Source organism: Microbacterium sp. W4I4 (assembly GCF_030816235.1).
Lineage (GTDB): Bacteria > Actinomycetota > Actinomycetes > Actinomycetales > Microbacteriaceae > Microbacterium.
Map to the genome: position 1 here is coordinate 1,993,085 of NZ_JAUSXT010000001.1, position 56,335 is coordinate 2,049,419.

Genomic DNA, 56,335 nt, shown 5'->3' on the forward strand with positions numbered 1-56,335 from the left:
GTGTGCCGTCGAGCCCCGGGGTGATCTCGACCGAGGTCGAGCCGTCGGCGCCGGTCGCGGCGACCTCGGCGGGAGCATCGGCGGTGACGGGGAAGACCGCCATCGGCGAGCGGACGTCGCCGTCCGAGCTCTTCCAGGTCAGCGAGCCGGTGGCCCACTTCTCGACGGGGGCGGACGCGTTGTCGAACGTGACCGTGAAGGTCTTCGACTCCCCCGCCTTCGAGAAGCTCAGGGTCGACGGCTCGACGGTCACGTTCACGCCGGGGATCGAGGCCTCGGCCGTGTAGGTGCCCGCCGCTGTCGAGGTGACCGTGCGAGTGACCGTCTGCGCGCTGGCGAGCGAGCCGATCGAGAACGATGCGCCGTTGAAGTCGCTCGCATCGATCGGGTCCACACCGTTGAAGCTGCCCGGGAGCACGCCCTCGATGTACGACGCCCAGTCCTGCACGTCGTTGAGGTACAGCAGACCCGGCTCGAAGTAGCGCTTCGCGTCGACCTGACCGGCACCCTGCGCGAACACGTCGGTGCTCTTCGAGCCGTCGGCGTTCACGGTGTCGTAGGCGGTCGTCATCAGCGCCGACTTGATCTCGGCGGGCGTCGCGTTCGGGCGCTCACCGAGGTAGAGCGCACCGAGACCGGCGACGTGCGGAGACGCCATCGAGGTGCCCGAGAGGATGCCGAAGGTCGGCGCCGCCCCGCCCGCGTTGTTGGTCGCGGCGAGGATCGCCACACCGGGTGCGGCCACATCGGGCTTGATGATGTCGGAGCCGGCGGCCTTCATCGGGCCACGGCTCGAGAAGCCGGCGATCTGCGGCACCGGGGTGACCACGCCGGTGGTGTTCTCACCGATCAGGGTGACCGGGAGGTCGACACCGCCGCGCACGTACTCGAGGACGGCCGCACGGTTCGCCGCGGCGAGGTGCACCGTGGGGACGACGTGGAAGTCGTTGTCGAGCGAGTCGGCGCCACCGGGCACGTTCACCAGGATCATTCCGATGCCGCCCGCGGCTGCCACGACCTCGGACTTCTCGGCACGCGCGTTCGAACCGCGATCGCAGACGACGATGTGGTCCTTGACCTTGGCCGCATCCAGCGTGCCGGGCAGGCACAGCTCGGCGCCCTGACCCGCCGCCGCATCACCGGCGTAGATGGACGGGCCGTTGATCTGGCTGCCGAAGGGCACGCTCACCGAGGCGCCGGCCTTCTCGAAGCCGGGGAAGCGCACGGTGCCCTCCCAGGTCGGGATGGTCGATGCCGCGACGGTCATGTACCAGGGCGAAGCGTGGTCGGCGGTGATGGGGTCGGGACCCGCGTTGCCGGCGCTGACCGAGACGAAGACGCCCGCGGCCGCCGCGCTGAGGAACGCCAGGTCGTCGGGCTCGACGACTCCGGTGGCGGCTCCGCCGCCGATGGAGTAGTTGATGACGTCGACGCCGTCCGCGACGGCCGCGTCGATGGCCGAGACCAGGTCGCTGAGGGCGCAGATGTCATCCGTGGTGACAGCCGGGTCCGGGCCCTCGTAGCAGGCCTTGTACATCGCGACCTTGGCTGCCGGGGCGACACCGGAGATCGAGCCGAGCTCGACGCCCGAGACGGATGCCTTCACGCCGAAGTTGCCGGCCGCAGTGCTCGCCGTGTGGGAGCCGTGGCCTGCGCCGTCGCGCGGGGAGAGGTAGTCGTACTGGAAGTCGAAGCCCGCCGCTGCGGCGCCGGACGAGAAGTACTGCGCGCCGACGAGCTTGGTGGAGTAGTCGTGCTTGTCCCACTCCTGGCCAGTGACGATCGGACTCTGGAACGTGTTGCCGTCGGCCTTGTCGAAGTAGACGTACGAGCCGTCGGTGTAGGGCTGCCCCTTCGACTTCTTGTTGTTCGCCTTCTTGAGCTTCTCGCCCGCGAAGGACGGGTTCTCCGGAGCGATGCCGGTGTCGACCACGCCGACCACGACGCCGGCGCCGGCGGTGCCGACGCCTCCGGTCTGCTGCCACACTCCGCCCAGACCCTTGGCGTCATCGCCGAGGCCGAGGAAGTCGGTGGAGGACTGCGCCTGCGGGTGACGGATGCTGTCTGCGTACACGCCGAGCACATCCTTGGATGCCCGCAGCTTGCCGACCTGCGCACCGCTGAGGTCTGCGGCGAAGCCGTTCACGGTCACCTGGTATTCGGCATCCGGCTTGATGCCCTGCTTCTTGGCGAGCTTGCGCTGCTCGTTCTTGAGGTGCGCCATGTACTTCTGCGAGTCGGCCGAGTGGGCATCGAGCTTGTCGCCCTTGGCGGGCTTGGTCGCCCGGAGGCCCTTGGTGTCGCCGTCGTAGGTCGCCAGCGGATCGCCCTTCATGACCACGATGTAGTGGCCGGGCGTTCCGTCGACCGGGGTGGGAGTCGTCACCCCCTCTGCGGCGAAGGCGGTGGTCGCCGTGCAACCGATGAACAACGCGGCCAGGGATACGGCCGCAGTCACTCTGAGGGGGGTTCGTCTCATGAGGGGCTCCTCTTCCGGAAGCGGCTGCTGTGCCGCAATGCCGTAAAACCTATCGTTCCCCTGAGAGCGCTGGCGACCGATTCGCGAAGTTCTGGCCGAAAGTCATCATCGGCGTCCGGAGTTCTGGCGCACCCGCCATCGCGTAGCCTGGTCCGGTGCCCTTCGCCGCCGCCCTGAACACTCGCGCTCTTCTGATCTGCGCGGCCATCGGCGTCGCGACGGGCATCGTCGCGGGCATCGCCAGCGCGGTGACGATCGGCGTCCTCGCCGTCACGCCGTACCTGTACGGGCTGGTGCTGGGATCGCACGTGCTGCCAGGGATCATCGCCCAGGAGGTGCTGCGCAGACCCCTCGTCGCCCTGATCACCCATCTGTTCGCCGCACTGATCGGGATGGCGTTCAACCCGGCATGGGCCATGCGGTTCATCGGCACGGCCTTGCTGTTCGGCGCGATCCAGGAGGGCGTCGCAGCGCTGACCCGATACCGCGCCTGGGGCCGTTGGCGCTTCTACGTCTCGGCAGTGATCATCGGGGCGATCGTCGCGGCCGTGGTCGCACTCGTGGTGGATCTCGGCACGATGGAGCCCTGGGTGCAGGTGTCGTATCTGGCCATCTCGGTGCTCGGTCCGGTCGTCTGGACGGCGGTGGGCATCGCCATCGGCAACGCGCTGCGCCGGGCCGGCATCACGACGAAGCGCTGACCTCGCACCGCTGAACCCGCCCACAGGTTAGGGCAGGCTAAGTTTGTAGGTACCGACCCGCCGACAGAGGAACCGCCGTGCGCACTTCCGCGCCCCTCCTTCGCGTGCAGAACCTCACCGTCACGCACGTCGATGCCGCGCACCCCGCGCCGCAGGACGTGTCGTTCGAGATCCGTCCGGGCGAGATCGTGCTGCTGCTGGGTCCGAGCGGATCGGGCAAGTCCACGCTCACGCTGGCACTGAACGGCTTGATCCCCGAGTCCGTCGAGGCCACGATGACCGGGCTCGTCGAAGTGGCCGGGCGCGACACCCGCGAGACACCCGTCGCGCAGCTCAGCACCGACATCTCGATGGTGTTCCAGGATCCCGATTCGCAGCTGGTCACGGGCACGGTGCTCGACGAGGTCGCGTTCGGGCTGGAGAACCTGCTGCTGCCGGCATCCGAAGTCCTGCAGCGCGCCGAGCGCGCGCTGCGCCAAGTGGGCCTGTGGGGGCGCCGCGCGTGGAACCCCGATCTGCTCTCCGGCGGAGGGCGTCAGCGGCTGGCGATCGCCTGCGCGCTCGCCATGCGCTCGCGCGTGATCGTGCTCGACGAACCCACCGCGAATCTCGACCCGCAGGGCGTGACCGACGTCTACGGGGCGCTGGCGGAGCTGACCCGGGATGCCGATCGCGCGATCGTGCTCGTGGAGCACAACCTCGATGCGGCCATCGGCCTCGCCACCCGGGTGATCGTCCTGGACCATGACGGGCGGATGCTGTTGGACGGCCCCGCCCGTCAGACGCTGCACGACAACGCCGACCGGCTGCACGAGCTGGGTGTCTGGCTGCCGTCTGAGCTGCTGCAGTCGGCTGCCACTGGGTCGCTGAGCCTGTCGATGCGCGGCCCTTCGACAAGCTCAGGGCCCCAGGATGCTGAGGCCGGGACCACAGGTGCGGAGCCCGCGATCACGGTGCGGAACCTGGTGGTGCAGAAGGCGCGCGAGACGGTGCTCGACATCCCCGAGCTCGACATCGCGGAAGGCTCATTCACCGCGGTCGTCGGAGCGAACGGGGCAGGCAAGACGACGCTGCTGCAGGCGCTCGGTGGGGTGGTTCCGGCACCGCATGGAGCCGTGATGATCGGTGATCTGGATGCTGGGCGCGCGACACCGCGCCGGCTGGCCTCGCACGTGGGCTTCGTGTTCCAGAATCCGGAGCACCAGTTCATCGCGCACACCGTGCGGGAGGAGCTCGCGCACGGCCTGCGTCTGCAGCGTGTGGACGCGGCCGAGATCGATGCGAGGGTCGACGAGATGCTCGACCGGTTCGGGCTGCGCTACCGGGCGGAGGAGCATCCGTTCCTGCTCTCCGGCGGCGAGAAGCGGCGCCTGTCGGTCGGCACCGCGCTGATCACGAGGCCGCGGGTGATCGCTCTCGACGAGCCGACGTTCGGACAGGATCGCGCCAGGGCTGCGGAGCTGCTCGACCTGCTTCAGGACCTGCAGCGGGCGGGCACGACGATCGTCATCGTCACGCACGACCTGGACCTCGTCGCCGCGTACGCCACGCACACCGTGGTCCTCGCCGACGGCGCCGTGCTGGCGGCGGGTTTGACGGCCGAGGTGATCTCCGAGGCGCGTCCCAGAAACGGCGGGATGGCGGATGCCGCACTCGCACCTTCTGGAACTTGGCCCGAGCATCCGTCCGAGAAGGTGCCGGTGGCGCAGCATCCGAGTCGCCGATCGTGGGACATGCCGGGTGGGGATTCCTGGGGAGGGGACCCGGTCACAGAGCCCTCGCCGACCGACCCCTACTCCGAGGTGCCGGCATCCCCACGACTGTGGCTGCACCACCTCAATCCACTCAGCAAGATCGCAGCCGTGCTGCCGGCGATGGCACTGCTCGTCGTGACGCGCGACCTCATCACGCCCACGGTCTTCCTGGTGCTGTCGTACGTGCTGGTGCTGACAGGAGCGCGGATCACGCGCCGCACCGCCGCTCTGCTGATCGGGATGCCGGTGGGCATCGCCGTGCTCACGGTCGGCTTCAGCATCTGGATCGACCCCGCCCAGGTGGCCGGCACGGGGACGGTCCTACGGCTCGGCGACTGGGAGCTGTACCGCGGTGCGCTGCTGATCGGTCTGACCACCGTGCTGCGCCTGGCCGCGATCCTGGCTCTCGCCCTCATCGGCGGACTCACCACCAGCGGCCCCGACCTGGTGCGCGCCGCCGTGCAGCAGCTGCATCTGCCGTACCGGATCGGGTACACGGCGCTGGCCGCCTACCGGTTCGTGCCGCGATTCGGCTACGAACTGTCGGTGATCCGCGCCGCGCACCGTGTGCGCGGTCACGGCTCCGGCGGCCCCTTCGGCGGACGCGATCCGATCTCCCGCCTGGTGCGCGGCTGGGGCTACATCGTGCCGCTGCTGGCATCCGGCATCCGCCATGCCGAACGCGTCGCACTGTCGATGGATTCACGCGCCTTCGGTGCCCACCCGACCCGTACAGAACGGCACATCTCGCCGTTCCGCACCCGCGACATGGTGTTCATCGTCGCGGTGATCGCGGCATCCGCAGCGATCTTCACCGCCACCTTCCCGTGGCAGCTGGGCTGAGTGCGACGAAGGGCCGCCCGGAATCAGCATCCGGACGGCCCTCGCGGCCTGCTCTGCGCGGTGCGCGTCAGCGCTTGCCGACGATCTGACGACCGACGAGGTCGCGCATGATCTCGTTGGTGCCGCCGTAGATGCGGTGCACGCGGGCGTCGGTGAACGCCTTCGCGATCGGGTACTCCATGATGTAGCCGTAGCCGCCGTGCAGCTGCACGCCCATGTCGAGCACCTCCCACTCGCGCTCCGTCGCCCAGAACTTGACCTTCGCGGCGTCCTCGGCGGTGAGCTTGCGGTCCTTGTACGCGAGCATCGCGCGGTCGACGTACGCCCACATGACCTCGGTGGTCGTGACCATGTCGGCCAGACGGAAGCGGGTGTTCTGGAAGTCGGCGATGCGCTCGCCGAAGGCCTCGCGGTCCTTCGTGTAGCCGATCGTCCAGCTGGTGGCCGCCTGCGCGGCGGCGGCCGCGGCGACGCCGATCGAGAGGCGCTCGAGCGGCAGGTTCATCATCAGCTGGATGAAGCCCTGACCCTCCTTGCCGCTGATCAGGTTCTCGTCGGGCACGAACACGTCGGTGAAGCTGAGCTCAGCGGTGTCCCAGCCGTGGAAGCCCATCTTGCTGAGCTTCTTGCCCTGGTCGAAGCCGTCCATGCCCTTCTCGAGGATGAGCAGGCTGAACGCGTCGGGGCGGTTGCCCTCACCGGTCTTGACGAACGTGACGACGATGTCCGCGGTGGTGCCCGAGGAGATGAACGTCTTGGCGCCGTTGACGATGTAGCCGCCGTCGACCTTCTTGGCGTTGGTCTTGATGCCGCGCAGGTCGCTGCCCGCGCCCGGGTCGGTCATGGCCAGCGCGCCGAGAACCTCGCCGGTCGCCATGCCTGGCAGCCACTTCTCCTTCTGCGCCGGCGTGCCCATGTGCACCAGGTAGGGGACGGCGAGGTCGTCCTGGATGCCGAGCGCTCCGGCGAGGGAGCCGGCGCCGGCGCCGATGACCTCTTCGTTCACGATCGCGCGGAAGCGGTAGTCCTGCAGCATCCCGGCGCCGCCGAACTCCTCGGGAACCGAGAGGCCGATGATCCCGGCTTCGCCTGCGGCCCGCATCGTCGCGCGGTCGACCTCTCCGTCGGCTTCCCACTTCTCGATGTTCTCGTTGGTGGCATAGCGCTTGACGAAGTCCTTGACCAGGTCGCGGAAGGCCTCGTGGTCTTCTTCGTAGATGTCGCGTTCCATGACGTCCTCCTGAAAGTCGTGTGCGTCTTCGCATCCGCGAGTCTACGGATCGGAGGTCGCCGGTCATAGCCGATTGTGGGAATGCGTCCCACTGAACGTGACACTGCGTTCCGTGTTTGTGGATGCCCTCAATGCCGGGTCCAGCTCGGGGTCCTGCGCGGTCAGTGCGCGTAGTCCGCCGCAGCGGGAAGCTCGAAGAAGTCCTCGAGCGTGTGGAACCCGCCCGCGTTGTACGCCGCGGCGAGTTCGACCCCGATGTATCGCAGGTGCCAGGGCTCGGGGATGTACCCGGTCATGCCGGTAGCACCCTGCTCGTAGCGCACGATGAAGCCGTGCTCCCAGGCGTGCTCGGCCACCCAGTCGCTCTGCGGCGTTCCCCCGAACGCGCCGATGCCGCCGCATCCCGAGGAACAGGCCACGATGTCTGCGGCGAAACCGGTCTGATGCTCGCTGTGACCGGGGCGCGCCGACCTGGCATCCGCATCCTTCGCGCCGTCCGCACGGACGATCGAGGAATAGGTGGACTGCTGCAGGTGATACGAGCGGTAGGCGTTGTTGATGCCGATCGTGCCGGCGCCGGCCGCCCGCGCAGCGTCCGCCATCCGGCCGAGAGCCTGCGCCGCTTCAGGATGCATGCTCACTGACCCGGACGTGGGTCGCAGGCTCGACGCCGTCACGGACGACGGCGCGTAGTCGATGCGACTCAGAGACCTCAGCTTGTTGACGACCACCCAGACGTGCGTCGGATCATCCAGGGGCACGCAGGGCGCATTGCCCGCCACGACCGCCTCACGGAACTCCCCGCCCCCGCCGAACGCCGCGATCGTCGCCGAGTCGTCGCCGGCGTCGAGCGCCGCCAGCACCGCCTCATCGGCACAGGGGTTCGCCGCGCCTGTCGCGGCGACATCGATCTGCGGCAGCGCCAGCGCCGCCATCGGAGCCGGCAGCTCCCTGACCACGGCTTCCTCGGTGATCACTCCGCCGAGCGTCGCCAAGCACGCGACCGCGGTGAACAGCACGCCGACGGGCAGGGCGACCCTGACGGCGAGCGGTGCACGCGACGCATGCCGGGAGTACGCGACGCTCATCAGTCCATTGTGACGCACGGGCGCGGGCGACGCACGAGACTCCATCGGCATTGACATCTCATCGATTCTTTGTTCGAATGTGTGCATGCGGTGGCAGGGTCAGAGAATCGAAGATGCGGATGCCGACGCGCTCCCCGGTCTGGAGAACCGCGGCGGCATCGTGCAGTCGGTGACCACGCCCGAGTTCGCCGGGATGACCTTCCATGAGGTGCTTGCGAAGTCCGCCTTGAACGCCGTACCGGCCGCATCGCGGATGCCGTTCCGCTGGACCATCAACCCGTACCGTGGATGCTCACATGCATGCGTTTATTGCTTTGCTCGCGGCACGCACCAGTACCTGGATCTGGACGCCGGCGCAGACTTCGATTCGCAGATCGTCGTGAAGACCAACGTCGGCGAAGTGCTGCAGAAGGAGCTGCGGCGTGGATCCTGGAAGCACGAGACCGTGGCGCTCGGCACGAACACGGACCCTTATCAGCGGGCGGAGGGCCGCTACAAGCTGATGCCCGGGATCATCCGCACGCTGGCCGACTCCGGAACACCGATGTCGATCCTCACCAAGGGCACGCTGATCCGGCGCGACATCCCCCTGCTGATCGAAGCGGCGAGGCAGGTGCCGATCGACATCCAGATGTCCATCGCCATGTACGACGACGCCCTGCAGCACTCGGTGGAGCCCGGCACGCCGACCACGCAGGCGAGGCTGGACACCGTGCGGGTGCTGACGGATGCCGGCTTCCGCGTCGGAGTGTTCCTCATGCCCGTGCTGCCGCACATGACCGACTCGGTCGCGGCGATCGACGAGGCACTGCGACGACTCTCGGATGCCGGTGCCGACCACGTCGTCTACGGAGCGCTGCACCTGCGCGCGGGCGTGAAGCCATGGTTCTTCCAGTGGCTGGAGCGTGAGCGCCCCGACCTCGTGTCCTCCTACCGTGCGCTGTACCCGGGAGCGGCTGCGGAGTCGCCGAAGGGATACCGGCAGTGGCTCGCCAAGCGGATGCGACCGCTGATCCGCGCGCACGGACTGGAGGCGCGGTCGGAGGAGGAGCACGATCGGATGCGAGGCATCATGCGCGCGCGGATGAATCCGGCACCGGCATCCGCTCCCCCGGCCTCGCCGCCGGAGATGCTCTTCTGAAGCGAGGGATGCTGCGCCGCGGCGCTCATCGTGTGCAGGAGTTCCACCCGGTGCAGGACGCTCGTCGAGATTCCGTCCTGTCCCGGAGGAATCTCCTGCCCGGGGTGAACGATGCCTGCCCACCGGACAGACAGAACGCCCCGGAGGCCTGGACCTCCGGGGCGTTCTTGACTGCGATGCGATCAGGCGGTGAGCTCGGCCGCGGTCGGGACGCGACCGGCGATCTCCTCGATCACGTCGTCGCCCGGCTGAGCGGACTCGAACGGAGCGTCGATCTCGGCGCGGCTGAGCAGCTCCTCCATGCGACGGCGGCGCTGACGCGGGATCAGCGTGACGACACGACCCGAGCGGCCCGCGCGACCGGTGCGGCCGGCGCGGTGCAGGTAGGTCTTGTACTCGTCGGGCGCATCGGCCTGGACGACCAGGTCGATGTCGTCGACGTGGATGCCGCGCGCGGCGACGTCCGTGGCGACGAGCACCTGCACCTTGCCCGCGGTGAGCTTCTGCAGGTTGCGCGTGCGCTTGGCCTGGTTCAGGTCGCCGTGCAGCGAGACGGCGGAGATGCCGGCATCCTCGAACTGCTCGGCGAGCATCTCGGCGTACGCACGAGTGCGGGCGAAGACCAGCGTCTGGCCGTCGCGGTCGACGAGCGAGGTGAGCAGCTCGGCCTTGTCGCGGTGCTCGATCACGAGCACGCGGTGCTCGATCCGGCTGGACTCCTGGTCCTCACCGGCGACCTCGTAGACGGCCGGCTCGACGAGGAACTCATCCACGAGCGATGCGACCTCGCGGTCGAGCGTCGCCGAGAACAGCAGCTTCTGGCTGGCGTCACGGTCATCGAGCGCCGTGCCGGTGGCACGAAGGATGCGCTGCACGGGCTCCACGAAACCGAGCTCGGTCATGTGATCGGCCTCGTCGAGCACGGCGATGCGCACCTCGGACAGGTCGAGCTTGCGCTGCTTCATGAGGTCCTCGATGCGACCCGGGGTGCCGATCACGATGTCGACGCCCTTCATCAGCGCACCGACCTGACGGCCCTGCGGCACGCCGCCGTAGACCTGCGTGGTGAACAGTCCGACGCTGCGGGCGATCGGCTGCACGGTGCGGTCGATCTGCAGCGCCAGCTCACGGGTCGGCGCGAGGATGATCGCGCGCGGCTTGCGGCCGAACTCGCGGCGCATGCCCTTCTGCGAGCTCAGGATGCTCTCGACCAGCGGAGCGCCGAAGGCGATCGTCTTGCCGGAGCCGGTGCGGCCACGGCCGAGCACGTCGCGGCCCTCGAGGATCGCGGGGATCGTCGCGGCCTGGATCGGGAACGGGGTCTCGGCACCCAGGCTCTTCAGGATCTCGACGATGTTCGAGCCCAGCCCGAGGTCGCCGAACGCGACGTCAGCGACCTCGGTCGCCTGCACGGCCTCGGCCTCGAGACGCTCGTGGACGACGTCGACGTGATCGTCGTGCGACTTGACCGTCGCGGTGCGGTTCCAGTCGCTGCGGTTCGGACGTTCGTCCTGGTCACGGCGGACCGGTCGCTCGGCGCGATCCTGACGCGGACGCTCGGCGCGGTCAGCGCGGTCGAAGCGCGGACGCTCGGCGCGGTCAGCGCGGTCGAAGCGCGGACGCTCGGTGCGCTCAGCGCGGTCGAAGCGGGGACGCTCCGTGCGATCGTTGCGATCGAAGCGGGGACGCTCATCGCGCGACGGACGGTCGGCGCCACGGGCTCCGCGGTCGTCACGGTCAGAACGGGGACGCTCCGTGCGGTCGAAACGGGGACGCTCCGTGCGGTCGTAGCCGCCCTGGCCTCCGGCGCGGTCATCCCGACGCGGACGGTCGTCGCGCTGAGGCCGGTCGTCGCGGCGAGCGCGGTCGTCGCGCTGGAACGGACGACGGTCGTTGCGGTCCGCACCGGTGCGACCGTCATTGCGCTCGTATCCGCCGCGCCCACCACGGTTGTCCGGGTTGAAGCGCGGACGCTCCTCGCGGTTGTACCCACCGCGTCCTCCGCGATCGTCGCGGTCGAAACGCGGACGCTCGTCGCGGTTGCCCCTCGACGAGCTCGGGGACCCATAACCCGCCCGGTCGTCCCGACGCGGACGGTCATCGCGCGAGGCGCCCTGGTATCCGCTGCGTGTGCCGCGGTCGTTGAACCGGCGCTCACCGAATCCACGGTCATCGCGACGCTCATCGCGGTGGTGCGGGGTCTCGCGGCGACCGGACTCGGCGCGGTTGCGGATGCCGCGTGCCTCGTCGCGACCGGCGCGATCCGAGTCGTTCCAGCGGCGCTTGGGCTCACCGGTGCCGGCCTCGGTCGGGCGGTAGCCGCGGTGCTTGGGGCTGACGCTGCCGGGACGGCGGTCGTACGAACGCGCCTCGCTCGAGGGGGCGCGGCGGTCGCCGGTGGCCGGTCGCTCATCGCGTGACGGGCGTGCACCGGCGTGACGGTCGTGGAACGACGTCTTCTTCGCGAAGCGCGGTTCGAAGTTGCGGGACGGGCGTCCGCCCTTGGGGGTGCCATTCTTGGGCATGGTGTTTCCTGACTGTCTCTGACACGAGAACAGCGTCTGCGGGTGGCGCACAGAGATCAGCGCACAGCAGACATACCCGAGCGTCCGTCGGCCGGGGCCATTCATGTGATGGTTGATGAACCATCGGCCCCTGGGCTCACAAAGAGCAGTGCTGCTCAGAACCACCCGCGTTACGCGGACTGCCCGAAGCCGACCGCCCGAGCTTACCCGACGCGCCTGGGAAACAGCCTGGCGGGCCGCCATACGATGAACACATGCCTCTCGACGACACGATGATCTCCCCCACCGGCATCCGGATCCACCTGCGTCGCGGCGAGGTGACCGCACAGGTCGCGCAGGTCGGCGCGTCACTGCGGCACCTGAGCGTCGGCGGCGTCGACATCGTCCCGCCCTACCCCGACGACGTGCCGACGCCGATGGCATCCGGCGTCGTGCTCGCTCCGTGGCCGAACCGCGTCCGTGACGGCATCTGGCAGGACGGCGAGACGACTCGCGCCCTCGCGATCACCGAGACCAAGTTCCACAACGCCAGCCACGGCCTGCTGCGGTTCGCTGCGTACGACGTCGTCGAGCAGAGCGAGGATGCGGTGACCCTCGCCGCGACGATCTTCCCGCAGACCGGCTACCCGTACCTGGTCGCGACGACGGTGCGCTTTGCGCTGACGGATGCCGGGATCGACGTCGCCCACACGCTGACCAACCACTCCGCCGATGCGGCGCCGGTCGCCCTCGGCATCCACCCGTACCTGACGATCGGCGACGCCGATCCGCGTGATCTCGTGCTGCGCCTGCCCGCGGAGACGTACTTCGAGACCGACGACCGGATGCTGCCCGTCGGCGAGTCCCCGGTCTCCGACGGCACGGATCTGCGCGGGGGGCGTCGGCTGAGCGACCTGCAGTTGGACACCGGGTTCGCGAGCCTGCACCGTGACGCAGACGGACTGGTGCGCACGACGCTCTCCGCGCCGGACGACCGCACGGTGACCCTGCATCAGGGTGCCGGCCTGGACTACGTGCAGGCCTTCACGACCGACCGTTATCCCGGGCAGTCCCTGGTCGTCGCGGTCGAGCCCATGACTGCACCCGCCGACGCCTTCAACTCGGGCCGCGGGCTGCGCCGGCTTTCTCAGGGCGAGTCGTGGACGCTGGCATGGGGCATCCGCTTCTCCTGACCCGCCAGCCCGTCTGTATGGCGCAAACCGCCCTCTTTCACGTAGAAAAGGGGCGGTTCGCGCCATATAGACGGGTTCTGTCAGTCGACCGGGTTGGCTGCGGGGATGCCCTGGGCGCGAAGCTCGCGGCGGGTGAGCGTGCGCCCCTCGGGGAGCGGGGCGGCGACCGGAGTCTCGGGAGACTCGCCGCGGCGCGCGCGGCGGCGCTCCTTGGCGCCCTCGACGAGGTTGTACAGCGTCGGCAGCACGATCAGTGTCAGCACCGTCGAGGACACCAGACCGCCGATCACGACGATCGCCAGCGGCTGCGAGATGAATCCGCCGTGCCCGGTGATGCCCAGCGCCATCGGGGTCAGCGCGAAGATCGTCGCCAGGGCCGTCATCAGGATCGGTCGCAGACGCTTCTCGCCGCCGGCCATCACCGCCTCGGCGGCGGACAGCCCCTTCTCGCGGTACTGGTTCACCAGGTCGACGAGCACGATCGCGTTGGTCACCACGATGCCGATCAGCATCAGCACGCCGATCAGCGAGGCGACGCCGAGCGGCACCCCGGTGATGATCTGCAGCAGAATCGCCCCGGTCGCCGCGAAGGGCACCGAGATGAGCAGCAGCAGCGGCTGACGCAGCGACTTGAAGGTCGCCACCATGACCACGTAGACGATCAGGATGGCGGCGAGCATCGCCAGACCCAGCTGCGAGAACGAGTCCGCCTGCTGCTGGGCGACGCCGCCGATCTCGGCGCGCGCACCCTCCGGCAGCTTCACGTCGTCGAGCGAGGCGGTCACCGACCGTGTGGCGACGGCCAGGTCGTCGGATGCCGGCGGCACAGTGATCGTGGCGGTGCGGCGACCTTGCTCGGTCGTGATCGCCGTCGGGCCGTTGCGCTGCTCGACTGCAGCAATGTCCTGCAGCTGCACGATGCCGGTGGGCGTCGGGATCGCGAGCTCCTTGAGAGCGGCGAGAGACGTCGGGGGCTCGGGGTTGACGAGGTACACGGTCAACGACGTGTCGTCGACCTCGATCGAACCGATCTGCTGCGGACGCATCGTGTTCGACACGATCGACCCGACCGCAACCTCCGACAGACCGTGGGCCGCTGCGGCCCGGCGGTCGACGGCGACGGCGATGTACGGCAGCGACGCGGCCAGGTTGCTGGTCACCTCGCCCACGCCGTCGCGCCCCTTGAGGTCCTTCATCAGCGCGTCCGCGGCCTTCTGCAGCGCGTCGCCGGTGGGCGCGGTGATGGTGACCTCGATGTCGCTGGATCCGAAGCCGCCGGATGCCGCGCTGACAGCGACCTCGCCGGCGTCCTTCAGCCCGTCGATCTTCTTCTGCACATCGGCGCGCAGCTTCTCCTGGTCGGCGGAGTCGCTGGTCTGGATCGAGTAGGTGATGCCCGCACCTCCCGAGAACGCATCGCGCAGCGCCGATCCGCTCGAGCCGATCGACGCCTGCACGTGAGTGATGCCGTCGACGCCGTTCAGCGCCTTCTCGACCTGCTTCGCGGCATCCGACTTCGTCTGCAGGCTGGCCGTCGCCCCGACGTCCTGCGTGACGGTCATCGTGTTCTGACCGGAGTCGCTGAGGAAGTTGATCTTCATGAGCGGCGCGGCGGCGAGCGTGCCGCCCAGCACGACCAGCGCGATGATCACGGTGGTCGCGGAGTGCTTCAGCGTCCAGCCCAGGATCGGTCGATACGCCTTCTGCAGCCGGGTCGGCGGGGCATCCGGATGCTCCGGATCGATCTGCGTGCCGTCCTCGGCGAGCAGCGGCTTGCCGGGCTTGAGGAACCAGTACGCCAGCACGGGCACGATCGTCAGCGCCACCAGCAGCGAGGCGACCATCGCGATCGTGACCGTGATCGCGAACGGGCGGAACAGCTCGCCGACGATGTCGCCGACGAACACGATGGGCAGGAACACCGCGACGGTGGTGATGGTCGAGGCCGTGATCGCCGCGGCCACCTCCTTGACCGCCAGCCGGATCGCGTCGCCCTTGTCCGCGCCCTCGACGTAGTGGCGCTTGATGTTCTCGATGACGACGATGGAGTCGTCGACCACCCGGCCGATGGCGATCGTGAGGGCGCCGAGGGTGAGCACGTTCAGCGAGTAGCCGAACGCCTGCAGCCCGATGAAGGTGATCAGCACGCTCGTGGGGATCGAGATCGCCGTCACGAGCGTGGAGCGGATCGAGAACAGGAAGACGAGGATCACCAGAACCGCGAACACCAGGCCCAGCGCCCCCTCGGTGGCGAGCGACTCGATGGACTGCTCGATGAACGGCGCCTGGTCGAAGACGACGGTGAACTCGGCATCCGGGAAGGTGCTGCTCAGCTCATCGATCGCGGCCAGCACGCCCTTGGACACCTCGACGGTGTTGGCCGAGGGCAGCTTGGTGACGGCGATCGAGAGCGCGTCCTTGCCGTCCACGCGTGAGATCGACGAGACCGGGTCGGTGGTCTGCGCGACCTTCGCGACGTCGCCGATGGTCAGATCGGTGCCGGTCAGCGGCAGCGCGGCCAGCTCCTTCGCCGACGCGATCTTCGAGCCGCTCTGCACGGTGAGGGTCTGGCCGTTCTCGGTGATGTCGCCACCGGGGAGCAGCACGCCGTTCTGCTGCAGCGCCTGACTGATGGCCTGGGTCGGCGACTGCCCCCTGGCCAGGAGCGCCTGCGTCCCTGAGCTTGTCGAAGGGTCCGGAGTGATCGTGATCCGCTGGCCGACGCCGCCGACGATCTGGGCGGCATTGACGCCCTTCACGTCCTCCAGGTCGGGGATGACCGTGCTCTCCAGGTCGGTCTGCGCCGACTCCGAGTCCGAGAAGCCGGTGACGGCGATCTGGATCACCGGGAAGTCGTCGATCGAGACGCTCAGCACCTGCGGTGAGACGTCCGCCGGCAGCGCTTGCGAGATGCGGTTGATCGCCTGCTGCATCTTCTGCTCGGCCGTCGCCAGGTTCGTGCCGTAGGTGAACGTCGCCTGCACGATCGAGGAGTTCGTCGTGCTTGTCGCGGTGGTCGATTCGAGCCCGGGCACGCCCTGGATCGCGTTCTCGATGGGCGTCGACACGTCGTTCTCGACCACCTCGGGCGAGGCGCCCGGGTAGTTCGTCATGACGATCAGCGCCGGCAGTTCGAGCGACGGGATCAGCTCCTGCTTGAGGTTCGTCAGCGCCAGCCCGCCGAACACGGCGGCCACGATCGTGATGAGGGCGATCAGCGCACGGTTGCGCAGGCTCAGGACGGAGAGATTCGACACGGTGCTCGTTTCAGTCGTTCGAGGACGAAGGACGGATGCTGTCGCCGAGGATGCCGGCGAGCGCGGATTCGATGAGGGAGCTGCTCAACGCGCCCTCGCTGATGCGCGAGTGCCACAGGAGCCCGTCGATGAAGACGGCTGCGGCGGTGGCGCGGTCGGGACCGTAGTCCTCGACGAGGAACCCGGCCATCTGGGTGGTCCAGCGGCGGGCGAGCGCGCGCAGCTGGGGATCGTTGACGGCGGCGGTGACGACGGCGCGGTCGGCTTCCAGCGCCCGTGCGTCTGCCAGGCCGCGCATGATGAGCTCGGTGAGCACGGCCGGGGTCGCGCCGCGGGCGGCGAGGATGGCGCGGATGCCGTCGATGCGCTCATCGACTTCGGCGACCAGATGATGAAGCGCTTCGGCGCGCAGGTCGTCGAGAGTCGCGAAGTACTGGGTGGTGGCGCCGAGGGGCACTCCCGCGCGGGCGGCGATGAGGCGGTGCGTGAGGGCGCCGACGCCGACCTCGACGATCAGCTCGGCGGCCGCGACGATGATCTCCCGCCGACGCGACTCCGGATCGCGCCTGCGGCGCGCGACAGCATCCGTCATCCCCCACCCCCTTCTGTACAGATGTACATTACGAAGTTAGGCGACGGCTGGGAGGCGTCAGATCGCGGATCCCAGCACGAGCCCGCAGGCGGCGGCGGCGAGGGATGCCAGCAGCATCCCTCCCACGTACACGAGTGACGCCCCGCGCGCACCGTCTCGCCACAGCGCGACAGTGTCGATCATCGCCGTGCTGAAGGTCGTGTACCCGCCGAGGAACCCGGTGCCGACGACGAAGACCGCTCCGGGCAGCATCCCGATCACCAGACCCAGGGCCAGCGCGCCGGTGATGTTGATGACCATCACACCCCACGGGAAGCGGGTGCCGGTGATCCTGGCGATGCCGAGGTCGACGAGGTAGCGGGCCGCCGCGCCGAGACCTCCGCAGGCCGCAGCGAGCAGGAACACCAGCGGACTCATGCGCGCGCCCGCTTCCGCCCGAGATGCAGGCCGAAGGCTGCGGCCGCGATCCCGACGACCAGACTCACCACGACGTAGCCGATGGAGAGAAGGGGCGCGGATGCCCAGAGTTGAACGCTGTCGACCGCGAACGCACTGTAGGTGGTGAAACCGCCGAGCACCCCCGTGCCCGCGAACACGCGCAGATCCGAGGCGGGCAGGCGCGCGGTGATCACGCCCAGCACGAAGGCGCCGACGATGTTGGCGACCAGGACCCCCAGTGCGGCGTCGGGGATCAGCATCCCGAGACCCAGCCGAGCCGCGGTGCCCAGCATCCCGCCCAGCGCGACCAGCGCCGCACGGCGCAGGATGGTGCGGGCGGGCGGGGAAGGGTTCACCTGCGTCACTCTAGCCATCACGACCCGCGGCGGCCCGATGACGTTACGTAGACTCGGGGAACGGCTGATGGCGCCACCCGACCGGGCGCTCAGCGCCAGGAGGAAGACGCCCCCGTGCTGACGAGAAGGATCTACGGATGGCTTCGGCTGCTCACCGCAGCCGTGTGCATCGTGTCCCTCACGCACCGGATGCTGTGGGGCATGGGTTCGCAGACCCTGGCCAGCCAGAATTTCTTCGCGTACCTGACCATCCAGTCCAATCTGGCCTTCGCCGCGCTGACCATCGTGGCGGGGATCATCGGGCTGCGGCACTCGGAGGACCCCGCGTGGCTGACCTCCGCACGCGCACTGGTGCTGAGCTGGACGATCACCGCGGGACTGGCCTTCTCGATCATCGTCTGGCAGGCCGGCGTGCGCGGCATCCCGATCACGGTGCCGTGGTCGGATGTCGTGCTGCACTACGTGCTGCCCGGTTTCGGCGTCATCGCCTGGCTGATCGGACCGGGTCGTACGAGCGCGTCCTGGCGGGTGGTCCCGTACGTGCTGCTGTACCCGGCGCTCTGGGGGATCTTCACGATCTGGCGCGGCCGGATCATCGGCTGGTACCCGTACTACTTCCTCGACCCGAGGCAGGTGTCGGGGCTGCCGGAGATGGTGATCTCGAGTCTGCTGGCGCTGTCGATCTTCGCCGTGGTCGCCACCGCGCTCGTGCTGTCGAGTCGGGTGCGGGTGCGGATGCCGCCGTTCGGCGAGATCAGCTCTCGTCCTGCTCCGGCGGCGCGAAGAAGGCGAGTGCTTGACGTGCTGCGGCACGTGCGTCGCGCTCGCTGAGTGCGGAGAACTGCTCGGCCTCCATGCCGCCGACCAGGCCGACGAGCACGGGCTCTCCGATCGCGGGCAGCAGGTTGATCCAGGTGCGGATCAATCCGTCTCCGCCGACGACGTGCCAGATCGGCTGCTGGGCATCCCAGAACGCCTCCTCGAAGCGCATCCAGACCGTCTCGACGAAGCCGGATGCCAGCGCCGCGATGGCCCCGCGCTGCGCGAACGGCAGCGCCGGGGCGAACTCGATGCCCTGCTGCTGCAGGACGCCGAGGGGAACCGTGACCACGACGCGATCGAAGGAGAGCGCCTCTCCAGTGCCCAGGCGCAGGCTCACGCCGCTGTCGTCGTAGGCGACGCGAACGACAGGAGATGCGAGCGTGACCTCGAGGTCTTCGAGATGCTCGTCGAAGAAGGCGCCGAGGTCCTCGGTCATCCCGGTGAGAACGTCATCGCGGAAGGCGGGCGGGTACCAGCTGGATGCGTTCGCCGGGTCGGCGCCGGTGGTGGCGGAGAGCCACGCGAGCGCTGCGACGAGCGCGGGGTCCTTCAGATCGGCACCGTTCTGCTCGAGCGCCGCCGCCAGGGACACGTCGGCCGGGAACGTCTTCGCCTTGTCGACGGCCTGCGCGATCGCGTCGCCGGTCAGTTCGTCGGTGACACCGTCCTTGGACCATGCGGCGGCCGGCTCGAAGGTCAACTGGCGATCGCCGAGCGCCGTGAGGCGATCGCGCAGCCCGGTCAGCTGCTCGGGGGTGATCAGCCAGGCGCCGAGCTGGGCGGGGACCGGCCAGTCATCGCCGGTCTGGCTGAGCACGCGTCCGCCGGTGCGCTCGCGCGCCTCGAAGATGGTGACGCGGTGACCGGCATCGGCCAGCAGCCGCGCGGCCACGACCCCGGCCGCACCCGCTCCGATCACCGCCACGCGCTCCTTCTCGGAGGCGGCATCGATCAGCGCCAGGGCGGCGGCATGACCCGAGTCGACCGCGCCCAGCACGGTGCCGGGATTCGTGGCATCCGTCGCCTCGCCGGCGAAGAACACCCGATCCATCAGGGGTTCGGCGAGCGTGTCGCGCTGCTGCGGATCCGCGCCTGCGGGCAGGTAGCTGATCGATCCGAACGAGTAGGGGTCGGTCGCCCAGGTGCTGCGCGCCCAGGTCGTGGGAGCCGGGACGCGCGATGGCGCGGTGGGCTTGGGCGCGGGCGTCCTGGTGCGCGTGGGCTTGGGCGCCGGGGTGGGGGTGCACGACGCGAGAAGCATCGCGACGGCACCGGTCCCGGCGCCGAGCAGCAGTGTGCGGCGAGTGATGCTCATCGTCCAGCCAGACTACCCGCGCTCCGCCCCACCTGTTCGGGAGGAGAACTCTCGGAGGGGAGGAGGCTCAGCCCAGCATCCTCCTCCCGAGCGTGAGAACTCCTCCCGAACGCGGGCCACCGATCACAGGCGAGCTTCGGCGTAGATGCGCAGCGCGTCGCGGACGAACTCGGCGCCGGCGGTGCCTCCCGCGCTCGTGGCGTAGTTCGCGCCGAAGCGCGGATCGGCGACGTACATCTCGCCGAGACCGATGACGTAGCCCCTCACGTCAGGATTGGGTCCCTGCCCTTCGACAGGCTCGGGAACCCAGCCATGAGCAGGAGTGCCGGGGATGCCGGTCAGCCACTCCACGTGGCGGCGCGCGATGTCCTGGGCCTTGTCGGATGCCGGGTCGATGCCGCTCTCCGCCGCGGCGATCCAATCGCGGCCGAGGTCGGCGACGCGCTGCTGCCAGGCCGCGCGATCGTCATCGGACATCCCGCGCCACCAGCGGTCGCCGTCGGCGTAGGCGTTCCTCCCCCAGCGCTCTTCGACCTCGTCCTTGTACTGCGTGTGATCGAACCCGTCGAACATGTTCTCGGCCATGAGGGCTCCTCCTTCTGTCAATGCGGTGATCGTCGATTCGACGGATGCGATCTGCCGGGAGATCCGCTGCTGCTCCTGGCGCAGCCAGCCGAGGTGCGTCTGCAGAGCGGATGCCTCGGATGCCCTGGTCCCTGTCGAGGGGTCGAGCACCTCGGCGATCTGCGTCAGGCCCAGGCCGAGTTCGCGCAGCAGCAGGATGCGCTGCAGCCGCACGAGCGCGGCCTCGTCGTAGTGCCGATAGCCGTTGCTCGCGACGCGCGAAGGCGCCAGCAGACCGATGTCGTCGTAGTGACGCAGCGTCCTGCTCGTCGTCCCTGCGTGGCGGGCGATCTCCTGGATCGACCAGTCCATGGCATCCGCTCCTCTCCTGATTCCGTCGATATGACCACCGTAGAAGTTGACGCAGCGGCAATGTCAAGCATCGAGAACCTGACTCTTTCCTGAGATCCGCCTCAGACGCTTGACGAACTCGAGATATATCGTGTTACGCTCGCCACACGCGATATATCTTGATATCGCGATCGACAGGAAGAGAACGACAATGACCGAGAAGTGGCTCATCGCCCCGGGCGAGGAACGCGTCATCGACATCGCCTCCGCGTCCCGGCTCAAGGTCGGGCTCGTCGGCGGACAGGTCGACGTGATCGCACACGACGAACCCGGCGTCCGCATCGAAGTGCACGGCGTCACCATCAAGGACCTGCGCGTCGAATCCGACGGCACCCAGATCGAGATCGACCATCCTCAGATCGGCTGGGACAACTTCCTCGAGGTGTTCCGCAACTTCGGCACCGGAGGCCCCAAGGCCGAGATCAGCATCGCCGTGCCGCGCGACATCGCCCTCACCCTGGGCGTCGTCAGCGCCGGCGCACTGATCTCGGGCATCCGCAACGACGCCAAGCTCAACACCGTCTCGGGTGACATGATCGCCGACGGCATCACCGGCGATCTGACGGCCAACTCCGTCTCGGGCGACGTGCAGGTACGCGGGCTGGTCGGCTCCGTCGTCGCGAACAGCGTCTCGGGCGACGTCGCCGTCACCGGCACGCTGCGCAAGGCCACGATCGACACCGTCTCGGGCTCCGTGCTCATCGACGCGATCGGCGATGCGAACACCGTGAACCTCAACACCGTCTCCGGCGGTGTGACCGTGCGCCTGGACGAGACCCTGCCGGCCAACTACGTGCTGCGCAGCATCAGCGGCAAGCTCATGGTCGACGGCATCCAGCGCTCCAGCGGCGGTCCCAGCAACTACAGCGGGCAGATGGGTGAGCTCGCCGGCAGCTTCGTCGACGTGCGCGCCAACACCGTCTCCGGCGGCATCACCGTGCTGCGTCAGGCTCGCCCGACCGTCGCCGATGACCCCGAGTGGGAGGAATCATGACCCCCGCCGTCTTCTCGCACGGCGACCTGCGCCTGTACCTGCTGTCGCTGCTGAACGAGGCGCCCCAGCACGGCTACGGCATCATCCAGGCGCTCACCGACCGAACCGGCGGCACCTACACGCCCAGCGCCGGCACGATCTACCCGCGCCTGGCGAAGCTCGAGGAGGAGGGCCTGGTCTCGAAGACCATCGACGGCCGCACCACGATCTACGCCATCACCGATGCGGGTCGCGCCGAGCTCACCTCGCGCGAGGAGGATCTCGTCGGCATCGAGGCGGGTCTGTCCGACTCGGTGCGCCTGATCGCCAGCGAGGTGCGTCAGAGCGTGCAGGATGCCATGCGCAGCCTGCGCGCAGACCTCGCCACCGCGGCGCAGGACGAGAAGAGGTCCGCCAAGGCGCGTGCGCGCGCCGAGGGGATGGGTGATGAGCGCACCACCAGCCGCGAGCAGCTGCAGCGGGCGGATGCCGTGATCAACGCGTTCCGTGCACAGATCCGCACGGACCTGCGCACGCATGTCGCGAAGGGCGGCACGCTGCCGGCATCCGTCGTCAGCGACTTGGAGCGCTCCCTCGACGATGCCGCCCACGCGGTGACTCGGGGATTGGCCGCACCGGGCGCGTAACCGCTACTCGGTCCAGACGTCCTTCTGGTCGTCGGGAACCGGTTCGCCCTGCGGGATCACCAGCACCGGCCGGTGCTGGCGGTGCGCGAGGCGGGCGGCGACCGACCCGGTGAAGAACTCGCGGATCGACTCCCCCAGGCCCTGCTTGCGGGTGCCGATCACGATCAGCTGCGCGTCGAGCTTGTCGGCGAGCTGCTTGATCGCCAGCGCCGGGTCGCCGACGAGCTGCCGGGCGGTCCAGGCGATGTCCTCCTTGTCGAGGGCGGCGGCCGCGCTCTTCTGCACGTCCTCGAACTCGGCGGCTCCGGCATCCAGGTTGAGATCGATGGGCGCGGAGTGCACGTAGCCGTCGGGATCCTCGAAGGTGACGAAGCGTGTGACGTCGACGTGCACCACGACGAGCGGCGCATTCAGCAGCTTCGCGTAGCGCACCGCCTCGGCCAGCACATGGGGTGGCTGCCCCGGTTGCATGCCCACCACGACGGCCTTCTGCAGGGCGGCGTTCTGCGCGGCTTCGTCGGATGCTGTAGGCGTGGAATCTGACATGAAGATCGTTCCCCTCACCGGCCGCAGGACGGCCTCAGGCTCTGGCGTGCGTGCTATCCTGAATGCTACTCTTACCGGCCTCGAGCCGGTGCCGTGAAAATCATCGGGCGTCGCACAGCCCGGTGCTGAACTCGTAAAAAGGGGGTCTCGCTCATGGGCCGTGGCCGTCAGAAGGCGAAGCACACCAAGATCGCTCGCGATCTCAAGTCGTACAGTCCGAATGTGAACTTCTCCGCACTGGAAAGCGAACTCGGGCACCCCTCGTCAGACGACCAGTACGTCGACAAGTGGGCCGACGAGTATGAAGAAGAGGACGAGGACGAGCTCGAGCGAGCCTGACCTCTCCTCCCGCACGACAGACACCCTGGCGACGAGCATCTGCTCCGTCGACCAGGGTTTTGTCGTGTCTCGGCGCGGTCAGGCATGCGAGCCCCGGCCTGGAAGAATGGCCGGATGCCCCGTATCGCCGCCCTGTACCGCCATCCGATCAAGGGGTTCACACCCGAGCGGCACGATGAGCTGACGATTCAGCCCGATGGGCGCGTCGCCGGTGACCGTGTGCTCGCCTTCCGGTTCGCGGATGCCGCGGAGCCGGAGCAGCGCGACGGGCTGGACTACTGGCCCAAGTCGAGGGGCCTCGCCCTGGAGTCGTTCCCGTCGCTGGCGACGCTGCGTGTGGCGTACGACCAGGACGCTCGTCGGGTGCGGATCGCGCACGACGAGTCGCTGCTGGTCGACGCGGTTCTGGATGCCGAGGGGCGCGCCGAACTCACCGAGATCATCACCGCCTTCGTGATGGACTCCCCCGAGTGGAAGCAGCTTCAGCGCCCGGGACGCCTGCCGCTGGTGCTGGTCGGCGACGGCGAGCGTTCCCGCTTCCAGGATCGGTCGCGCGGTTTCGTGACCGTGCACAGCGAGGCGAGCGTCCAGGCGCTCGACGCGGCCCTCCCGAACAAGGCCCCCGGTCTTGTCGTGGATGACCGCCGGTTCCGGTCGAACATCGTGATCGACGGAGTGGATGCCTGGGACGAGCTGTCCTGGACGGGCGAGGTGCGCATCGGCGACGTGCGCTTCACCGCCGAGGGCCCGATCGTGCGGTGCCTGGCGACCCACGCGAACCCGGACACCGGCATCCGGGATGCTCGGGTGCTGACCACCCTCACCCGCGAGATCGGCCAGTCCGAGCCGACACTCGGCCGGCTTCTGCTGCTGCAGGGCGTGAGCGGCGCGGTCTCCGACACCAGCGGTGTCGGCGGCGTCATCCGTGTGGGCGACGAGGTCAGCTTCGGCTGACCGACGCCAGGGTCACCAGGCTCCGTGCCGGCTCTCCCATTCGTCCTCGACGGTGCGACGCCGACCGGCGATCATACCCGCCGGGATCACCGCGAGCAGCACAGCGGCGACGAGCAGCAGTGACCAGGTCCAGGAGCCGCTCATCGCGTGCAGCACGCCGAACAGCACGGGGAACACGGCGGCGACGGTATAGCCGACGCTCTGCACGAAGCTCGACAGCACCACCGCGGTCTCGGGCGTGCGCGCGCGGATGCTGATCAGTACGAGCGCCAGGGGGAACAGCACGCCGTTCAGGCCGAACAGCACGGTCCACAGCACAAGCAGTCCGGGGGCGGGCGCCAGGATGAGTCCGGCGAGGCCGATCGTTCCACCGATCGACCCGAACAGCACCAGCGGACGCGTCGCCTGCATCCGCACCACCAGTACCGGCACGAGCAGCGACGCCGGCAGCGCGACCGTGCCGAACAGAGACAGCAGCAGACCCGCCGTCGCGGCATCCACCCCTCCGATGTCGATGAACACCGCGGGCAGCCAGGCGAATGACACGTAGGCCATGGTCGAGGACGTCGCGAAGGTCGCCGAAAGCGCCCAGACGAGCGGGATGCGCGCGAGCCGCCCGAAGAGTCGGCGGTTGGCGGGTGTCGTGGGAATCGGCCCCGTCATGGGCTCGGATGCCGGAGAGCTCTCCCGCGTGTACGGCGACTCCTCGGCATCCGCCGCCCGCGTCTCGGGTGCGGAGAATCCGGAGGTCGCCCCGCGCAGCAGCATCAGGACCCACGGGATGACACCGGCGAGCGCGAACACGCCCCACAGGGCGATCGAGAAGCGCCAGCCCGCGGCATCCGCCACCGGCACCGCGATCAGCGGCGGCACGAACGTCGACACCGCCATCGCCGACGTGTACAGCGTCATCATCAGACCGAGCCGGTCGGGGAAGAACTTCTTCACCAGCGGAGGCATGAGGATGTTTCCCATGCCGACGCCCGCGAAGATCAGGGCCGTCGTCAGCAGCAGGCCGGTCGAATCGCCCACCGTGCCGCGCAGAACCAACCCCACGGTGATGGTCGCGAGCGCCACCACTGTCAATCGTTCCAGCCCCAGCCAGCGCTCGAGGAGCGGAGTCACCAGTCCGAACACGGCGAAGCACACCGGCGGAGCAGCGCCGATCAGACCGACCACAGCCGGTGCCAGCGGGAAGTCATGCTCGATCAGGTCGAGCATCGGCGACAGGGACGCCACCGCCGAGCGCAGCGAGAACGCGCACAGCAGGATGCCGAGCACCGCGAGCGCGCGCCCCCGCCAGAGCGGCCGTGCGCTCAAGGACGTCACGACGACTGCGACTTCTCGACCCACTCCAGGTACTCGGGGGTCACCGTGCCGGTGACGTAGCGCCCGTCGAAGCAGCTCATGTCGAGGTCGGTCAGCTCGGAGCCCTCGATGATCGCGGCCTTGAGGTCCTCGACCTCCTGGTACACGATCCGGTCGCAGCCGAGTTCCTCGGCGATCTCGGGGATCGTCCGCCCGTGCGCGACGAGCTCGAGCTTGGAGGGCATGTTGATGCCGTACACATGCGGGTACCGGACGGGCGGGGCGGCCGAGGCGAAGATGACCGACTTGGCGCCGGCATCCCGAGCCATCTGGATGATCTGGGTGCTGGTGGTGCCGCGCACGATCGAGTCGTCGATGAGCAGCACGTTCTTGCCGCGGAACTCGGTCGACATGGCGTTCAGCTTCTGCCGCACGCTCTTCTTGCGAACCGCCTGCCCGGGCATGATGAACGTGCGCCCGACATAGCGGTTCTTGTAGAAGCCCTCGCGGTACTCCTTGCCGAGTTTGCGGGCGACCTCCATGGCCGAGGGCCGCGAGGAGTCCGGGATCGGCATGACGACATCGATCTCGTCCAACGGCACGTGCTTGGCGATCGTGTCGGCCAGCTTCTCGCCCATGCGCAGACGCGACTCGTACACCGAGACGCCGTTCATGATCGAGTCGGGCCGCGCCAGGTACACGTACTCGAACGCGCACGGGATCAGCTGCGGGTCCACGGCGCACTGCTGAGTGAACAGCTCGCCGTCGTTGGAGATGAAGACGGCCTCGCCGGGCTCCACCTCGCGCACGATCTCGTAGTCGGCGTTCTCGAGCACGAGCGACTCGCTCGTCACGACCCACTCATCGCCCTTCGACACGCTCAGGGACCCATCCGCAGACGAGGCCTTGCGGCGGCCGAGGATGAGGGGACGGATGCCGAAGGGGTCGCGGAACGCCAGCAGGCCGTAGCCGGCGATGATCGCGATCACCGCGTAGGCGCCCTCGATGCGCTTGTGCGTGCGGGCGACGGCCTCGAAGATGCGCTCCGGGTCGAGGTCGACATCCGAGGTGGTGGTCTGCAGCTCGTGCGCGAGCACGTTGAGCAGCAGCTCGGTGTCGCTGGAGGAGTTCAGGTGGCGACGGTCGCGCTGGGCCATCGCGGAGGTCAGCTCACGGGTGTTGGTGAGGTTGCCGTTGTGGATGAGCACGATGCCGTAGGGCGCGTTCACGTAGAACGGCTGCATCTCCTCCTCGTTCGAGGCGGTGCCCTTCGTCGCGTAGCGCACATGCCCGAGGCCGACACTGCCGAGCAGCGAGCGCATGTCACGGGTGCGGAACGCCTCGCGCACCATGCCCTCCGCCTTGGCCATGTGCATGATGCCGGTGGGCTCCGCCGTGGCGATGCCGGTGGCATCCTGTCCGCGATGCTGCAGAAGCAGGAGCGCGTCGTAGATGTCCTGGTTGACGGGGCCGTTTCCGACCATTCCGACGATGCCGCACATGGAGGGTTACTTGTTTCCGTTCGCGTAGGCGCCGATCAGGCGCACGGCTCCACCATCGACGCCCTTGGCGCCCTCTTCGAAATCGCCTGCGGGGCGCGCACCGGTGTGCACGGTCGCGACCTGCCAGGCGGCGATTCCCTGCGCTTCGATCGCGGCGATCGCGGCATCCTTCTGCGCACCGTCGACGACGGCGAGGAACCCGATGCCGAGATTCCAGGTGCCCTCGGTGTCCATGATCGGGGTGCCGGCGATCTCGGCCAGCACCTGGAAGACCGGGCTGGGTGTCCAGGTCGAGCGGTCGACCTCGGCCCAGCTGCCCTGCGGCAGCACGCGGGCCAGGTTGGCCGCGATGCCGCCCCCGGTGACGTGGCTGAGCGAGTGGACCGCGCCCGGCACGGCGTCGAGAAGCTTCAGCAGCGGCGTCGTGTACAGACGCGTCGGCTCGAGCAGCACCTCACCCCAAGTGCTGCCGAAGTCGGCCGCGTTGTCGCCGTACCCGATGCCGGCGTTCGCGACGATGTGCCGCACCAGCGAGTAGCCGTTGGAGTGCAGACCGCTGGAGGCCAGTGCGATCACGGCATCCCCGTCGTTGACGAGGTGGGCGCCGAGCAGGGCATCCGCCTCGACGACTCCGGTGGCGGCTCCCGCGACGTCGTAGTCGCGCGGGCCGAGCAGACCGGGGTGCTCGGCGGTCTCGCCGCCGACGAGGGCGGTGCCGGTGGCGGAGCACGCCTCGGCGATACCGCGCACGATGTCGGCGATGCGCTCGGGGACGACCTTGCCGCAGGCGATGTAGTCGGTCATGAACAGGGGCTTCGCACCCACCACGACGATGTCGTCCACGACCATGCCGACCAGGTCCTGCCCGATCGTGTCGTGCTTGTCGATGGCCTGCGCGATGGCGACCTTCGTGCCCACGCCGTCGGTGCTGCTGGCCAGCAGCGGACGCGTGTAGCCGAGCAGTGCGCTGGCATCGAACATGCCCGCGAATCCGCCGACTCCACCGAGAACCTCCGGCCCGTGCGTCGCGCGCACCGAGGCCTTCATGAGTTCGACGGCGAGATCGCCGGCCGCGGTGTCGACGCCGGCCTGAGCATAGGGATTGGTGGGGGAGGCTGCCACCCTCACAGCCTACCGGCCCGCGCGCGTCGTACAGGCCGCTGTTTCGCCCGCCGGATACCGATGGGACGGATGCAGACCCGCCGACTCTGCTATAGTCAGTGGTTGCGCTCATTCGCGCCGTTCTCACCGGCGCAGCGCACACCACCGGGCCGTAAAGGCCGGAACCGCACCGATGCGGATCCCCCGCCCGGTCATCGCAGAGGCGGCAGCGTGCCGCCCGCACACGAATCAAGAATCATGAGCAGTACCGACACTTCCGCGCGCTCCGCCGCGCCCATCCAGATCCATCCGACCACCGATCCGACGGACGCACCCGTGCTTGCCTGGAGCCAGGCCGACGAGGACGTCTTCGTCGCCACGAACGCCGGCGAATTCGCCGGGTTCGTCACCGTCGACCGCAACGCGCACATCGTGCACGACAACCACAGCCGCCGCATCGGCAGCTTCTCGACCCTGGCCGCCGCGCGCCAGGCGCTGGTGGATGCCACGCGCCCGCCGTCCCGTCGCCGCGAGCGTCTGCGCACCCGCATCCTCTCCCGCCGCCGCTGAGCTGCGTCGACGCTCCACGGTTCGCCTCGAGCATCTGCTCCGTACCCCACCCGTGCGGACATGTGGCACACCTGGTCGCATCGTTCCCCCTGATGGCGACCATGTGGCACACATGCCCGGTGCGGATGCGATCATGTGCGCCACGTGTTCGCCCACGATGCGACGAAGAACCCTACGATGGGGGCCATGGTCGACAAGCCGCAATGGCTCATCCGCGAGGACGCCGGCACATCCGTGCTGGTGGCCCTCGCGCTGCGCCAGCTTCTCGGCATCCGGGCTCCCGAAGACCTGCCCAGCCTGCGCGGCCTCGAGGTGCGACGGCCCGACGCGACCGATCCCGACGATGCGCTCGAGAACCAGTGGCGCGAGTACTGGGACATGACGGTCGAGCCGCGCGCGCACCGCTCGGACGTTCCCCTCGACCTGGTCGACGGGTTCGACACCCTCGTCGCCCTGCCGACCACCGGCGCGGAGGAGCTTCGCGACGCGATCGTGCCGCATGCGACATCCGTCCTGCAGTACGCGCAGGACGTGCACAACCGCTACGTCGATTCGGTCAGCTCCTCCGGCGGAGCGTATCGGGCCTACGCCAGCGCCATCGCCGAGTTCGAGCGCGAGGTCGGCCGGCGGGCGCACTCGTTCGAGCTGAACGTGCAGGTGCTGCCGTTCTCGCAGCGCGGCATCTGGTGGATCGGCGCACTCAGCGTGGCGGTCACCGACGGGCTGCGCCGAGACGTGGTGGCCTTCGACGCGGCGATGCGCCCGGTGATCGCCGAGCTGGCCTGAGCTGCTGCGCGGCTTACTGCTCGTCGGTCTCGGTGATGCGCTCGTGCTCGACGCGCACGATGCGGGTGTGCCTGCGCGCGACCCGCTCCAGGATCAGCGCGACCAGACCGCCGAGCGCGATTCCGATCGGCACCGTCCACAGCAGCGCGAAGCCGAAGACCTGCCCGGGAGGGTAGATCACGTCGACAACCGCGGACTTCTCGTAGCTGCCGACGGCGGTGAGGATGCCGGCGATGATCACGCCGAGCGCGGCGCCGAGCCCCAGGAACACGCCGAAGCGCGGGACCGGACGGATCCGGGCCTCCACCATGTGGTCGTCTGCGTTGCGGGACATGCCCCTATTCTCCCACGCTCTGCTCCCACCCGCCTTTCCGTCGAGAGCACGGCACCTCGCCGAGCGCACGGGAACTTCGCGCGAAGAAGCCGTGCGTTCGGCGAGATCCCGTGCTGTCGGCGAGGAGGGTGCGTGGGTCAGGGGCGCAGGGGCAGTCAGGGGCGCAGGGGCAGCAGGTCGGCCAGGTCGGCGCGGACGCCGGATGCCGTGACTCGACCGGCCGCGACGACATCCGTCCAATGCTCGTCGCCCGTGGCGAGGGCGATCCAGGTCGCGGCATCCATCTCCACCACGTTCGGCGGGGTACCGCGGGTGTGTCGAGGCCCCTGCACGACCTGTACCGCACCGAACGGAGGCACGCGCACCTCGACGCTGTTGCCGGGGGCCTTCTCGTCGAGCAGCTGCAGCAGATACCGCACGGCCATCGCGGTCGCCTGCCGCGGAGCATCCCCGGCGGACACCAGGGCGAGCGCTGCGCGCCCGTCGCTGATGTCGATCTTCCGCACGGCCATGCCTCCAGGCTACGCAGTTCCCCCTCGTCTCGCCCCTGCTGGGCTACCTGGCCCCTGATCATTCACGTGATTTAACGGGGGCGGGGTAGCTGGGCAGGGGCGAGCACAGGGTTCGTACCGGTGCTGACGTCGCACAGCGGGCATAGAGTCGATGGGGATGACTGAGACAGGCGGGACCACCGAGACGCTGCCCGGCGCGCGCGCCGAGCTGATCGCCGCCGCGACGACCGCGGCCCAGTGGATCCCGACGTTCCCGCTGTCCGTGGAGGATCCGACCCCGGCATCCGTGCTCATCCTGTTCGGCCGGCTGGACAGCATCCCGGCCCGCGCCGATGATCTGACCGTCGCCGCCGACCTCGACGTGCTGCTGCAGCGCCGAGCGGCCACGTTGTCATCGCATCCGGGGCAGGTGTCGTTCCCCGGCGGCGGACGCGAGACGGCGGATGCCGATGAGATCGCCACGGCGCTGCGCGAGGCGCAGGAGGAGACCGGACTCGAGCCGGACGGCGTCGAGGTGCTGGCCGCCCTGCCCGAGATCCCGCTCTCGGTGAGCAACTTCCTCGTCACGCCGGTGCTCGGCTGGTGGCGCAAGCCCTCTCGCGTGGCGGCCGTGGATCACGCCGAGACCGTCGAGGTGTTCCGCGTGCCGGTCGCGCAGCTGATCGATCCGGCCAACCGGTACACGTCGACGCTGCACCGCGACGGCATGACGTACCGGGGCCCTGCGTTCGACATCGACGGCACGATCGTGTGGGGCTTCACCGCCGGCATCCTCGACGCGCTGTTCGACGCCACCGGGTGGGCGCTGCCCTGGGATCGCACCATCGAGCGCCCCGTCACCGTCTGACGGTAACCGTCACCGGGCCCGCCGGTAGGCTTGCGGGCATGAAGATCCTGGTCCTCGGCTCCGGCGCGCGCGAGCACGCGATCATCCTGTCCCTGCGGTCGGAGGAGTCCGAGCACGAGATCTTCGCGGCTCCCGGCAATGCCGGAATCGCGCAGGATGCGACGATCGTCGAGGTCGACATGCTCGACGGCGCTGCGGTCGCGACGTTCGCCAACGAGCGCGGCGTCGACCTGGTCATCATCGGCCCGGAGGCACCTCTTGTCGCGGGCGTCGCTGACGTGCTGCGCGAGCGCGGCATCCCGGTGTTCGGACCGGGGAAGGCTGCGGCCCAGCTGGAGGGTTCCAAGGCGTTCGCGAAGCGGATCATGGATGCCGCCGGCGTGCCGACCGGGCGCGCGGTGCGCGCAGCTTCCGTCGCGGATGTCGAAGCCGCGTTCGATGACTTCGGCGCACCGCACGTGGTGAAGGCCGACGGCCTCGCCGCCGGCAAGGGCGTCATCGTCACGGCCGATCGCGCCGAGGCGCTCGCGCACGCCGAGCACTACCTGCCCGCGGGCCCCGTGCTGGTCGAGGAGTTCCTCACCGGCCCCGAGGTCTCGCTGTTCTTCCTCAGCGACGGCGACACGGTGCGCGCACTGAGCCCCGCACAGGATTTCAAGCGGGCTCTGGACGGCGACGGCGGCCCCAACACCGGCGGCATGGGCGCGTACTCCCCTCTGCCCTGGCTGGCCGACGACTTCGGCAGCGTCGAGGCATTCGTCACCGAGGTGACCGACACCGTCGCGATGCCCGTGATCCGCCAGCTCGACTCCGAGGGCACCCCGTTCATCGGCCTGCTCTACGCCGGGCTCATCCTCACCCCCGCCGGCGTGCGCGTGATCGAGTTCAACGCGCGCTTCGGCGATCCTGAGACGCAGGTCGTGCTGCCGCGGCTGCGCACCCCGCTGTCACGGCTGCTGCTGTCGGCGGCATCCGGACACCTCGAGGACGAGCCGCAGCCGGAGTTCTCCGACGAGGTCGCGATCACGGTCGTGCTCGCCAGCGAGGGGTACCCCGAGTCGCCGCAGACCGGACGCATGATCGAGGGGCTCGCCCAGGCGGCATCCGTCGACGGCGTCTCGATCGTGCACGCCGCGACGGCGGGTCCGGATGCTCCCGGCGGCGCGCTCATCGCGACCGGAGGGCGGGTTCTGAACGTCGTCGCGACCGGCGCGGACTTCGCGGATGCCAGGACGCGCGCCTACGAGGCGATCGGGCGCATCGCGCTGGACGGCGCGCACTACCGTCACGACATCGCGGCGCAGGTCGTGAAGTAGGCGCGCGCGGAGTCGCATCCGTCCTTCAGGTCGCAGCCGATGCCGGCATCCGCCCTCCAGGTCGCAACCGATGCCGCTACGAGGCCGTCCAAGCGACATCCGTTGCGACCTGGGCTCAAGCGATCCGGGTCAGAGAGCGATCCAGTACTGCCGCATCCGCTCGTGGCCGGCCTCGGACGCGTCGATCGTGGCCTGCAGCACGCCGCCGGCTCCCTCGATGGTGCGATACGAGCCCGCGTTGTCGTCGTCGCAGGTGAGCATGACGCGGTCATAGCCCTCCGCGCGCGCACGGTCGAGCACGAGATTCAGCGCGGCGCGGGCGATGCCCTGGCGTCGGCGAGACGGGCGCACCGAGTATCCGATGTGACCACCGAAGCTGCGCAGCCAGTCGTTCAGCGCACGCCGGAACGCGATGAAGCCGACCACATCGCCGACGTCGGCGATCCAGAAGAAGTCGCATGCCACGTGACCGTCGGGCAGCTCGGCGCCGGGACGACCGTACAGCTCGGCCTTGGCGACGAACTCCTCGCACGCCGCACGATCGGGGACGAGCCCCTGCTCCAGGCCCGCACCGTCGATGTGCACTCCATCGAACTCGGCGACCGTGGCGGCCCAGGAGTCGAAGAGGTCGGTGGACGGCGTGGCGAGGCTGATCTGCATCCGTCCATCCCATCACGGATGCCGGATGCGGCCGTCACCCGCGGCGGACGAAGTACCAGTTGGCGAAGAACCAGCCGGCCACGAGCGCCAGGAACACGCCCAGGGCGACGAAGCGTGACAGCGGATCGACCTGCGCGATCGCGAACACGATCATCTGGACGACACCCAGCAGCAGAGCGAGCGCCCCCACGACGGCGAGGCCGCGCACGGCCGCGGCACGGTCGCGCTCGTCGGCGTACTCCAGTGCGTTCACGCGCTCCAGGTCGCCGGAACTGCCGCGACGCGCGAAGACAGCGCCCAGACCGCCGACGAGCGCACCCACCAGCAGCGCCACGCCTGCGGGCACCTGGCCGAGCACGAAGCACACGAGCGCGCCCACGGTGCAGGCGGCGACGAGCACCGTGTTGACGCGCGACATCGGCCAGCTGAACCTGCGAGCCGAATCCGCGCTCCCGCCGGACTCATCCGTCGACATCGAAGACCTCTTCCACTGTGGATCCGAAGTGCCGCGCGAGATGCACGGCCAGCGTCAGCGAAGGGTCGTACCGGCCGGTCTCGATCGCATTGATCGTCTGCCGGGAGACTCCGACGGCCGTCGCGAGCGTCTGCTGCGAGAGTCCCTGCTCGGTTCTGAGCTCCTTGACCCTGCTGCGCACATGTCAACCGTAGGACAACACGCCCGGGATGTAAAGCGCGCTTGACACTCTCCAGAGATGTAAAGCATGCTTGTCATGTCAAGCCGCCTTTACATCTTACGGAGATCATCATGCAGGAAGCACTCGTCGACTTCACCCAGTCCCTTCCCCTCTGGCTGCAGTGGGCCGGGGTCATGCTCGCAGCCGCCATCCCGTTCATCGAGTCGTACTTCGGCACGCTCATCGGCGTCGTCGCCGGCGTCCCGCTGCCGATCACCCTGCTCGCGGCGATCCTCGGGAACCTGATCTCGATGCTGATCTTCGTGTTCGTCGCCTCCGCCGCCCGAGCCAAGGTGCTCGCCCGCCGCGGCACCGATCAGCAGACCGAGCCATCGGCCCGCCGCGCCAAGGTCAAGCGCATGTTCGACCGCTTCGGTGTGCCCGGAGTGAGCCTGCTCGGTCAGGCCGTGCTGCCCAGCCAGATCACCTCGGGGATGATGGTCTCGTTCGGCGCCAGCCGCAACGCCGTGATCTTCTGGCAGGTCATCTCGATCATCGTCTGGGCGCTGATCTTCGGCCTCATCGGCATGGGCGGCATCGCCCTGTTCCGCTGAGCCGCGGCATCCGGACGCCGGGCGGATGCCGCTCGGCTCAGCTGCTCAGAGCGAAGCTCTGCGGCAGCACATCGGGCGAGAGCGCATGCTCGACGGCCAGCATCGCGGCGCCGAGGACCGCGGCCCGGCCGGCGGTCACCGACTGGGCGATGGTGAGATGCTCGCTGGCCAGCGGGGTGGTGCGCGTGTAGACGACCTCACGAACGCCGGCGATCAGGTGCTCGCCGACCCGGGCCATCGCTCCCCCGATCACGATCAGCGACGGGTTGAGCAGGCTCACCGAAGTGGTGAGCACTTCGCCGAGGTCGCGACCGGCCTGACGCACAGCTTGGATGGCTTCGAGGTTGCCCTGCTTGACCAGCTCCACGACGTCGCCGCCGTTCGAGGCCGGGAAGCCCCGGCTCGCGAGTTCCCGGGCGATCGCCGGTCCGGACGCCAGCGCCTCCAGGCATCCGCGGTTGCCGCAGGGGCAGGGCACATCCGCACTGCGGGCCACACGCACGTGGCCGATGTCGCCGGCGGTGCCCTGGGCGCCGCGCAGCAGCTGTCCGTGGGAGATGATGCCGGCGCCGATGCCGGTGCCGACCTTGACGAACATCAGATGGTCGATGTTCGGCCAGGCGAAGGCCCGCTCGCCGAGCGCCGAGATGTTCACGTCGTTGTCGACGAGCACCGGCACCTCCACATGCTGCTGCACCCAGCCCGGCACGTCGAAGCGGTCCCAGCCGGGCATGATCGGCGGATTCACCGGACGTCCGGTGGGATGCTCCACGGGTCCGGGGACGCCGACGCCCACGGCGGCGACGCGGTCACGACTCAGATCCAGCGAGCGCACCAGACTCGCCCCGGTCTCGACGGCCCATCCGAGCACCGCCTCGGGGCCCCGCGCGACCTCCATCTGGCCGGTCTGCTCGGCGAGGATCGTCCCGGCCAGGTCGGAGACGGCGACCGTGGTGTGCGAGGCGCCGATGTCCACTCCGATGACCACCTTCGCACTGGGATTGAGCGCGAACTGGGACGGTGGCCGCCCCCCGGTGGATGCGGCGTCTGCGACCGGACGGATCAGCCCCCGATCCATGAGCTCGTCCACTCGCGCGGCGACTGTCGAGCGCGCCAGTCCTGATGCCTTGGCCAGCTCGGCGCGGGTGCGCGGGACGCCGTCACGGAGCAGCTGGAACAGCTCCCCGACGCCTCCGGCGCTCGGATTGGACGGCATTCGTCTCCTGTCAGGGTTCCGGGTCACGCAGAGACTTCTGCCTTCCCTCGGCAGTCTACGCGCGGATTTCGGCGGAAGTCGGCCGGGCGGCCCTCCGCTTGCGCGCGCCCGCGAAGCGCTGCTGCAGCAGCACGGCGATCACGATGATCACACCCTTGGTGAGGGACTGCAGAGACGAGGACATGTTGTTCTGCACGAACACGTTCTGCAGCACGGCGAAGATGAGCACGCCGAACACGGTGCCGGTGATCGTGCCGCGTCCGCCGATCAGCAGCGTGCCGCCGACCACGACCGCGGCGATCGCATCGAGCTCGTAGAGGTTGCCGTGCGTGGAGGTGCCCGCGTTGGTGCGACCCAGGATCATCACTGCGGCGATACCGGCGGTGAGCCCGGCCAGCGCGTAGAGCCACATGACGTGCTGGTTGACCTTGATGCCCGCCAGCCGCGCGGCCTCGACGTTTCCGCCGATCGCCACCGTGCGGCGCCCGAAAGTGGTGCGGTTCAGCAGCAGCCATCCGGCCACGGCGACGATGGCGAAGATCCAGATGAGGATGTCGACGCCGAGCAGGTCGACGTTCATCGCCTTGAGGAAGTCGCGGTCCGACACCACGAGGGTGCGCTGGTTCGCCAGCACTTCAGCCAGGCCCCGGGCGCCGACGAGCATCGCCAGGGTCGCCATGAAGGCTGCGACCTTGCCGTACGCGATGATGACGCCGTTGATCAAACCCGCACCGGCGCCGACGAGAAGCGCGATGATCACGGTGACGATCCAGTGCGACGACTTGGCGACGTCCTGCACGACGGCAAGTGCACCGACGACCGAGGCGAGCGCCAGCACCGCGCCGACCGAGAGGTCGATGCCGCCGGCGATGATCACGAAGGTCATGCCGATGCTGATCACGCCGATGATCGACGCCTGGCGCAGGATCACGAGCGCATTGCCGAAGTTGAAGAAGTTGTCGAAGGCCGTCAGCATCCCCACGGCGATGATGGCGAGCAGCGCCAGCACCAGTCCGAGGTTGCGTCCGGCGGCACCGGAGAACAGCGACCGCATCAGCGGACGGGACGCGCTGTCAGCGACGGGGGTCAGAGTCTGCTCGCTCACGCGGCGGCTCCTTTCATGACGAGATCGAGCACGCCGTGCTCATCGATCTCCGAGGCGGGAAGAGAGGTGAGGACGCGCCCGTCGCCGACGACGAGCACGGTGTCAGCCAGACCGAGTACTTCCTCGATCTCGCTGGAGATGATGACGATCGCGTGGCCGTCTGCGGCCAGATCGTGGATGAGGCCGTAGATCTCCGCACGCGCACCGACGTCGACGCCGCGCGTGGGTTCGTCGAGCAGCAGCACACGGCTGCCGTGCGCGATCCACCGCGACAGCAGGATCTTCTGCTGGTTGCCGCCGGAGAGGGTGCCCGCCGGCAGGTCGGGGTCCGCAGGGCGCAGCTCCATCGCATCCATCTGCTCGCGGGCGATCCGGCGTTCCGCGCGTTCGTCGAGCCAGCCGCCGGTGGCGAGCCTGCCGAAGGTCGGCAGCAGGATGTTGCGGAAGATCGCCTCCCCCAGGACGAGCCCCTGCGACTTGCGCTCTTCGGGGCTGAGCCCCATCCCCGCGCGCACCGCGGCGGCGACCGATCCGCGCCGCAGCGGTTTGCCGTCGACGAGCACGCGCCCGGAGGAGGCGTGACGTGCGCCGTAGACGGTCTCGATGATCTCGGAACGGCCCGAGCCGACCAGTCCTGCCAACCCGACGATCTCCCCCGCCCGCACCGAGAACGACACGTCCGAGAACACCCCGTCGAGGCTGAGATCCTCGACCTCGAGCAGCACCGGGGCATCCGCCGCGATCGGAACGGCCACGGGAAACACGTTCTCCACCAGACGACCCGTCATGTGCTTGATCAGGGACTGCGTGGGGGTGTCGGCGACCTCGAGGTTGCTGGCCGTGCTCGCACCGTCCTTCAGCACGGTGATCCGGTCGCCGATGGTGCGGATCTCCTCCAGACGGTGCGTGATGTAGATCACCGCGATCCCCTGGGCGGTGAGCTCCTTGACCACGTCGAACAGCCGACGCACCTCCTCGGCGCCGAGGGCTGCAGAGGGCTCGTCCATGACGATGAGGCGGATGTCGTGGGAGAGCGCTCTGGCCATGCTCACGATCTGCTTCTCCGCCGAACTGAGCGTGCCGACCTCGGCATACGGCGAGAGGTGCTCGTGGCCGAGGCGCTTCAGGAGAGCGCGGGCTCGGTTGGCGGTCGCGAGGCGCCGCGTGAATCCTCCTCTGGCCAGCTCGTGCCCGAGGAAGATGTTCTCCGCGACGGTCAGGCCGTCGACGACATCGAGCTCCTGGTACATGGTGGCGATGCCGAGGTCGATCGCCGCCTGCGGGTCGGGGATGGAGACGGGCTCGCCGTTCCAGAGGATCTCGCCCGCGTCGGGCTGATGCACGCCGGCGAGGGTCTTGATGAGGGTGGACTTGCCGGCGCCGTTCTGTCCGAGCAGGCAGTGCACCTCGCCGGCGCGGATCTCCAGATCCACGCCGCGCAGCGCACGCACGGCACCGAAGGTCTTCTCCACGCCGCGCATCTCCAGTAATGCCGGAGTCTGGTCATCTTTGATCACAGGAGGAACATAACATGCCGACGACTCCCCTGGCGAGGGGTGCGAGAACGGCATCCGAGGGTCGATCCCGCAGCCGACGGGGCGCGCCTATCTGCTGAATCCCCCGGAATCTCGCACGTGATGCACTTCTACCAAGAAAGAAGCAAAAGCTGTACAAGGTCGCCGATCTTCTGTTAGCTTCTCCTTGAGAGTGCCGGCGAGCTCCCACTCGTCCGCACGCACCTGCATCACTTTCAAGGAGGAAACGACATGCTCAGCATGCGCAAGCGCGGACTTCGTCCGCTGATGGCAGGCGCGGCAGCGCTGTTCGCCATCACACTGGTGGCCGGCTGCACCAGCACCACCGAGGACAGCACGACCGACCGCCAGGGCACGACCAGCGACGAGAACAAGGCGTCCGGCGACACCGTCGTCATCGGCTGGTCGGGACCGGAGGCCGACCACGGCTGGCTCGGTGCCATCAACTCCGGCGCGATCGCTGCGGCCGAGGGGTTCGACGACGTCGAGCTGCGTCAGGCCGAGGGCACCAATGACGCCAACCAGCAGATCGCCGCGGTCGAGAAGTTCATCAACGACGGCGTCGACGCCATCGTGCTGCTGCCGACGGACGGCGCCGCCCTCACGCAGGCGGCACAGAAGGCGATGGATGCCGGCATCCCCGTCATCAACGTCGACCGCGAGTTCTCGAGCACGTTCGCCTCACGTGCCACCATCCTCGGTGACAACTACGGCATGGGCGTCAGCGCCGGCACGTACATCTGCGAGCAGCTCGACGGCAAGTCGGATGCCGTGGTCGCCGAGATCGCCGGCATCGACTCGCTGCCGCTGACCCAGGACCGCTCGCAGGGTTTCAAGGACGCCCTCGACACCTGCGGTCTCGAGGTCGGACCCCGCGTGGCCGCCGACTTCACCGTCGCCGGCGGCGAGAGCGCGGCATCCCAGCTGCTCTCCGCCAACCCGAAGATCGACGCGATCTGGAACCACGACGACGACCAGGGCGTCGGCGTGATGGCCGCCATCGAGTCGGCGGGCCGTAGCGAGTTCTTCATGGTCGGCGGCGCCGGCAGCGTCAACATGATGGATCGCATCAAGGCCGACGACAGCGTCGTCAAGGCGACCGTCATCTACCCGTCGACGCAGGCCGCCGACGGCATCGCGCTCGCGCGTCTCATCGCCCAGGGCAAGACCCTCGGCGACCTGATCACGCCGAGCGTGCCGTACCGCATCGTGCTCGACGCGCCTGTCGTGACCAAGGACAACGTCGACGAGTTCATCAAGCTCGCCTTCGAGTCCTGACCCCCTCTCGTCGGGCGGGCGCCCTCACCGGCGCCCGCTCGACGCATTCCCGGAGAGAACGATGACGAAATCACTGCGCGTGGCGATGATCGGCCACGGATTCATGGGAGCGGCGCACTCCGTGGGCTGGCGCCAGGCGCCCGCCGCCTTCGATCTGCCCCTCGCCCCGACGATGGCCGTGCTGGTGGGCCGGGATGCCGAGCGGACCGCGGCCGATGCCACCCGCTGGGGCTGGAGCGAGACGGCCACTGACTGGCGGACGGTCGTCGAGCGCGACGACATCGATGTCATCGACATCGTCACCCCCGGCGACTCGCATGCCGAGATCGCCGTCGCCGCGCTCGAGGCCGGCAAGCACGTGCTGTGCGAGAAGCCGCTGGCCAACACGGTCGCCGATGCGCAGCGGATGGCGGATGCGGCGGCATCCGCCCCCGGCCTGTCCATGGTCGGCTTCACCTATCGCCGTGTTCCCGCCGTCACGCTCATGCGCGACCTGATCGCCGAGGGCCGGATCGGCACGGTGCGGCAGGTGAGGGCGAGCTACCGGCAGGATTGGCTCGCAGACCCGGAGTCCCCGATGACCTGGCGTCTGGAGAAGGACCGGGCGGGTTCCGGATCCTTGGGCGATATCGGCGCACACGCGATCGACATGACTCAGTTCGTGACCGGGCAGACGGTGGACCGGGTCTCCGGCGTGCTGGAGACCATCGTCTCGGAGCGCCCGCTGATGGGCGAGTCCGTGGGCCTGGGCGGCAAGGCGGGTGGCGGGACCGGCATCGTGACGGTCGACGACCTCGCCCTCTTCACCGGACGGCTGTCCTCGGGGGCACTGGTCTCCTTCGAGGCGACGCGCTTCGCCACCGGTCGCAAGAACGCCCTCGAGATCGAGATCTCCGGCGATCGCGGCGCGCTGTACTGGAACCTGGAGGACCTGAATTCGCTGCACCACTACGACGCGACGCGTCCGGCGGGCACGCAGGGCTTCACCCGCATCCTGGTGACCGAGCCCGAGCATCCGTATCTGTCCGGCTGGTGGCCGACCGGTCATATGCTCGGCTACGAGCACGGGTTCTCGCATCAGGTGAAGGACCTCGTCGAGGCGATCGCGACACGGACCGCCCCGGCGCCGGACTTCGGCGAGGGGCTGCTCGTGCAGCGGGTGCTCGACGCGGTCGAGCGCAGCGCGGCCGACGGCTCCGCCTGGACCGAAGTCTGAACCCGACCACCACGATCCGCCACCCGACCGGGTGCACCGACTGAGAAGAGGACGACGATGTCACGACCGATCACACTGTTCACCGGCCAGTGGGCCGACCTTCCATTCGAAGAGGTCTGCCGTCTGGCAGGCGAGTGGGGCTACGACGGCCTCGAGATCGCCTGCTGGGGCGACCACCTCGACCCGTGGCGCTGGGATGACGACGCCTACGTGCAGGGTCGTCTCGACATCCTCGAGCGCAACGGCCTGAAGGTGTGGGCCATCTCCAACCACCTCAAGGGTCAGGCCGTTTGCGACGACCCGATCGACCAGCGCCACCGCAACATGCTCTCCGACCAGGTGTGGGGCGACGGCGACCCGGAGGGCGTGCGACAGCGCGCCGCCGAGGAGATGAAGCACACCGCACGCCTTGCCGCGAAGCTGGGCGTGAAGACGGTCACCGGATTCACGGGGTCGTCGATCTGGAAGTACGTCGCGATGTTCCCGCCGGCCACCGACGAGATGGTGGAGGCCGGCTACCAGGACTTCGCCGACCGCTGGAACCCGATCCTCGACGTCTTCGACGAGGTCGGCGTGCGCTTCGCGCACGAAGTGCATCCCTCCGAGATCGCCTACGACTACTGGACCACCAAGCGCACCCTCGAGGCGATCGGTCACCGCAAGGCGTTCGGCCTGAACTGGGACCCGTCGCACATGGTGTGGCAGGACATCGATCCGGTCGCGTTCCTCTGGGACTTCCAGGACATCATCTACAACGTGCATTGCAAGGACACGAAGAAGCGCCTGGGCAACGGACGCAACGGCCGTCTCTCGTCGCACCTGCCGTGGGCAGACCCGCGGCGCGGCTGGGACTTCATCTCCACCGGCCACGGCGACGTGCCGTGGGAGGACGCGTTCCGGATGCTGAACGCGATCGGCTACGAGGGCCCGCTGTCGATCGAGTGGGAGGATGCCGGAATGGACCGCCTGGTGGGCGCCCCGGAGGCTCTCGAGTTCGTCACGAAGCTGTCGACGTACAAGCCGTCGGATGCCGCGTTCGACGCGGCGTTCGCGACGCGCTGACACCGCGACCGGAGGGGAAAGGTGGGTCGCCCGGCAGATCTGCCGGGCGACCCGCCTTCGTTCGTCCTGTCAGCGCAGCTCGTCGGCGCTCTTGCCCTTGTAGCGTCCGATGAACACCGCGGCGATCAGCGCGATGAGCATCACGCCGACGGGCAGCAGCATCGACTGCGCCATGCCCGCCGAGAAACCCTCCGCCACGGCATCCGGCATCTTGCCGCCCGCGCCGAAGCCGCTCGGCGCCTGATCCAGACCCGGCAGGTTCGCCTCCAGGCGCGCCTGCATGAATGCGGCGATGGCAGCCGAGCCGATCACCGAGCCGATCGTGCGCGTGGTGTTGTAGATGCCGGCGCCGGCTCCGGCCTGACGCGGTGGGAGGTTGCGGGTGGCCTCGGTGGCCAGCGGGCCCCACATGCCGGCGTTGCCGATGCCGAGCAGCGCTGAGGGCAGCAGGAACATCCACGTCAGGGTCTCGACATTCATCAGCGCGGCGTTCCACAGCACGCCGCCTGCCACGCAGAGCAGGCCGGGGATGAGGATGAAGCGCGGGTCGATCCGGTCGAGCAGGGAGCCTGCGAACGGGGCGAGCACGCCGGAGATGACCGCCATCGGGATCAGCAGCAGCGCAGACTCGGTCGGGGTGAGCCCGCGGGCCAGCTGCAGGAAGAACATGAAAGGCAGTGACATGCTCGTCACGGTGAACCCGACCGCGGCGATGCCCAGATTGGATGCCGCGAAGTTGCGGTCCTTGAAGAGCGCGAGCGGCACGAGCGCTTCGCTCTTGGTCTTCCACTGCTGCAGGACGAACACGACCAGCAGCACGAGTCCGGCGATGATCATGCCCCAGACCGAGATGGGCCCGGCGATGGTTCCCCAGTCGTACTTCTGCCCCTCCTGCAGCCCGAAGACGATCAGGAACAGCGCGGCGGCGCTCAGCACGACACCGACGTAGTCGAAGCGGTGCGGATGCGTCTGCAGCTTCGGCACGTAGATCCAGGCCAGCACGAAGGCCGCGACGCCGACCGGGATGTTGATGTAGAAGATCCACTCCCAGCCGAAGCCGTCGACGAGCAGCCCGCCCAGCAGCGGGCCGACCAGGGTCGCGACGCCGGCGGTGGCACCCCACAGCCCCATCGCGGCACCGCGCCGCTCGGGCGGGAAGGTGCGTGTGATCACTGCCATGGTCTGCGGCGTCATGAATGCGGCACCCAGTCCCTGCACCGCGCGCGCGATGACCAGGCCCGTGAGTGTGGTCGACAGGCCGCTCCACAGCGACGCCGCGGTGAAGACGACCAGCCCGATCAGGTAGATGTTCTTCGGGCCGAAGCGGTCGCCGAGGCGCCCGGTGATCAGCAGCGGCACGGCGTAGGCCAGCAGGTAGGCGCTGGTGACCCACACGACGTTGTCGAGGTTGTTCGTGTCGGGGTCGAGTGCCGCCTTGATGGCGGGGTTCGCGACCGACACGATCGTGGTGTCGACCAGGATCATGAAGAACCCGATCACCAGCGCCCAGAGCGCGGGCCAGGGGCTGGTGGGCTTGTGCCCGTGCGCGTAGGTTCCGGTCGAGGGCCCGGAGGTGCGGTTCGAAGCGGCGTCAGTCACGGCGCAACGCTACACCCGGGATCAGACAGTCGAATCCGTTGCCGTTCAGACGTCGACGGGGCCGAGACCCGCGCGCTCGAGGATCACCCCGACCTGCACGCGACTGCGTACGCCGAACTTCGCGAACACCTGCTCGAGGTGGGTCTTCACGGTGCCGCTGGAGATGTGCAGAGTGGCGCCGATCTCCTGGTTCGTGCCGCCGGTGGCTACGCCGACCGCGACATCGCGCTCCCGCTCGGTGAGCGACGCCACGCGCTCCTGCGCCGCGCTGCGACCGGTTCCGCCCTCGGTCTCGACCGCCCGGCGCACGAGCTGCGCGGTGCTGCGGCCGGAGACGACGGTCTCGCCCGCAGCAGTGCGGAGCACGGCATCCACGATCCGCTCCGGAGACTCGTCCTTGAGCAGGTAACCGCTGGCGCCGGCGCTCAGCATCCGCAGCAGCTGGTCCTCGGCGTCGATGCTGGTCATCGCGAGAACGCGCGCGCTCGATTGGGCGACGATGACGCTGGTCGCCTCGGGCCCGCCCATCAGCGGCATCCGCACATCCATCAGCACCACATCGGGATGGTGGGCGCGCACGTACTCGATGGCCTCCGCCCCGTCCGCCGCTTCGCCGACGACCTCGATCCCGGGGTGCACGGCGAGCACGAAGCGGAAGCCGCTGCGGATCAGCAGCTCGTCGTCCACGACGAGCACGCGCACCGGAGTGGGTACTTCTGCTGTGGTCACGCACCGAGCCTAGCGCCGGGCTCGGACGCTCCTCGCTGCTATCCCCGCTCCTGCCAGGGAAGGGTGACGTCCACGATGAAGGTGCCGTCGTGCGCGCCGATCCAGGCGGTGCCGTCCAGGGCGGCCGCGCGCTCTCGGATGCCGACGGTTCCATTGCCGCCTCCGGGCACGATGCCGGTCTCGATGGACCGCACGGAGACCGGATTCTCCACGCGGATGCGGGCCCCGGTCTTCGGGTCCGTTCGCACGTAGACCTCGATCTGCACCCCCGGCGCGTGCTTGACGGCGTTGGTGAGCGACTCCTGCACGATCCGGAAGACCGCGCTGTCGAACAGCGCGGCACTCCGCTCGGGCGACTCGATCACGACGAACGCGCTGATCTGCGCGCCGCCACGTCGCAGGTCGACCAGCAGCGCCCCGATCGCCGAGGTGGTGGCCGGGCCCGCGGAGGGTGCGGTCGCCCCACCACGCAGATCGCCGATCAGCCCACGCATGTCCTGGAGGGCGGCATGGGTCTGCTCTCGCACGGTGCGTGCGATCTCTCCGGCATCCTGACCGACGCCGCCGCCTGCACCCGCCGCCTGACCAGCAGCGACTTCCAGGGCACCCGCATGCAGCGACACCACCGACAGCCTGTGCGCGAGGGCATCGTGCATGTCCCGCGCGATCCGCTCCCGCTCGGCCTGCCGGACCATCTGCTCCGTCAGCAGATCGGCACGCTGCAGCTCTCGCTGCGCCCGCTGATCGCTGTCCATCGCCTCGCGACGCGCCCGCCCGTACAGGGCGATGCCCGTCGCGGCGCCGAGGGAGACGACCGCCCAGACGAACGACATCACGATCCAGGTCGGCTCGTACTGCGCATCAGCGCGCGTGGTGAAGTACCAGGGCAGCGCGCCTCCCCAGCCGGTGAGGGCCTCCCGTATCGCGAACAGCATCACGAGTGCCGCTGTGATGCCGGCGACCCAGGTCATCCGCCGGGGTTCGCGGCGCACGACGGCCACAGCCCCGACGAGCAGGAGGACGTACGAGACGCCGACCACGGCGAGCACACAGCCTGCGACGAGCGCGAGCAACGGCATCCGCCGGCGCCAGACGACGGTGATCCAGGCCGCGATCACCAGCATCGTGAGCGCAGTACCGGAGTCGGTCACGGTCATCCGGGCGTCCTCGCCCACCTGCAGCTCGGCGACGCCGGGCACGTTCATCGAAGCGCCCACGTCGAACACGATCCCCATCACGACCAGTCCGACGGAGCTCCCGAAGAACGCCGCGCGACGGCGGCGCGGTTCGGTGGCGGGACTGCTCATGGAGGGCACAGCACGAGCGTATGGCCCGCCGCCGACGTCGTGGATCGGCCGACCGGCACCAGCATCCTCCCCCGAACGGCGGAGGCGGGTGTGCCCGGACGGCCGATCCGCCACCGCGGTGCCGATTGCGAGTCTGAGAACCGGTGCGGACACCGAGCGGCTGGACGCAGCGGCTGGGGACCTCGGCGTCCGCATCCTTCCCTTTCCAACTGACACAAGGACACCCATCATGAGCTTCGACAACAGCACTCCGATTCCTCCCAGCGCGCCCCCCGCGGCGCCGGCCGCGCCGGCTCCGATCGCGCCCCCGATGCCGCATCCGGCCAGCGGGGCGCCGGGGGCGAGCGTCGGCGACAAGTCGTTCCTCGTCACCTGGCTGCTCTCGCTGCTGCTGGGCGTCTTCGGAGTCGACCGCTTCTACCTCGGCAAGGTCGGCACCGGCCTCCTCAAGCTCGTCACCCTCGGCGGTCTCGGGATCTGGTTCCTGGTCGACCTGGTGCTCGTACTCGTCGGCGCCGCGCGGGACTCCACCGGACGCAGCCTCGCCGGCTACGACCAGCACAAGAAGATCGCCTGGATCGTGATGGGCGCGCTGATCGCCTTGGGCCTCGTCATGAACATCGTCGACCCGAAGCCCGCCGCGCCCGTCCCCGCGGCGGACCGGCCCGCAGCCGTCGCGCCGGCCGAGAAGGACGCGGATGCTCCCGCCGAACCCACCGAGGAGCCCGAGGAGCCCGCCGTGGAGGAGGCTCCCGCCGAGCCCGTCGAACCTGCCGTCCCCGTCGAGTACACCTCCGCGCTGAAGAAGGCCGAGTCGTACTCCGCGCTGATGCACATGAGCAAGGCGGGCATCTACGACCAGCTCACCAGCGAGTACGGCGAGAAGTTCGCACCGGAGGCCGCGCAGTACGCCGTCGACACCCTGCAGGCGGACTGGAACGCGAACGCACTCGCCAAGGCGAAGGACTACCAGACGACCATGTCGATGTCGCCCGCCGCGATCCGCGACCAGCTCACCAGCGAGTACGGCGAGAAGTTCACGGCCGCCGAGGCCGACTACGCCATCGCCCATCTGAACGACTGACCCCTGCGCCGGGCGTTCCCACCCCCGCTCCGGGCGGCCTCTGCGCCGCCCGGAGCGCCACACGAAAGGACATTCCATGGAGACCGCAGCCATCCTCAGCTGGACTCTGCAGAGCGAGATCCCCGTCCCGCCCGACGTGCAGTCGCTGCTCGCCGACGGCGAGCAGGCGATCACATCGTTCAAGACCTTCCGCGACTCCGCGACTTTCACGACCAAGCGCCTTATCGTGCGCGACGCGCAGGGCATCACCGGCAAGAAGGTCGAGATCCATTCGCTGCCGTACAGCTCCATCCTGATGTGGTCGTCGGAGAACGCCGGGACTCTGGATTGGAACTCCGAGCTCGAGCTGTGGACGAAGGCAGGACACATCAAGGTGAAGCTGTCCAAGGGCGCCGATGTCCGCCGCATCGACAGCCTGATCGCCTGGGCGGTCCTCAACGCGCACTGAGTCGAAAGACGGACGGGACCGCCGGCCGGCGGATGCCATGATGGACACGTGAGCGAAGCACAGAGCATCCCCGGCTGGCGTCACCTCTACTCCGGCAAGGTCCGCGACCTGTATGCCTCGGAGGATCCGGGCGACACGCGCATCCTGGTCGTGGCATCCGATCGGGTGAGCGCGTTCGACTTCGTGCTCTCCCCCGGCATCCCGAACAAGGGCGAGCTGCTCACGACACTGAGCAACTGGTGGTTCGATCAGCTCCACGACGTGCCGAATCACCTCGTCGCCGGTGAGATCCCGGATGCCGTGGCCGGCCGCGCCATGCTCGCGATGGCGCTGGAGATGCTGCCGATCGAGTGCGTCGTCCGCGGCTACATCACCGGCTCCGGCTGGGCCGAGTACGTCGAGAGCGGCACCGTCTGCGGCATCCCGCTGCCGGCCGGGCTGAAGAACGGCGACCGCCTCCCGGAGCCGCTGTTCACCCCGGCCTACAAGGCGCCGATGGGCGAGCACGACGAGAACATCGCCTTCGAGAAGGTCGTCGAGCTCGTCGGCGCCGACCGCGCCGCCGAACTGCGCGACACGTCCCTCTCCCTGTACGCGCGCGCCGCCGCGATCGCCGAGGAGAAGGGCTTGATCCTCGCCGACACGAAGTTCGAGTTCGGGACGGATGCCGCCGGCATCCTGCACCTGGCCGATGAGGTGCTCACCAGCGACTCCTCCCGCTACTGGGATGCCGAGACGTGGAAGACAGCCGCGACGCCCGAGGAGCGGATGGCGAGCTTCGACAAGCAGATCGTGCGCGACTGGCTGGCCGCGAACTGGGACAAGCAGGGCGAGCCGCCCGTGCTGCCCGAGGAGATCGTCTCGCGGACCGCAGACCGGTATCGCGAGCTGATCACGCGGCTGACCGCCTGATCAGGATGCCGCGACGCGCACGTCCGTGTGCACGAAGTCATCGCCCTTGAAGAGCAGGGGCTCGTCGCGGGCGATGGCGAGCGCATAGCTGAAGCAGTCGCCGTAGTTCAGGCGTGCGGGGCTCCCCGATCCGCGGCCATAGCGCCGGTAGGCGTCCGTAGCGATGCGCGCCTGGCGCTCATCGACCGAGACGATCTCAGCGCGCACGCGCCGCAGGAGCTCACGAAGTTCATTCAGCGCAGGCTCTCCGCGCCGCCGGTGCACCACGATCTCTGTCTCAACGAGGGTTCCCGCCGAGATCGTCACCGATCGACTCTCGATCAGGTCGACGAAATGCTCCGCCTCGATCTCCTGCATGATGATCGCCATCCACACCGAGGTGTCGACGATCATCGCGGCAGGCCCATCTCGTCGTACATCTCGTCCATGATCTGCTCGTAGCTCGGCCCGATATCGGGAAGCGCCTGCAGCCTTGCAATCGATTCCCTGATCCGCCGTTTCCGCTGCAGATCAGCGTCATCACGCTCATTGCGGATCTCATCGAGCCGCCGGCGCACGGCATCCTCCACCGCGCTCGTCTGAGACTGCCCCGTCAGCTCGGCGAGCTGACGCACGAGGTCGTGCACCTTCTCGTTCTTGATGTTCAGGCTCATGCCATGATTCTACCCTTCCGGGATCCTTTCTACCCTTGGCATCCGACACTCACCCGATAGTGTTTCCTCGGCCCTGATCCCGAACCCCCCGAGGAGCCCTCATGCCGGTATGGAAGATCCACGGCGACGGCCGCAACGTCGCCCCCGACCAGGTCGTCCGACCGGACGAGCGGCTGAACTGGCCCGCGACCTTCGCGATCGGCGCTCAGCACGTCATCGCGATGTTCGGCGCCACGTTCCTCGTGCCGATCATCACGGGCTTCCCGGTGTCGACGACGCTGCTGTTCTCGGGCATCGGAACGCTGCTGTTCCTGCTGCTCACCCGCAACCGCCTGCCCAGCTACCTCGGCTCGTCGTTCGCGTTCCTCGCACCGATCACGGCGATCAATGCCGGCCAGGCGCTCGAGAACGCGCAGCAGATCACTCAGGCGCTGCTCGGTGTGCTCGTGGTCGGCGTGCTGCTGGCCGGCATCGGCTTCCTCGTGCAGGCCGTCGGCGTGCAGTGGATCGACCGGTTCATGCCTCCGGTGGTGGCCGGCTCCATCGTCGCCCTGATCGGCTTCAACCTGGCGCCCGCCGCCTGGAACAACTTCACACTGCAGCCTGAACTGGCCTCGGTCACGCTGGTCGCGGTCGTGCTGTTCAGCGTGCTGTTCCGCGGGTTCCTGGGCCGCATCTCGATCTTCCTCGGCGTGATCGTCGGGTACGTCGTCGCACTGCTCACCGGTCAGGTGAAGTTCGACGGCGTCGCGGAGGCCGCCTGGATCGGGCTGCCGCAGTTCCACCTCGCGGCGGTCACCGACCCTGCGGCCTGGCTGTACGTGCCGATGTTCCTGCCGGTCGTGCTGGTGCTCATCGCCGAGAACGTCGGGCACGTGCGCGGTGTCGCCACCATGACCAACGACCCGTCGATCAACAAGCACACCGGTCGCGCGCTGGTCGCCGACGGTCTCGCCACGACTCTGGCCGGCGGATTCGGCGGCTCCGCCACGACGACGTACGGCGAGAACATCGGAGTGATGGCCGCGACTCGCGTCTACTCGACCGCGGCGTACTGGGTGGCCGGCGGCGCGGCGATCCTGCTCGCGTTCTCTCCGAAGATCGGCGTGATCTTCGCATCGATCCCCGCCGGTGTGCTCGGCGGCGTGACCACCGCGCTGTACGGTCTGATCGGCGTCATCGGCATCAAGATCTGGGTCGACAACCGCGTGGACTTCTCCCGCCCGGTCAACCAGTACACGGTCGCGGTCTCGTTCGTGATCGCCGTCGGCGGCTTCGCGATGAACTGGGGTGCGTTCCAGCTCGGTGCGATCGTGATCGGCACCGTTGCCGCGCTGCTCATCTACCACCTGGGCAACGCCATCGCGCGGGCCCGCAGGACGGGGGCGGACGACGGTGGCCCGATCCCCGCGGTAGGCCCTCTGGGCGGCGACCCGGAGTAACCAGCCGACTCCCACTCGAACGGGAGGAGATCGCACGATCCGGAGGATCATTCCGGCGTGCGGACTCCTCCCCTTCGTGCGTTCTCCTCCGGTGCGGTGCAGCGGATGCCGGTGGCTGTCAACCCCGGGTCTCCCCGGCAGTGCTCGCGGTAGCTTCGTCGACATGGACGATGTGACACAGCTCAGCGACACAGCCCGTGCGCGCGGCCTGCGGGTGGCCGTCGCCGAATCGCTCACCTCCGGGACGTTGGCCGGTGCAGTCGGTGCGGGCGAGCAGGCCAGCGAATGGTTCGCCGGGGGAATCGTCGCGTACATGATGGACACGAAGGAGCGCGTGCTCGGCCTGGAGCCCGGCACGGATCCGTGTTCGGCATCCTGCGCCGAGCAGCTGGCACGCGGTGCGCGGGAGCTGTTCGATGTGGACATCGCCGTGTCGACGACGGGCGTGGGCGGACCGGATGCCGAGAACGGTCATCCGCCCGGCACCGTGTACCTGGGCTGGGCCACGCGCGCCGCGGTGGGGCACCGGCTGCTGAGGATCGACGGCGATCCAGATCGGGTTCTCGCCGCGACCGTCGAGGCGGCGGTGCGGATGCTGACCTTCCACGCCGCCGAGCTCTGAGCCGGGCCGGGCGGATGCCGGGCATGTCCCAGCTGAGGCGGGTCACTCGCAGGAGCACCCATCGTTTCTGGGACATGCAATGTGCGAGGGGTCAGGTGTGGCGGGTCCGCCGCAGCAGCACCCGTCATTTCTGAGACATACCCGCCGACCGGGTGTGGTCAGCCGACGCGGGCGATCACGGCATCCGCGGCGATCATGTCGCCCACCGCGGCGCCGTGCGTCAGGGCGCCCGCACGGTGCGCGGTGACGGGGGTCTCCATCTTCATCGCGTCCAGCACGGCGACGGCGTCGCCCTCCGCGACCTCCGCGCCGTCGTCGACCAGCCAGCGCACGAGCGTCCCCGGGGCGGGCGCGCGCAGCTCTGCGGGATCGGCCTGCGCCGGGGCAGGAGCGGATGCCGCAGCACCGGCGAATCCGGCGAGCAGGGCGGTCGGCAGGCCGAGCATCACCCGACGTCCGTCGATCTCGACCGGGAAGCGCTGCAGACCGGCATCGGATGCCGGGGCGGGCCGCAGCTGCGGCTCCAGCCGCGGCAGCAGGGTGCTTTCGATCCATTGCGTGTGCACGGCGAACTCCGCCGTGGTGAACTCGGGCTGGTCGATCGCGAGACGGTCGAAGTCGATCACGGTCGCGGGGCCCTCGACGACCAGTTCACGCAGCGCCCGGCGCGCACGCACGAGGGCGGCATCGCGGGTGTCGGCGTGCACGATGAGTTTGGCGATCATGGAGTCGAACGCGGGCTGGACGGCATCCCCGGCCTCGATGCCGCTGTCCCACCGCACGCCGGGGCCACCGGGCACGCGCAGCACGTCGACCGTGCCGGGGCTGGGCAGGAAACCGCGACCCGGGTCCTCGGCGTTGATGCGGAACTCGAACGCGTGCCCGTGCGGCTCAGGAGTCTCGGTGAGCGAGAGCCCTTCGCCGAACGCGATGCGGAACTGCTCGCGCACCAGGTCGACGCCGGTGACCTCTTCGGTGACCGGGTGCTCGACCTGCAGGCGGGTGTTGACCTCCAGGAACGACAGCGTGCCGTCGGCGGCCAGCATGAACTCGACCGTGCCGGCGCTGCGATAGTCGACCTCGGCGCAGATCAGACGCGCGGCCTCGTGCAGGCGCGCGCGCTGCTCGTCGGTCAACCCGGGTGCGGGGGCCTCTTCGATGAGCTTCTGGTTGCGGCGCTGCATGGAGCAGTCGCGGTCGCCCACCACGATGACGCCGCCCTGGCCGTCGCCGAGCACCTGCACCTCGATGTGGCGCGGGCTCTCCAGGAACCGCTCCACGAAGCACTCGCCGCGGCCGAAAGCCACGATCGCCTCGCGCGTCGCCGCGTCGAACGCCTCGGCGACCTCGGAGAGCTCACGGACCACCTTGATGCCGCGGCCACCGCCGCCGAACGCGGCCTTGATCGCGATCGGCACGCCGTGCTCCTCGGCGAAGGCAACTGCCTCTGCGGGGCCCTCCAGCGGGTGGTCGGTGCCGGCGGCCAGCGGCGCCCCGACGCGCTCGGCTATGCGCCGTGCGGTCATCTTGTCACCGAGCTTCCCGATGCTCGCAGGCGTAGGGCCGATCCAGATCAGTCCGGCGTCTTCCACGGCACGCGCGAAGTCTGCGCTCTCGGAGAGGAACCCATAGCCGGGGTGCACCGCATCCGCCCCGCTGCGCTGAGCGGCGTCGAGCAGCGCCACGATGGACAGGTACGTCTCGGGGGCGGTCGATCCACCCAGGCTGACGGCCTCATCGGCCAGGCGCACATGCAGAGCATCCACATCCTGGTCGGCGTATACCGCGATCGACATATACCCGGCCTCGGCGCAGGCGCGGATCACGCGAACGGCGATCTCGCCGCGATTGGCGATGAGGATCTTCTTCATGAGGTGCCTTCCTCGGTGGGGTCAGCGTGCGGCCGCCCGGAGTCTGCGGGTGCCGCACGACGTGTCGCCTCGCGACTCGCCGCCTGGGTGGCGGCGGCTCCGGACGACGGAACCAGAGCGGCGCGCGCGGACGGATCGACGATGCGGAAGCGGATGCGGGTGCCGGGCGGCAGCTGACCGGCGAGGTCGAGGCAGCGGTCGGTGAGAGCGCCGATGATCGGATAGCCGCCGGTGAGCGGATGATCGGGCAGGAACAGCACGGGCTGTCCGTCCGGCGGCACCTGGATCGCCCCGGTGACGGCGCCCTCGCTGGGCAGCTCGCCCGGAACGGAGCGCTCCAGCGGGGTGTCGCCGTGCAGGCGGATGCCGACCCGGTCGGAGCGCGGGGTGACCGTCCAGTCCTGTCCGATCAGCGTCTGCAGCGCGGCCGGCGTGAACCAGTCGTCGCGCGGGCCGAGCGTGAGGTCCAGGGTGACGAGGTCGCCGGATGCCGGCAGCTCCCGCGCCTGCGGATGCGGGTCGACAGCGTGCGGAGCGCCGGTGCCGATGCCGACGACGTCGCCCGCGGAGAGCGGAGCGGGACCGACGCCGGAGAGCGTGTCGGATGCCGTGCTGCCGAGCGCCGGTGCGGCGAGGATGCCACCTCGTGCCGCGATCACGTAGCGCACGCCGTTCACGGGGTGCCCAAGGACGAGTTCGTCGCCGTCGACGACGGCGAACGGAGCGCCGTGCGCGATCGTGCGGGCGAGGCCCGCGGCATCCGTCAGCATCAGCTCTCCGATCGCACCGGCGACTGCGGCGACGCCGTCGCCGTGGAAGCGGAGAACTGCTCCCCCGACGCTCTCCAGAACGGCCGCGCCGGAATCGTTGCCGACGGCGCGGTTCGCGTCGCGCAGCGCCGTGCGGTCGGCGACGCCGGATGCCGAGACGCCCAGAGCGGCGTGCCCGAAGCGACCGAGGTCCTGCACGAGCAGCTGGAGCGAGGGACGGACCACCTCCACAGCGAGTCGGCGCCCTTCGACAGGCTCAGGGACCGAGGTCGACTGGGTTGCTGAGCCTGTCGAAGCACCCGGCCCACCGTCGATCGTCTCCCGCCCGGCCCGCTCGAACCTGACCAGCGTGCCCGGCGACAGCAGGGCAGGCGGGTCGCGGTCGATGTCCCACATGGCGGCGTCCGTGCGTCCGATCAGCTGCCAGCCGCCCGGGCTCTCGCGCGGATAGACGCCGGTGAAGTGTCCGGCGAGCGCGACGGATCCGGCCGGCACGCGGGTGCGCGGCGACGAGCGCCGCGGCACGTCGAAGATCGGGTCGCTGCCGACGGTGTAGCCGAAGCCGGGGGCGAAGCCCGAGAACGCGACCTGCCAATCGGCGGCCAGGTGCCGGTTCACGACCTCCTCGGCCGAGACATCGAGCAGCCGGGCGACGTCGTCGAGGTCCTCGCCGTCGTAGCGCACCGGGATGGTCGCTTCGCCGGTGTGCGGGACGTGCTCGGCATCCACCTCGGTCGCCTCGAGAACCCGAGCGAGCTCGGCGGCCGACACTCGCAGCGGGTCGAAGCGCACCAGCACCGTCCGCGCCCCAGGGATGCGCTCGACCACGCCGGGCGCTCCGTCCCAGGCGAGGTTCAGCCGCATGGCCTCGTCGAGGTCTGCCGCCTCGACGAGCAGGGCGCGATCGGATGCCGTGAGGATGCGCATCAGACTCCGACTGTCGCGAACGGCGCTATCGTGACGCCGGCCTCCTGCAGCATCCGCTTGGTCTCCGTCGCCATCGCGATGGCGCCCGCACTGTCGCCGTGCACGCAGATCGACTGCGCATCGACGCGCACATCCGTGCCGTCGATCGCGCGGATCATGCCGGACTCGGCGAAACGCACCATCCGCTCGGCGACGGCCTGCGCGTCGTGCAGCACCGCGCCCTCCTGCGTGCGCGAGACGAGTCCGCCGTCGGGCAGGTAGGCGCGGTCGGCGAAGGCTTCGGCGGCCACCTGCAGCCCGGCCCTCTCGGCCACCTCGAGAATGACGCCACCGGCGAGGCCCAGCAGCACCAGGCTCGGATCGATCGCCTTGATCGCGGCGACGACATCCGCCGCCTGACGCTCGTCGCGGGCGATGGTGTTGTACAGCGCGCCGTGCGGCTTCACATACGCGACCGTGCCGCCGACCGCCGCCGTCAGTGCCGAGAGCGCGCCGAGCTGATACTCGACGTGCGCCTGCAGCGTCGCCGAGTCGATCTCGACGTTCGTGCGCCCGAAGTTCTCGTAGTCGCGGTAGCCGGGGTGCGCGCCGATCACGACGCCGCCCCGGACCGCGGCGGCGAGGGTCTCGCGGATGCCCTCGGGGCTGCCCGCGTGGAACCCGCACGCCACGTTCGCGCTGGTGACGATCTCGAGCATCGCCGCGTCGTCGCCGACGATGCGGTCCGGGGTGTTCTCGCCGAGGTCCGAGTTCAGATCGATGGATGCCATGTCAGTCTCCGTTCCGTGTGCGTCGGGTCTTCAGCCTGCCAGGTGCCGCAGCATCAGGCTCCGACGCCGAGGAAGGCGAAGATGGGGCCGACCGAGACGACACCCATGTACCAGGTGAGCAGGGTCACCAGGGTGCCGGCGATGAGCAGGGTCAGCGGGTACTTCCGGGTGCCGAGCAGGTCGCGCCGGAACCAGCCGATGTACATGAACACGGTCAGGCCGATCGGCAGGATGAGGCCGTTGAACCCGCCGACGAAGACGAGGATCGCCGCGGGGGCGGTGCCGATCGACAGGTACACGATGAGCGAGACGACGATGAAGCCGACCGTCGCCCACTGCAGCGACCAGCCGCCGAGGAAGCGCTTGTTGAAGCTGGAGAGGAAGGATGCCGACGTGTACGCCGCACCGATCACCGAGCTGAGCGCCGCGGCCCAGAAGATCGCGCCGAAGATGCGCAGTCCTGCGTCGCCGAGCACCGCGCCGAACGCCTGACCGGCGGGGTTGGCTGCCTGACCGGAGAGGTCGAGGGTGACGCCGGATGCGACGACGCCGAGGATCGCGAGGAACAGCACGTACCGCATGATGCCCGTGACGAAGACGCCGTTCGCGGCGGCGCGCATGACGGGGCCGGCGTGCTCGGGTCCGGTCTGGCCGGAGTCGAGGTAGCGGTGCGCGCCCGAGTAGGTGATGTATCCGCCGACGGTGCCGCCGACGATCGTCGTGATCGTGGTGAAGCTGATGTTGTCGGGGACGATCGTCTGGCGCAGAGCGTCGCCGATCGGCGGGCCCGAGACGATGGCCACGATCACGGTCATCACGATCATGCCGACACCGAGCACGATGAGCACGATGTCCATCACGCGCCCGGCCTTCTTGATGAGGAAGATGATGATCGCGAGCGCGGCGGTCAGCATGCCGCCGACCTTCGGGTCGACGCCGAGCAGGGCGTTCAGTCCCAGGCCGCCGCCGGCGATGTTGCCGATGTTGAACGCCAGGCCGCCGATGATGACGAGCACGGCGATGAGGTGGCCCGAGAACGGGATGGCGCTGTTGGCGAGCTCACCGGCACGCTTGCCTGACGAGGTGATCATGCGCCAGACGTTCAGCTGCACGGCGATGTCGATGATCACCGACAGGAGGATGGCGAACGCGAACGAGGCGCCGAGGGTCTGGGTGAAGGTGGCGGTCTGGGTGATGAAGCCGGGGCCGATGGCGCTGGTCGCCATGAGGAAGATCGCGCCGATGACGGCACCGCGGCCGACGCGCTTCTTCGCGGCGGCCATGCGTGCTTCGTCCTCGACGGAGAGGGGTGCAGATGCCTGCTCGGACATGAGGGATTCCCATCGTCGTTGGTGGGTGACGGATGACACGGGCGTGTCGGGTGACACCGAGTGTAGAACATATCGACTCGAATTGTTCAACAATATTTGGGAGGGGCCTTACTCTGTTCTCATGA

At 69.0% G+C, this 56,335-nt stretch carries 54 protein-coding genes (2 of these 54 cut by a window edge); 23 read left to right on the forward strand and 31 right to left on the reverse strand.

Annotated features, from left to right (window positions below; all coding sequences use genetic code 11):
- Window positions 1-2,479: the 5' portion of a S8 family serine peptidase gene (locus QF046_RS09360; RefSeq protein WP_307368972.1), read on the reverse strand. 554 nt of this gene lie to the left of the window's left edge; only the first 2,479 of its 3,033 coding nucleotides appear in the window; the start codon lies at window positions 2,477-2,479; its stop codon lies off the left edge, out of view.
- Between the two features lie 155 nt (window positions 2,480-2,634).
- Between QF046_RS09360 and QF046_RS09365 the strand changes: the two genes are divergently transcribed.
- Both QF046_RS09365 and QF046_RS09370 read left to right on the forward strand, forming a co-directional pair.
- Window positions 2,635-3,180 carry an ECF transporter S component gene (locus QF046_RS09365; protein WP_307368974.1) on the forward strand — a complete coding sequence of 182 codons (546 nt, stop codon included), beginning with the start codon at window positions 2,635-2,637 and terminating at the stop codon, window positions 3,178-3,180.
- A 77-nt stretch (window positions 3,181-3,257) separates the two neighbouring features.
- On the forward strand, window positions 3,258-5,777 hold the full coding sequence (locus QF046_RS09370; protein WP_307368976.1) for an energy-coupling factor transporter ATPase: 2,520 nt from the start codon (window positions 3,258-3,260) through the stop codon (window positions 5,775-5,777).
- A 67-nt stretch (window positions 5,778-5,844) separates the two neighbouring features.
- On the opposite strand, the gene QF046_RS09375 is transcribed toward QF046_RS09370, so the two are convergent.
- Both QF046_RS09375 and QF046_RS09380 read right to left on the reverse strand, forming a co-directional pair.
- Window positions 5,845-7,008 (reverse strand): acyl-CoA dehydrogenase family protein, encoded by a 1,164-nt coding sequence (locus tag QF046_RS09375; protein WP_307368979.1) that lies wholly within the window; start codon window positions 7,006-7,008, stop codon window positions 5,845-5,847.
- Window positions 7,009-7,169: 161 nt separating this feature from the next.
- Window positions 7,170-8,096: a M15 family metallopeptidase gene (locus tag QF046_RS09380; RefSeq protein ID WP_307368983.1), complete on the reverse strand. Its 927-nt coding sequence runs from the start codon at window positions 8,094-8,096 to the stop codon at window positions 7,170-7,172.
- Between the two features lie 85 nt (window positions 8,097-8,181).
- On the opposite strand from QF046_RS09380, the gene QF046_RS09385 reads away from it, so the two are divergent.
- Window positions 8,182-9,237: an Rv2578c family radical SAM protein gene (locus tag QF046_RS09385; RefSeq protein WP_307368986.1), complete on the forward strand. Its 1,056-nt coding sequence runs from the start codon at window positions 8,182-8,184 to the stop codon at window positions 9,235-9,237.
- 182 nt (window positions 9,238-9,419) lie between these two features.
- On the opposite strand, the gene QF046_RS09390 is transcribed toward QF046_RS09385, so the two are convergent.
- Window positions 9,420-11,762, reverse strand: a complete 2,343-nt coding sequence (locus QF046_RS09390; protein WP_307368989.1) for a DEAD/DEAH box helicase — start codon at window positions 11,760-11,762, stop codon at window positions 9,420-9,422.
- A 254-nt stretch (window positions 11,763-12,016) separates the two neighbouring features.
- On the opposite strand from QF046_RS09390, the gene QF046_RS09395 reads away from it, so the two are divergent.
- Complete coding sequence (locus QF046_RS09395; RefSeq protein WP_307368992.1) at window positions 12,017-12,934, forward strand: aldose 1-epimerase family protein; 918 nt, start codon at window positions 12,017-12,019, stop codon at window positions 12,932-12,934.
- Window positions 12,935-13,014: 80 nt separating this feature from the next.
- On the opposite strand, the gene QF046_RS09400 is transcribed toward QF046_RS09395, so the two are convergent.
- Genes QF046_RS09400 through QF046_RS09415 form a run of 4 tightly spaced genes read right to left on the reverse strand, consistent with a single transcriptional unit; the run spans window position 13,015 to window position 17,577 of the window.
- Window positions 13,015-16,191, reverse strand: coding sequence for an efflux RND transporter permease subunit (locus QF046_RS09400; protein ID WP_307368994.1), 3,177 nt, complete (start codon window positions 16,189-16,191; stop codon window positions 13,015-13,017).
- Window positions 16,192-16,201: 10 nt separating this feature from the next.
- Window positions 16,202-16,783 (reverse strand): TetR/AcrR family transcriptional regulator, encoded by a 582-nt coding sequence (locus QF046_RS09405; RefSeq protein ID WP_307368997.1) that lies wholly within the window; start codon window positions 16,781-16,783, stop codon window positions 16,202-16,204.
- Window positions 16,784-16,840: 57 nt separating this feature from the next.
- Window positions 16,841-17,200 (reverse strand): CrcB family protein, encoded by a 360-nt coding sequence (locus tag QF046_RS09410; RefSeq protein ID WP_307369001.1) that lies wholly within the window; start codon window positions 17,198-17,200, stop codon window positions 16,841-16,843.
- Window positions 17,197-17,577, reverse strand: a complete 381-nt coding sequence (locus tag QF046_RS09415; RefSeq protein WP_307369004.1) for a CrcB family protein — start codon at window positions 17,575-17,577, stop codon at window positions 17,197-17,199. The genes QF046_RS09410 and QF046_RS09415 overlap by 4 nt, the downstream gene beginning before the upstream one ends.
- 114 nt (window positions 17,578-17,691) lie before the next feature.
- Here QF046_RS09415 and QF046_RS09420 point away from each other — a divergent pair, with 114 nt between their 5' ends.
- A complete protein-coding gene (locus tag QF046_RS09420) occupies window positions 17,692-18,408 on the forward strand; it encodes a Pr6Pr family membrane protein (protein ID WP_307369008.1) in 717 nt (238 codons plus the stop codon).
- Here the strand turns inward: QF046_RS09420 and QF046_RS09425 are convergent.
- Both QF046_RS09425 and QF046_RS09430 read right to left on the reverse strand, forming a co-directional pair.
- Complete coding sequence (locus QF046_RS09425) at window positions 18,332-19,714, reverse strand: FAD-dependent oxidoreductase (RefSeq protein WP_307369011.1); 1,383 nt, start codon at window positions 19,712-19,714, stop codon at window positions 18,332-18,334. The two genes, QF046_RS09420 and QF046_RS09425, sit on opposite strands and share 77 nt — an antisense overlap.
- Before the next feature lie 123 nt (window positions 19,715-19,837).
- The gene (locus QF046_RS09430) at window positions 19,838-20,650 is read right to left on the reverse strand and encodes a MerR family transcriptional regulator (protein ID WP_307369014.1); all 813 of its coding nucleotides are present in this window, start codon (window positions 20,648-20,650) and stop codon (window positions 19,838-19,840) included.
- Window positions 20,651-20,840: 190 nt separating this feature from the next.
- On the opposite strand from QF046_RS09430, the gene QF046_RS09435 reads away from it, so the two are divergent.
- A complete protein-coding gene (locus QF046_RS09435; RefSeq protein WP_307369016.1) occupies window positions 20,841-21,683 on the forward strand; it encodes a DUF4097 family beta strand repeat-containing protein in 843 nt (280 codons plus the stop codon).
- A complete protein-coding gene (locus tag QF046_RS09440; protein ID WP_307369019.1) occupies window positions 21,680-22,309 on the forward strand; it encodes a helix-turn-helix transcriptional regulator in 630 nt (209 codons plus the stop codon). The genes QF046_RS09435 and QF046_RS09440 overlap by 4 nt, the downstream gene beginning before the upstream one ends.
- 3 nt (window positions 22,310-22,312) lie before the next feature.
- Here QF046_RS09440 and QF046_RS09445 read toward each other — a convergent pair whose 3' ends face one another.
- Window positions 22,313-22,855: a universal stress protein gene (locus tag QF046_RS09445; RefSeq protein ID WP_307369022.1), complete on the reverse strand. Its 543-nt coding sequence runs from the start codon at window positions 22,853-22,855 to the stop codon at window positions 22,313-22,315.
- Window positions 22,856-23,008: 153 nt separating this feature from the next.
- Here QF046_RS09445 and QF046_RS09450 point away from each other — a divergent pair, with 153 nt between their 5' ends.
- Window positions 23,009-23,194: a DUF3073 domain-containing protein gene (locus QF046_RS09450; RefSeq protein ID WP_307369025.1), complete on the forward strand. Its 186-nt coding sequence runs from the start codon at window positions 23,009-23,011 to the stop codon at window positions 23,192-23,194.
- A gap of 114 nt (window positions 23,195-23,308) precedes the next feature.
- Window positions 23,309-24,148 (forward strand): MOSC domain-containing protein, encoded by an 840-nt coding sequence (locus tag QF046_RS09455; protein ID WP_307369027.1) that lies wholly within the window; start codon window positions 23,309-23,311, stop codon window positions 24,146-24,148.
- Window positions 24,149-24,160: 12 nt separating this feature from the next.
- Here the strand turns inward: QF046_RS09455 and QF046_RS09460 are convergent, their stop codons facing one another.
- From QF046_RS09460 to purM, 3 genes are read right to left on the reverse strand one after another with little or no spacing between them, the layout of a single operon-like run.
- The gene (locus QF046_RS09460) at window positions 24,161-25,477 is read right to left on the reverse strand and encodes an MFS transporter (RefSeq protein WP_307369030.1); all 1,317 of its coding nucleotides are present in this window, start codon (window positions 25,475-25,477) and stop codon (window positions 24,161-24,163) included.
- Complete coding sequence (gene purF, locus QF046_RS09465; RefSeq protein WP_307369033.1) at window positions 25,474-26,958, reverse strand: amidophosphoribosyltransferase; 1,485 nt, start codon at window positions 26,956-26,958, stop codon at window positions 25,474-25,476. Before purF ends, QF046_RS09460 begins: the two co-directional genes overlap by 4 nt.
- A gap of 6 nt (window positions 26,959-26,964) precedes the next feature.
- Window positions 26,965-28,080: a phosphoribosylformylglycinamidine cyclo-ligase gene (gene purM / locus QF046_RS09470; RefSeq protein WP_307369037.1), complete on the reverse strand. Its 1,116-nt coding sequence runs from the start codon at window positions 28,078-28,080 to the stop codon at window positions 26,965-26,967.
- A gap of 237 nt (window positions 28,081-28,317) precedes the next feature.
- Here purM and QF046_RS09475 point away from each other — a divergent pair, with 237 nt between their 5' ends.
- Entirely contained in the window at window positions 28,318-28,629 is a 312-nt protein-coding gene (locus tag QF046_RS09475; protein ID WP_307369041.1) for a hypothetical protein, read from the forward strand.
- A gap of 186 nt (window positions 28,630-28,815) precedes the next feature.
- The gene (locus tag QF046_RS09480; RefSeq protein WP_307369045.1) at window positions 28,816-29,415 is read left to right on the forward strand and encodes a zinc-binding alcohol dehydrogenase; all 600 of its coding nucleotides are present in this window, start codon (window positions 28,816-28,818) and stop codon (window positions 29,413-29,415) included.
- Between the two features lie 13 nt (window positions 29,416-29,428).
- Here QF046_RS09480 and QF046_RS09485 read toward each other — a convergent pair whose 3' ends face one another.
- Complete coding sequence (locus QF046_RS09485; protein WP_307369048.1) at window positions 29,429-29,749, reverse strand: potassium transporter Trk; 321 nt, start codon at window positions 29,747-29,749, stop codon at window positions 29,429-29,431.
- 155 nt (window positions 29,750-29,904) lie between these two features.
- A complete protein-coding gene (locus QF046_RS09490) occupies window positions 29,905-30,261 on the reverse strand; it encodes a sterol carrier family protein (protein ID WP_307369051.1) in 357 nt (118 codons plus the stop codon).
- Between the two features lie 157 nt (window positions 30,262-30,418).
- Between QF046_RS09490 and QF046_RS09495 the strand changes: the two genes are divergently transcribed.
- On the forward strand, window positions 30,419-31,108 hold the full coding sequence (locus QF046_RS09495) for a CoA pyrophosphatase (protein WP_307369055.1): 690 nt from the start codon (window positions 30,419-30,421) through the stop codon (window positions 31,106-31,108).
- Between the two features lie 38 nt (window positions 31,109-31,146).
- Window positions 31,147-32,424, forward strand: a complete 1,278-nt coding sequence (gene purD / locus QF046_RS09500) for a phosphoribosylamine--glycine ligase (RefSeq protein ID WP_307369058.1) — start codon at window positions 31,147-31,149, stop codon at window positions 32,422-32,424.
- Between the two features lie 129 nt (window positions 32,425-32,553).
- Here purD and QF046_RS09505 read toward each other — a convergent pair whose 3' ends face one another.
- Genes QF046_RS09505 through QF046_RS09515 form a run of 3 tightly spaced genes read right to left on the reverse strand, consistent with a single transcriptional unit; the run spans window position 32,554 to window position 33,740 of the window.
- Window positions 32,554-33,084: a GNAT family N-acetyltransferase gene (locus tag QF046_RS09505; RefSeq protein WP_307369061.1), complete on the reverse strand. Its 531-nt coding sequence runs from the start codon at window positions 33,082-33,084 to the stop codon at window positions 32,554-32,556.
- Between the two features lie 34 nt (window positions 33,085-33,118).
- A complete protein-coding gene (locus QF046_RS09510) occupies window positions 33,119-33,559 on the reverse strand; it encodes a hypothetical protein (protein ID WP_307369064.1) in 441 nt (146 codons plus the stop codon).
- Complete coding sequence (locus QF046_RS09515) at window positions 33,546-33,740, reverse strand: helix-turn-helix transcriptional regulator (protein WP_307369067.1); 195 nt, start codon at window positions 33,738-33,740, stop codon at window positions 33,546-33,548. The genes QF046_RS09510 and QF046_RS09515 overlap by 14 nt, the downstream gene beginning before the upstream one ends.
- Window positions 33,741-33,850: 110 nt before the next feature.
- On the opposite strand from QF046_RS09515, the gene QF046_RS09520 reads away from it, so the two are divergent.
- Window positions 33,851-34,333: a hypothetical protein gene (locus QF046_RS09520; RefSeq protein WP_307369070.1), complete on the forward strand. Its 483-nt coding sequence runs from the start codon at window positions 33,851-33,853 to the stop codon at window positions 34,331-34,333.
- A 37-nt stretch (window positions 34,334-34,370) separates the two neighbouring features.
- Here QF046_RS09520 and QF046_RS09525 read toward each other — a convergent pair whose 3' ends face one another.
- The 3 genes from QF046_RS09525 to QF046_RS09535 are packed head-to-tail and all read right to left on the reverse strand — an operon-like array spanning window position 34,371 to window position 38,135.
- On the reverse strand, window positions 34,371-35,549 hold the full coding sequence (locus QF046_RS09525) for an ROK family transcriptional regulator (RefSeq protein WP_307369073.1): 1,179 nt from the start codon (window positions 35,547-35,549) through the stop codon (window positions 34,371-34,373).
- Window positions 35,550-35,604: 55 nt separating this feature from the next.
- Window positions 35,605-36,654, reverse strand: a complete 1,050-nt coding sequence (locus QF046_RS09530; RefSeq protein ID WP_373425684.1) for an ABC transporter permease — start codon at window positions 36,652-36,654, stop codon at window positions 35,605-35,607.
- Window positions 36,651-38,135, reverse strand: coding sequence for a sugar ABC transporter ATP-binding protein (locus QF046_RS09535; RefSeq protein WP_307372796.1), 1,485 nt, complete (start codon window positions 38,133-38,135; stop codon window positions 36,651-36,653). Before QF046_RS09535 ends, QF046_RS09530 begins: the two co-directional genes overlap by 4 nt.
- A 294-nt stretch (window positions 38,136-38,429) precedes the next feature.
- Between QF046_RS09535 and QF046_RS09540 the strand changes: the two genes are divergently transcribed.
- The 3 genes from QF046_RS09540 (at window position 38,430) to QF046_RS09550 (ending at window position 41,745) form a co-directional block, all read left to right on the forward strand.
- A complete protein-coding gene (locus QF046_RS09540) occupies window positions 38,430-39,467 on the forward strand; it encodes a substrate-binding domain-containing protein (RefSeq protein WP_307372798.1) in 1,038 nt (345 codons plus the stop codon).
- Between the two features lie 61 nt (window positions 39,468-39,528).
- Entirely contained in the window at window positions 39,529-40,683 is a 1,155-nt protein-coding gene (locus tag QF046_RS09545) for a Gfo/Idh/MocA family protein (protein WP_307369076.1), read from the forward strand.
- 57 nt (window positions 40,684-40,740) lie between these two features.
- Complete coding sequence (locus QF046_RS09550; RefSeq protein ID WP_307369079.1) at window positions 40,741-41,745, forward strand: sugar phosphate isomerase/epimerase; 1,005 nt, start codon at window positions 40,741-40,743, stop codon at window positions 41,743-41,745.
- 69 nt (window positions 41,746-41,814) lie between these two features.
- Here QF046_RS09550 and QF046_RS09555 read toward each other — a convergent pair whose 3' ends face one another.
- From QF046_RS09555 to QF046_RS09565, 3 genes are read right to left on the reverse strand one after another with little or no spacing between them, the layout of a single operon-like run.
- Window positions 41,815-43,344 carry an MFS transporter gene (locus tag QF046_RS09555; RefSeq protein ID WP_307369081.1) on the reverse strand — a complete coding sequence of 510 codons (1,530 nt, stop codon included), beginning with the start codon at window positions 43,342-43,344 and terminating at the stop codon, window positions 41,815-41,817.
- Window positions 43,345-43,389: 45 nt separating this feature from the next.
- Entirely contained in the window at window positions 43,390-44,073 is a 684-nt protein-coding gene (locus QF046_RS09560; RefSeq protein ID WP_307369084.1) for a response regulator transcription factor, read from the reverse strand.
- A 38-nt stretch (window positions 44,074-44,111) separates the two neighbouring features.
- The gene (locus QF046_RS09565; RefSeq protein WP_307372800.1) at window positions 44,112-45,380 is read right to left on the reverse strand and encodes a sensor histidine kinase; all 1,269 of its coding nucleotides are present in this window, start codon (window positions 45,378-45,380) and stop codon (window positions 44,112-44,114) included.
- Window positions 45,381-45,609: 229 nt separating this feature from the next.
- Here QF046_RS09565 and QF046_RS09570 point away from each other — a divergent pair, with 229 nt between their 5' ends.
- The 3 genes from QF046_RS09570 (at window position 45,610) to QF046_RS09580 (ending at window position 47,824) form a co-directional block, all read left to right on the forward strand.
- On the forward strand, window positions 45,610-46,464 hold the full coding sequence (locus QF046_RS09570; RefSeq protein WP_307369087.1) for an Ltp family lipoprotein: 855 nt from the start codon (window positions 45,610-45,612) through the stop codon (window positions 46,462-46,464).
- A gap of 76 nt (window positions 46,465-46,540) precedes the next feature.
- Entirely contained in the window at window positions 46,541-46,912 is a 372-nt protein-coding gene (locus tag QF046_RS09575; protein ID WP_307369090.1) for a PH domain-containing protein, read from the forward strand.
- A 48-nt stretch (window positions 46,913-46,960) separates the two neighbouring features.
- Entirely contained in the window at window positions 46,961-47,824 is an 864-nt protein-coding gene (locus QF046_RS09580) for a phosphoribosylaminoimidazolesuccinocarboxamide synthase (RefSeq protein ID WP_307369093.1), read from the forward strand.
- Here the strand turns inward: QF046_RS09580 and QF046_RS09585 are convergent, their stop codons facing one another.
- Entirely contained in the window at window positions 47,825-48,217 is a 393-nt protein-coding gene (locus tag QF046_RS09585) for a type II toxin-antitoxin system VapC family toxin (RefSeq protein ID WP_307369098.1), read from the reverse strand.
- The gene (locus tag QF046_RS09590) at window positions 48,214-48,477 is read right to left on the reverse strand and encodes a type II toxin-antitoxin system VapB family antitoxin (protein WP_307369101.1); all 264 of its coding nucleotides are present in this window, start codon (window positions 48,475-48,477) and stop codon (window positions 48,214-48,216) included. The genes QF046_RS09585 and QF046_RS09590 overlap by 4 nt, the downstream gene beginning before the upstream one ends.
- Before the next feature lie 101 nt (window positions 48,478-48,578).
- Between QF046_RS09590 and QF046_RS09595 the strand changes: the two genes are divergently transcribed.
- Both QF046_RS09595 and QF046_RS09600 read left to right on the forward strand, forming a co-directional pair.
- Window positions 48,579-49,919, forward strand: a complete 1,341-nt coding sequence (locus tag QF046_RS09595; protein ID WP_307369104.1) for a uracil-xanthine permease family protein — start codon at window positions 48,579-48,581, stop codon at window positions 49,917-49,919.
- A gap of 163 nt (window positions 49,920-50,082) precedes the next feature.
- A complete protein-coding gene (locus QF046_RS09600; protein ID WP_307369106.1) occupies window positions 50,083-50,541 on the forward strand; it encodes a CinA family protein in 459 nt (152 codons plus the stop codon).
- A gap of 158 nt (window positions 50,542-50,699) precedes the next feature.
- Here QF046_RS09600 and QF046_RS09605 read toward each other — a convergent pair whose 3' ends face one another.
- The 4 genes from QF046_RS09605 to QF046_RS09620 are packed head-to-tail and all read right to left on the reverse strand — an operon-like array spanning window position 50,700 to window position 56,210.
- A complete protein-coding gene (locus QF046_RS09605; protein ID WP_307369110.1) occupies window positions 50,700-52,412 on the reverse strand; it encodes a biotin carboxylase N-terminal domain-containing protein in 1,713 nt (570 codons plus the stop codon).
- Complete coding sequence (locus tag QF046_RS09610; protein WP_307369113.1) at window positions 52,409-54,109, reverse strand: 5-oxoprolinase/urea amidolyase family protein; 1,701 nt, start codon at window positions 54,107-54,109, stop codon at window positions 52,409-52,411. The genes QF046_RS09605 and QF046_RS09610 overlap by 4 nt, the downstream gene beginning before the upstream one ends.
- A complete protein-coding gene (locus tag QF046_RS09615) occupies window positions 54,109-54,879 on the reverse strand; it encodes a LamB/YcsF family protein (protein ID WP_307369116.1) in 771 nt (256 codons plus the stop codon). Before QF046_RS09615 ends, QF046_RS09610 begins: the two co-directional genes overlap by 1 nt.
- A 53-nt stretch (window positions 54,880-54,932) precedes the next feature.
- Window positions 54,933-56,210 (reverse strand): NRAMP family divalent metal transporter, encoded by a 1,278-nt coding sequence (locus QF046_RS09620; protein ID WP_307369119.1) that lies wholly within the window; start codon window positions 56,208-56,210, stop codon window positions 54,933-54,935.
- A gap of 121 nt (window positions 56,211-56,331) precedes the next feature.
- On the opposite strand from QF046_RS09620, the gene QF046_RS09625 reads away from it, so the two are divergent.
- Window positions 56,332-56,335, forward strand: the start of a protein-coding gene (locus QF046_RS09625; RefSeq protein ID WP_307369123.1) for a GntR family transcriptional regulator. Its footprint extends 635 nt past the window's final position; only the first 4 of its 639 coding nucleotides appear in the window; the start codon lies at window positions 56,332-56,334; its stop codon lies beyond the right edge, outside the window.

Bases quoted from the DNA above. Each gene is read 5' to 3' on its own strand.
- QF046_RS09375 (WP_307368979.1), bottom strand. From the start codon at position 7,008: ATGGAACGCGACATCTACGAAGAAGACCACGAGGCCTTCCGCGACCTG.
- QF046_RS09380 (WP_307368983.1), bottom strand. From the start codon at position 8,096: ATGAGCGTCGCGTACTCCCGGCATGCGTCGCGTGCACCGCTCGCCGTC.
- QF046_RS09385 (WP_307368986.1), top strand. From the start codon at position 8,182: ATGCGGTGGCAGGGTCAGAGAATCGAAGATGCGGATGCCGACGCGCTC.
- QF046_RS09390 (WP_307368989.1), bottom strand. From the start codon at position 11,762: ATGCCCAAGAATGGCACCCCCAAGGGCGGACGCCCGTCCCGCAACTTC.
- QF046_RS09395 (WP_307368992.1), top strand. From the start codon at position 12,017: ATGCCTCTCGACGACACGATGATCTCCCCCACCGGCATCCGGATCCAC.
- QF046_RS09405 (WP_307368997.1), bottom strand. From the start codon at position 16,783: ATGACGGATGCTGTCGCGCGCCGCAGGCGCGATCCGGAGTCGCGTCGG.
- QF046_RS09410 (WP_307369001.1), bottom strand. From the start codon at position 17,200: ATGAGTCCGCTGGTGTTCCTGCTCGCTGCGGCCTGCGGAGGTCTCGGC.
- QF046_RS09425 (WP_307369011.1), bottom strand. From the start codon at position 19,714: ATGAGCATCACTCGCCGCACACTGCTGCTCGGCGCCGGGACCGGTGCC.
- QF046_RS09430 (WP_307369014.1), bottom strand. From the start codon at position 20,650: ATGGACTGGTCGATCCAGGAGATCGCCCGCCACGCAGGGACGACGAGC.
- QF046_RS09435 (WP_307369016.1), top strand. From the start codon at position 20,841: ATGACCGAGAAGTGGCTCATCGCCCCGGGCGAGGAACGCGTCATCGAC.
- QF046_RS09440 (WP_307369019.1), top strand. From the start codon at position 21,680: ATGACCCCCGCCGTCTTCTCGCACGGCGACCTGCGCCTGTACCTGCTG.
- QF046_RS09445 (WP_307369022.1), bottom strand. From the start codon at position 22,855: ATGTCAGATTCCACGCCTACAGCATCCGACGAAGCCGCGCAGAACGCC.
- QF046_RS09450 (WP_307369025.1), top strand. From the start codon at position 23,009: ATGGGCCGTGGCCGTCAGAAGGCGAAGCACACCAAGATCGCTCGCGAT.
- QF046_RS09455 (WP_307369027.1), top strand. From the start codon at position 23,309: ATGCCCCGTATCGCCGCCCTGTACCGCCATCCGATCAAGGGGTTCACA.
- purF (WP_307369033.1), bottom strand. From the start codon at position 26,958: ATGTGCGGCATCGTCGGAATGGTCGGAAACGGCCCCGTCAACCAGGAC.
- QF046_RS09475 (WP_307369041.1), top strand. From the start codon at position 28,318: ATGAGCAGTACCGACACTTCCGCGCGCTCCGCCGCGCCCATCCAGATC.
- QF046_RS09480 (WP_307369045.1), top strand. From the start codon at position 28,816: ATGGTCGACAAGCCGCAATGGCTCATCCGCGAGGACGCCGGCACATCC.
- QF046_RS09485 (WP_307369048.1), bottom strand. From the start codon at position 29,749: ATGTCCCGCAACGCAGACGACCACATGGTGGAGGCCCGGATCCGTCCG.
- QF046_RS09490 (WP_307369051.1), bottom strand. From the start codon at position 30,261: ATGGCCGTGCGGAAGATCGACATCAGCGACGGGCGCGCAGCGCTCGCC.
- QF046_RS09495 (WP_307369055.1), top strand. From the start codon at position 30,419: ATGACTGAGACAGGCGGGACCACCGAGACGCTGCCCGGCGCGCGCGCC.
- purD (WP_307369058.1), top strand. From the start codon at position 31,147: ATGAAGATCCTGGTCCTCGGCTCCGGCGCGCGCGAGCACGCGATCATC.
- QF046_RS09505 (WP_307369061.1), bottom strand. From the start codon at position 33,084: ATGCAGATCAGCCTCGCCACGCCGTCCACCGACCTCTTCGACTCCTGG.
- QF046_RS09510 (WP_307369064.1), bottom strand. From the start codon at position 33,559: ATGTCGACGGATGAGTCCGGCGGGAGCGCGGATTCGGCTCGCAGGTTC.
- QF046_RS09520 (WP_307369070.1), top strand. From the start codon at position 33,851: ATGCAGGAAGCACTCGTCGACTTCACCCAGTCCCTTCCCCTCTGGCTG.
- QF046_RS09525 (WP_307369073.1), bottom strand. From the start codon at position 35,549: ATGCCGTCCAATCCGAGCGCCGGAGGCGTCGGGGAGCTGTTCCAGCTG.
- QF046_RS09535 (WP_307372796.1), bottom strand. From the start codon at position 38,135: ATGCGCGGCGTGGAGAAGACCTTCGGTGCCGTGCGTGCGCTGCGCGGC.
- QF046_RS09540 (WP_307372798.1), top strand. From the start codon at position 38,430: ATGCGCAAGCGCGGACTTCGTCCGCTGATGGCAGGCGCGGCAGCGCTG.
- QF046_RS09545 (WP_307369076.1), top strand. From the start codon at position 39,529: ATGACGAAATCACTGCGCGTGGCGATGATCGGCCACGGATTCATGGGA.
- QF046_RS09550 (WP_307369079.1), top strand. From the start codon at position 40,741: ATGTCACGACCGATCACACTGTTCACCGGCCAGTGGGCCGACCTTCCA.
- QF046_RS09565 (WP_307372800.1), bottom strand. From the start codon at position 45,380: ATGAGCAGTCCCGCCACCGAACCGCGCCGCCGTCGCGCGGCGTTCTTC.
- QF046_RS09570 (WP_307369087.1), top strand. From the start codon at position 45,610: ATGAGCTTCGACAACAGCACTCCGATTCCTCCCAGCGCGCCCCCCGCG.
- QF046_RS09575 (WP_307369090.1), top strand. From the start codon at position 46,541: ATGGAGACCGCAGCCATCCTCAGCTGGACTCTGCAGAGCGAGATCCCC.
- QF046_RS09585 (WP_307369098.1), bottom strand. From the start codon at position 48,217: ATGATCGTCGACACCTCGGTGTGGATGGCGATCATCATGCAGGAGATC.
- QF046_RS09590 (WP_307369101.1), bottom strand. From the start codon at position 48,477: ATGAGCCTGAACATCAAGAACGAGAAGGTGCACGACCTCGTGCGTCAG.
- QF046_RS09595 (WP_307369104.1), top strand. From the start codon at position 48,579: ATGCCGGTATGGAAGATCCACGGCGACGGCCGCAACGTCGCCCCCGAC.
- QF046_RS09600 (WP_307369106.1), top strand. From the start codon at position 50,083: ATGGACGATGTGACACAGCTCAGCGACACAGCCCGTGCGCGCGGCCTG.
- QF046_RS09605 (WP_307369110.1), bottom strand. From the start codon at position 52,412: ATGAAGAAGATCCTCATCGCCAATCGCGGCGAGATCGCCGTTCGCGTG.
- QF046_RS09610 (WP_307369113.1), bottom strand. From the start codon at position 54,109: ATGCGCATCCTCACGGCATCCGATCGCGCCCTGCTCGTCGAGGCGGCA.
- QF046_RS09615 (WP_307369116.1), bottom strand. From the start codon at position 54,879: ATGGCATCCATCGATCTGAACTCGGACCTCGGCGAGAACACCCCGGAC.
- QF046_RS09620 (WP_307369119.1), bottom strand. From the start codon at position 56,210: ATGTCCGAGCAGGCATCTGCACCCCTCTCCGTCGAGGACGAAGCACGC.